At 43.8% G+C, this 56,821-nt stretch carries 59 protein-coding genes and 3 tRNA genes (2 of these 62 running past the window's edge); 37 read left to right on the plus strand and 25 right to left on the minus strand.

The genetic code is table 11. The features are described from left to right. The 4 genes from ASG89_RS28615 to ASG89_RS28630 all read right to left on the minus strand — a co-directional run. Positions 1–38, minus strand: the beginning of a protein-coding gene (locus tag ASG89_RS28615; protein ID WP_057314674.1) for an N-acetyldiaminopimelate deacetylase. The gene continues 1,084 nt to the left of window position 1, outside the view; only the first 38 of its 1,122 coding nucleotides appear in the window; the start codon lies at positions 36–38; its stop codon lies beyond the left edge, outside the window. Between the two features lie 27 nt (positions 39–65). Beyond that, on the minus strand, positions 66–776 hold the full coding sequence (dapD, locus tag ASG89_RS28620) for a 2,3,4,5-tetrahydropyridine-2,6-dicarboxylate N-acetyltransferase (RefSeq protein ID WP_057314676.1): 711 nt from the start codon (positions 774–776) through the stop codon (positions 66–68). A 71-nt stretch (positions 777–847) separates the two neighbouring features. Then, positions 848–2,731 (minus strand): ABC transporter ATP-binding protein, encoded by a 1,884-nt coding sequence (locus tag ASG89_RS28625; RefSeq protein WP_057314677.1) that lies wholly within the window; start codon positions 2,729–2,731, stop codon positions 848–850. Beyond that, positions 2,728–4,452 carry an ABC transporter ATP-binding protein gene (locus ASG89_RS28630; RefSeq protein WP_057314678.1) on the minus strand — a complete coding sequence of 575 codons (1,725 nt, stop codon included), beginning with the start codon at positions 4,450–4,452 and terminating at the stop codon, positions 2,728–2,730. The genes ASG89_RS28625 and ASG89_RS28630 overlap by 4 nt, the downstream gene beginning before the upstream one ends. Positions 4,453–4,850: 398 nt before the next feature. On the opposite strand from ASG89_RS28630, the gene pyrR reads away from it, so the two are divergent. The 7 genes from pyrR to pyrE all read left to right on the plus strand — a co-directional run bounded on the left by pyrR (position 4,851) and on the right by pyrE (position 13,595). Then, positions 4,851–5,399, plus strand: coding sequence for a bifunctional pyr operon transcriptional regulator/uracil phosphoribosyltransferase PyrR (gene pyrR, locus ASG89_RS28635; RefSeq protein WP_057314680.1), 549 nt, complete (start codon positions 4,851–4,853; stop codon positions 5,397–5,399). A gap of 5 nt (positions 5,400–5,404) precedes the next feature. Then, positions 5,405–6,304: an aspartate carbamoyltransferase catalytic subunit gene (locus ASG89_RS28640; RefSeq protein WP_414813299.1), complete on the plus strand. Its 900-nt coding sequence runs from the start codon at positions 5,405–5,407 to the stop codon at positions 6,302–6,304. A gap of 21 nt (positions 6,305–6,325) precedes the next feature. After that, entirely contained in the window at positions 6,326–7,609 is a 1,284-nt protein-coding gene (locus ASG89_RS28645; protein ID WP_057314683.1) for a dihydroorotase, read from the plus strand. 183 nt (positions 7,610–7,792) lie between these two features. Continuing rightward, a complete protein-coding gene (carA, locus tag ASG89_RS28650; protein WP_057314684.1) occupies positions 7,793–8,965 on the plus strand; it encodes a glutamine-hydrolyzing carbamoyl-phosphate synthase small subunit in 1,173 nt (390 codons plus the stop codon). Continuing rightward, on the plus strand, positions 8,952–12,158 hold the full coding sequence (gene carB / locus ASG89_RS28655; protein WP_057314686.1) for a carbamoyl-phosphate synthase large subunit: 3,207 nt from the start codon (positions 8,952–8,954) through the stop codon (positions 12,156–12,158). Before carA ends, carB begins: the two co-directional genes overlap by 14 nt. A 15-nt stretch (positions 12,159–12,173) precedes the next feature. Continuing rightward, complete coding sequence (gene pyrF / locus ASG89_RS28660) at positions 12,174–12,905, plus strand: orotidine-5'-phosphate decarboxylase (protein ID WP_057314688.1); 732 nt, start codon at positions 12,174–12,176, stop codon at positions 12,903–12,905. 48 nt (positions 12,906–12,953) lie between these two features. Next, positions 12,954–13,595, plus strand: a complete 642-nt coding sequence (gene pyrE, locus ASG89_RS28665; RefSeq protein WP_057314690.1) for an orotate phosphoribosyltransferase — start codon at positions 12,954–12,956, stop codon at positions 13,593–13,595. Positions 13,596–13,788: 193 nt separating this feature from the next. On the opposite strand, the gene ASG89_RS28670 is transcribed toward pyrE, so the two are convergent. Next, positions 13,789–14,670, minus strand: a complete 882-nt coding sequence (locus tag ASG89_RS28670; protein WP_057314691.1) for a LysR family transcriptional regulator — start codon at positions 14,668–14,670, stop codon at positions 13,789–13,791. A gap of 121 nt (positions 14,671–14,791) precedes the next feature. Between ASG89_RS28670 and dapA the strand changes: the two genes are divergently transcribed. Then, a complete protein-coding gene (dapA, locus tag ASG89_RS28675; RefSeq protein WP_057314857.1) occupies positions 14,792–15,667 on the plus strand; it encodes a 4-hydroxy-tetrahydrodipicolinate synthase in 876 nt (291 codons plus the stop codon). A 21-nt stretch (positions 15,668–15,688) separates the two neighbouring features. After that, entirely contained in the window at positions 15,689–16,081 is a 393-nt protein-coding gene (locus ASG89_RS28680; protein WP_057314859.1) for a RidA family protein, read from the plus strand. Positions 16,082–16,556: 475 nt separating this feature from the next. Here ASG89_RS28680 and ASG89_RS28685 read toward each other — a convergent pair whose 3' ends face one another. Then, positions 16,557–17,060, minus strand: coding sequence for a GNAT family N-acetyltransferase (locus ASG89_RS28685; protein WP_057314692.1), 504 nt, complete (start codon positions 17,058–17,060; stop codon positions 16,557–16,559). Positions 17,061–17,088: 28 nt separating this feature from the next. Then, positions 17,089–18,495 carry a dipeptidase gene (locus ASG89_RS28690; RefSeq protein WP_057314694.1) on the minus strand — a complete coding sequence of 469 codons (1,407 nt, stop codon included), beginning with the start codon at positions 18,493–18,495 and terminating at the stop codon, positions 17,089–17,091. Between the two features lie 225 nt (positions 18,496–18,720). On the opposite strand from ASG89_RS28690, the gene ASG89_RS37225 reads away from it, so the two are divergent. The 3 genes from ASG89_RS37225 to ASG89_RS28700 all read left to right on the plus strand — a co-directional run bounded on the left by ASG89_RS37225 (position 18,721) and on the right by ASG89_RS28700 (position 19,135). Next, positions 18,721–18,885 (plus strand): hypothetical protein, encoded by a 165-nt coding sequence (locus tag ASG89_RS37225; protein ID WP_164483565.1) that lies wholly within the window; start codon positions 18,721–18,723, stop codon positions 18,883–18,885. An 89-nt stretch (positions 18,886–18,974) separates the two neighbouring features. Then, positions 18,975–19,051 (plus strand) — tRNA-Met (locus ASG89_RS28695). A 10-nt stretch (positions 19,052–19,061) separates the two neighbouring features. Then, positions 19,062–19,135, plus strand: a tRNA-Ile gene (locus ASG89_RS28700). A 125-nt stretch (positions 19,136–19,260) separates the two neighbouring features. Here the strand turns inward: ASG89_RS28700 and ASG89_RS28705 are convergent. After that, complete coding sequence (locus tag ASG89_RS28705; protein ID WP_057314695.1) at positions 19,261–19,863, minus strand: DUF7010 family protein; 603 nt, start codon at positions 19,861–19,863, stop codon at positions 19,261–19,263. Between the two features lie 159 nt (positions 19,864–20,022). On the opposite strand from ASG89_RS28705, the gene ASG89_RS28710 reads away from it, so the two are divergent. From ASG89_RS28710 to ASG89_RS28740, 7 genes are all read left to right on the plus strand, one after another. Further along, complete coding sequence (locus ASG89_RS28710) at positions 20,023–21,276, plus strand: hypothetical protein (protein WP_057314696.1); 1,254 nt, start codon at positions 20,023–20,025, stop codon at positions 21,274–21,276. 60 nt (positions 21,277–21,336) lie between these two features. After that, a complete protein-coding gene (locus ASG89_RS28715) occupies positions 21,337–22,062 on the plus strand; it encodes an ABC transporter ATP-binding protein (RefSeq protein WP_057314697.1) in 726 nt (241 codons plus the stop codon). Beyond that, positions 22,049–22,801 carry an ABC transporter permease gene (locus ASG89_RS28720; RefSeq protein ID WP_057314699.1) on the plus strand — a complete coding sequence of 251 codons (753 nt, stop codon included), beginning with the start codon at positions 22,049–22,051 and terminating at the stop codon, positions 22,799–22,801. Before ASG89_RS28715 ends, ASG89_RS28720 begins: the two co-directional genes overlap by 14 nt. Positions 22,802–22,813: 12 nt before the next feature. Continuing rightward, positions 22,814–24,238, plus strand: a complete 1,425-nt coding sequence (locus ASG89_RS28725) for a sensor histidine kinase (RefSeq protein WP_057314701.1) — start codon at positions 22,814–22,816, stop codon at positions 24,236–24,238. A gap of 18 nt (positions 24,239–24,256) precedes the next feature. After that, on the plus strand, positions 24,257–24,952 hold the full coding sequence (locus tag ASG89_RS28730) for a response regulator transcription factor (protein ID WP_057314703.1): 696 nt from the start codon (positions 24,257–24,259) through the stop codon (positions 24,950–24,952). A gap of 110 nt (positions 24,953–25,062) precedes the next feature. Continuing rightward, positions 25,063–25,341 carry a DUF2277 domain-containing protein gene (locus ASG89_RS28735; RefSeq protein WP_057314704.1) on the plus strand — a complete coding sequence of 93 codons (279 nt, stop codon included), beginning with the start codon at positions 25,063–25,065 and terminating at the stop codon, positions 25,339–25,341. A 140-nt stretch (positions 25,342–25,481) separates the two neighbouring features. Further along, positions 25,482–26,225: a DUF1906 domain-containing protein gene (locus ASG89_RS28740; protein WP_057314705.1), complete on the plus strand. Its 744-nt coding sequence runs from the start codon at positions 25,482–25,484 to the stop codon at positions 26,223–26,225. A 67-nt stretch (positions 26,226–26,292) separates the two neighbouring features. Here ASG89_RS28740 and ASG89_RS28745 read toward each other — a convergent pair whose 3' ends face one another. After that, positions 26,293–27,432, minus strand: coding sequence for a hypothetical protein (locus ASG89_RS28745; protein WP_057314706.1), 1,140 nt, complete (start codon positions 27,430–27,432; stop codon positions 26,293–26,295). A gap of 173 nt (positions 27,433–27,605) precedes the next feature. Between ASG89_RS28745 and ASG89_RS28750 the strand changes: the two genes are divergently transcribed. The 3 genes from ASG89_RS28750 to ASG89_RS28760 all read left to right on the plus strand — a co-directional run bounded on the left by ASG89_RS28750 (position 27,606) and on the right by ASG89_RS28760 (position 31,555). Beyond that, positions 27,606–28,436, plus strand: coding sequence for an alpha/beta hydrolase family protein (locus tag ASG89_RS28750; protein ID WP_057314708.1), 831 nt, complete (start codon positions 27,606–27,608; stop codon positions 28,434–28,436). Positions 28,437–28,612: 176 nt separating this feature from the next. Next, positions 28,613–30,619: a methyl-accepting chemotaxis protein gene (locus ASG89_RS28755; RefSeq protein WP_057314709.1), complete on the plus strand. Its 2,007-nt coding sequence runs from the start codon at positions 28,613–28,615 to the stop codon at positions 30,617–30,619. Positions 30,620–30,820: 201 nt separating this feature from the next. Further along, positions 30,821–31,555, plus strand: coding sequence for a stalk domain-containing protein (locus ASG89_RS28760; RefSeq protein ID WP_057314710.1), 735 nt, complete (start codon positions 30,821–30,823; stop codon positions 31,553–31,555). 309 nt (positions 31,556–31,864) lie between these two features. Here the strand turns inward: ASG89_RS28760 and ASG89_RS28765 are convergent. Further along, a tRNA-Val gene (locus ASG89_RS28765) sits at positions 31,865–31,937 on the minus strand. A gap of 358 nt (positions 31,938–32,295) precedes the next feature. Between ASG89_RS28765 and ASG89_RS28770 the strand changes: the two genes are divergently transcribed. Then, the gene (locus ASG89_RS28770) at positions 32,296–32,490 is read left to right on the plus strand and encodes a hypothetical protein (RefSeq protein ID WP_028558119.1); all 195 of its coding nucleotides are present in this window, start codon (positions 32,296–32,298) and stop codon (positions 32,488–32,490) included. A 48-nt stretch (positions 32,491–32,538) separates the two neighbouring features. Here ASG89_RS28770 and ASG89_RS28775 read toward each other — a convergent pair whose 3' ends face one another. From ASG89_RS28775 to ASG89_RS36795, 3 genes are all read right to left on the minus strand, one after another. Then, a complete protein-coding gene (locus tag ASG89_RS28775) occupies positions 32,539–32,829 on the minus strand; it encodes a hypothetical protein (RefSeq protein WP_057314712.1) in 291 nt (96 codons plus the stop codon). A 203-nt stretch (positions 32,830–33,032) separates the two neighbouring features. Further along, on the minus strand, positions 33,033–33,242 hold the full coding sequence (locus tag ASG89_RS28780; RefSeq protein WP_057314713.1) for an alpha/beta-type small acid-soluble spore protein: 210 nt from the start codon (positions 33,240–33,242) through the stop codon (positions 33,033–33,035). A gap of 154 nt (positions 33,243–33,396) precedes the next feature. Further along, positions 33,397–33,552, minus strand: coding sequence for a hypothetical protein (locus ASG89_RS36795; RefSeq protein ID WP_157276851.1), 156 nt, complete (start codon positions 33,550–33,552; stop codon positions 33,397–33,399). 287 nt (positions 33,553–33,839) lie between these two features. Here ASG89_RS36795 and ASG89_RS28785 point away from each other — a divergent pair, with 287 nt between their 5' ends. The 3 genes from ASG89_RS28785 to ASG89_RS28795 all read left to right on the plus strand — a co-directional run bounded on the left by ASG89_RS28785 (position 33,840) and on the right by ASG89_RS28795 (position 35,502). Beyond that, a complete protein-coding gene (locus tag ASG89_RS28785) occupies positions 33,840–34,166 on the plus strand; it encodes a hypothetical protein (protein WP_057314714.1) in 327 nt (108 codons plus the stop codon). A 177-nt stretch (positions 34,167–34,343) separates the two neighbouring features. Continuing rightward, on the plus strand, positions 34,344–34,895 hold the full coding sequence (locus tag ASG89_RS28790; protein WP_063868198.1) for a superoxide dismutase family protein: 552 nt from the start codon (positions 34,344–34,346) through the stop codon (positions 34,893–34,895). 22 nt (positions 34,896–34,917) lie between these two features. Next, positions 34,918–35,502, plus strand: coding sequence for a hypothetical protein (locus ASG89_RS28795; protein WP_057314715.1), 585 nt, complete (start codon positions 34,918–34,920; stop codon positions 35,500–35,502). 78 nt (positions 35,503–35,580) lie between these two features. Here ASG89_RS28795 and ASG89_RS28800 read toward each other — a convergent pair whose 3' ends face one another. Then, the gene (locus ASG89_RS28800) at positions 35,581–36,006 is read right to left on the minus strand and encodes a CBS domain-containing protein (RefSeq protein WP_057314717.1); all 426 of its coding nucleotides are present in this window, start codon (positions 36,004–36,006) and stop codon (positions 35,581–35,583) included. 100 nt (positions 36,007–36,106) lie between these two features. On the opposite strand from ASG89_RS28800, the gene ASG89_RS28805 reads away from it, so the two are divergent. Together ASG89_RS28805 and ASG89_RS28810 are read left to right on the plus strand one after the other, a co-directional pair. Then, on the plus strand, positions 36,107–36,565 hold the full coding sequence (locus ASG89_RS28805; protein WP_057314718.1) for a divergent PAP2 family protein: 459 nt from the start codon (positions 36,107–36,109) through the stop codon (positions 36,563–36,565). 80 nt (positions 36,566–36,645) lie between these two features. Next, a complete protein-coding gene (locus ASG89_RS28810; RefSeq protein ID WP_057314719.1) occupies positions 36,646–37,083 on the plus strand; it encodes a GNAT family N-acetyltransferase in 438 nt (145 codons plus the stop codon). Here ASG89_RS28810 and ASG89_RS28815 read toward each other — a convergent pair. Both ASG89_RS28815 and ASG89_RS28820 read right to left on the minus strand, forming a co-directional pair. Continuing rightward, entirely contained in the window at positions 37,080–38,726 is a 1,647-nt protein-coding gene (locus ASG89_RS28815) for an ATP-binding protein (RefSeq protein WP_057314721.1), read from the minus strand. The two genes, ASG89_RS28810 and ASG89_RS28815, sit on opposite strands and share 4 nt — an antisense overlap. A 142-nt stretch (positions 38,727–38,868) precedes the next feature. Beyond that, the gene (locus tag ASG89_RS28820; RefSeq protein WP_057314722.1) at positions 38,869–39,621 is read right to left on the minus strand and encodes an MBL fold metallo-hydrolase; all 753 of its coding nucleotides are present in this window, start codon (positions 39,619–39,621) and stop codon (positions 38,869–38,871) included. Positions 39,622–39,755: 134 nt separating this feature from the next. Between ASG89_RS28820 and ASG89_RS28825 the strand changes: the two genes are divergently transcribed. From ASG89_RS28825 to ASG89_RS28835, 3 genes are all read left to right on the plus strand, one after another. After that, positions 39,756–40,655 carry an alpha/beta hydrolase gene (locus ASG89_RS28825; protein WP_057314724.1) on the plus strand — a complete coding sequence of 300 codons (900 nt, stop codon included), beginning with the start codon at positions 39,756–39,758 and terminating at the stop codon, positions 40,653–40,655. 81 nt (positions 40,656–40,736) lie between these two features. After that, on the plus strand, positions 40,737–41,354 hold the full coding sequence (locus ASG89_RS28830; protein ID WP_057314725.1) for a stalk domain-containing protein: 618 nt from the start codon (positions 40,737–40,739) through the stop codon (positions 41,352–41,354). 90 nt (positions 41,355–41,444) lie between these two features. Continuing rightward, a complete protein-coding gene (locus tag ASG89_RS28835; protein ID WP_056612546.1) occupies positions 41,445–41,759 on the plus strand; it encodes a DUF1292 domain-containing protein in 315 nt (104 codons plus the stop codon). Positions 41,760–41,820: 61 nt separating this feature from the next. Here the strand turns inward: ASG89_RS28835 and ASG89_RS28840 are convergent, their stop codons facing one another. Then, positions 41,821–42,240: a DUF1885 family protein gene (locus ASG89_RS28840; RefSeq protein WP_057314727.1), complete on the minus strand. Its 420-nt coding sequence runs from the start codon at positions 42,238–42,240 to the stop codon at positions 41,821–41,823. Between the two features lie 85 nt (positions 42,241–42,325). After that, positions 42,326–43,795, minus strand: coding sequence for an aminotransferase class I/II-fold pyridoxal phosphate-dependent enzyme (locus ASG89_RS28845; protein ID WP_057314729.1), 1,470 nt, complete (start codon positions 43,793–43,795; stop codon positions 42,326–42,328). 172 nt (positions 43,796–43,967) lie between these two features. Here ASG89_RS28845 and ASG89_RS28850 point away from each other — a divergent pair, with 172 nt between their 5' ends. Both ASG89_RS28850 and ASG89_RS28855 read left to right on the plus strand, forming a co-directional pair. Then, positions 43,968–45,233: an MFS transporter gene (locus tag ASG89_RS28850; RefSeq protein WP_057314730.1), complete on the plus strand. Its 1,266-nt coding sequence runs from the start codon at positions 43,968–43,970 to the stop codon at positions 45,231–45,233. 33 nt (positions 45,234–45,266) lie between these two features. Further along, complete coding sequence (locus ASG89_RS28855) at positions 45,267–46,436, plus strand: MFS transporter (RefSeq protein ID WP_057314732.1); 1,170 nt, start codon at positions 45,267–45,269, stop codon at positions 46,434–46,436. A 77-nt stretch (positions 46,437–46,513) separates the two neighbouring features. Here the strand turns inward: ASG89_RS28855 and ASG89_RS28860 are convergent, their stop codons facing one another. The 5 genes from ASG89_RS28860 to ASG89_RS28880 form a co-directional block, all read right to left on the minus strand. Then, positions 46,514–47,203 (minus strand): TetR/AcrR family transcriptional regulator, encoded by a 690-nt coding sequence (locus ASG89_RS28860; RefSeq protein WP_414813300.1) that lies wholly within the window; start codon positions 47,201–47,203, stop codon positions 46,514–46,516. Positions 47,204–47,206: 3 nt separating this feature from the next. Then, complete coding sequence (locus ASG89_RS28865; RefSeq protein ID WP_057314736.1) at positions 47,207–48,238, minus strand: ABC transporter permease; 1,032 nt, start codon at positions 48,236–48,238, stop codon at positions 47,207–47,209. Continuing rightward, positions 48,235–48,963 carry an ABC transporter ATP-binding protein gene (locus ASG89_RS28870; RefSeq protein WP_057314737.1) on the minus strand — a complete coding sequence of 243 codons (729 nt, stop codon included), beginning with the start codon at positions 48,961–48,963 and terminating at the stop codon, positions 48,235–48,237. The genes ASG89_RS28865 and ASG89_RS28870 overlap by 4 nt, the downstream gene beginning before the upstream one ends. A 172-nt stretch (positions 48,964–49,135) precedes the next feature. Continuing rightward, complete coding sequence (locus ASG89_RS28875; protein WP_057314738.1) at positions 49,136–49,816, minus strand: hypothetical protein; 681 nt, start codon at positions 49,814–49,816, stop codon at positions 49,136–49,138. Positions 49,817–49,927: 111 nt separating this feature from the next. Beyond that, positions 49,928–50,566: a DUF1054 domain-containing protein gene (locus ASG89_RS28880; RefSeq protein WP_057314739.1), complete on the minus strand. Its 639-nt coding sequence runs from the start codon at positions 50,564–50,566 to the stop codon at positions 49,928–49,930. 195 nt (positions 50,567–50,761) lie between these two features. Here ASG89_RS28880 and ASG89_RS28885 point away from each other — a divergent pair, with 195 nt between their 5' ends. Continuing rightward, a complete protein-coding gene (locus ASG89_RS28885; RefSeq protein WP_057314740.1) occupies positions 50,762–51,619 on the plus strand; it encodes a stalk domain-containing protein in 858 nt (285 codons plus the stop codon). Positions 51,620–51,623: 4 nt separating this feature from the next. Here ASG89_RS28885 and ASG89_RS28890 read toward each other — a convergent pair whose 3' ends face one another. Both ASG89_RS28890 and ASG89_RS28895 read right to left on the minus strand, forming a co-directional pair. Next, complete coding sequence (locus ASG89_RS28890) at positions 51,624–52,277, minus strand: response regulator transcription factor (protein WP_057314742.1); 654 nt, start codon at positions 52,275–52,277, stop codon at positions 51,624–51,626. A gap of 23 nt (positions 52,278–52,300) precedes the next feature. Further along, positions 52,301–53,434: a sensor histidine kinase gene (locus ASG89_RS28895; protein WP_057314744.1), complete on the minus strand. Its 1,134-nt coding sequence runs from the start codon at positions 53,432–53,434 to the stop codon at positions 52,301–52,303. A gap of 186 nt (positions 53,435–53,620) precedes the next feature. Here ASG89_RS28895 and ASG89_RS28900 point away from each other — a divergent pair, with 186 nt between their 5' ends. The 3 genes in view from ASG89_RS28900 to ASG89_RS28910 are tightly spaced (at most 10 nt apart) and all read left to right on the plus strand, a layout consistent with a single transcriptional unit that may run on beyond the window. Beyond that, positions 53,621–54,556 carry an ABC transporter ATP-binding protein gene (locus ASG89_RS28900; protein ID WP_057314746.1) on the plus strand — a complete coding sequence of 312 codons (936 nt, stop codon included), beginning with the start codon at positions 53,621–53,623 and terminating at the stop codon, positions 54,554–54,556. A gap of 10 nt (positions 54,557–54,566) precedes the next feature. Then, complete coding sequence (locus ASG89_RS28905) at positions 54,567–55,754, plus strand: ABC transporter permease (protein WP_057314747.1); 1,188 nt, start codon at positions 54,567–54,569, stop codon at positions 55,752–55,754. Further along, positions 55,747–56,821, plus strand: partial view of an ABC transporter permease gene (locus tag ASG89_RS28910; RefSeq protein WP_057314748.1) — the 5' portion only. The gene runs 80 nt beyond the window's last position; only the first 1,075 of its 1,155 coding nucleotides appear in the window; it begins with the start codon at positions 55,747–55,749; the stop codon falls past the right edge of the window. Before ASG89_RS28905 ends, ASG89_RS28910 begins: the two co-directional genes overlap by 8 nt.

Here is a 56,821-nt window from a genome sequence, read left to right on the forward strand (position 1 = left end):
TGAAGCTGACGTCGCAGTTCTACAAAAGGGCTCAACATCACGATTTCCTCCAGATCTAGTTCACCTTATAGGGTACGTAGGTCTGCTAGAATTTCGGTTTTGGATTTCGTTTTATCGTCTACTTTCTTGATAACGCGAGCAGGTGCGCCTGCAACAACTGTGTACTCTTCAACATCTTGCGTTACGATTGCACCGGCAGCTACAACGGAACCTTTACCGATTCGTACACCTTCTAGGATAACCGCGTTAGCGCCAACAAGTACGTCGTCTTCGATCACACAAGGTTGAGCAGAAGGTGGCTCAATAACGCCAGCAACTACAGCACCAGCTCCGATATGACACATTTTTCCTACTTGAGCACGTCCGCCTAGGACAGCGTTCATGTCGATCATCGTGCCATCACCAACGGAAGCGCCGATGTTGATAAGTGCGCCCATCATAATAATTGCGTTATCGCCGATATGTACTTTATCGCGAATGACTGCGCCTGGCTCGATGCGAGCGTTGATGTGTTTCAAATCTAGCATAGGAATAGCCGAGTTACGACGATCGTTTTCAACTACGAAATCAACAACTTTATCTTTGTTAGCTTCTAGAATCGGCCCAAGCACGCTCCACTCACCGAAAACGACTCCGCTCCCGCCAGTAATAAAGGATTGGCTGCCTTCGCCGAATTCAAGACCATCAAGGTTTCCTTTTACATATACTTTCACCGGAGTTTTCTTTTTGCTTTCTTTAATAAACTGGATAATTTCTAGCGTATTCATTTCAGACATGGTGACATCTCCTTCAAATTTATGATTGACTCTCCTATATTAGCAGAAAGGGAGCGTTTGAGCCAATCTGTTTACATAGCTTTTTGCGCAAATTGACTCTGATAGAGTTCGGCGTAGAAGCCATGCTGTTCGAGCAACTCTCCGTGAGTGCCTTGTTCAATGACAGTTCCTTGATTCATCACTAGGATAAGATCAGCTTCTCGGATTGTGGATAAGCGGTGAGCAATGACGAAACTCGTGCGATTGGCCATCAAATTGTTCATAGCACGTTGAATAGAAACTTCCGTCCGTGTATCAACACTGCTCGTTGCTTCATCAAGAATCAAAATCGCTGGATCTGCGAGGACAGCACGTGCGATGGTGAGCAATTGCTTTTGACCATGGGATAGATTGGAGGCTTCCTCATTTAAAATCGTATCATACCCATCGGGCAGCGTTCGTATGAAATGATCTGCGTACGCCGCACGCGCGGCTTCTACAATCTCGTCTTCCGTAGCGCCATGACGTCCATAAGCAATATTGTCGCGGATAGTGCCATTAAAGAGCCAAGTATCTTGCAGTACCATACCGAAAAGTCCACGAAGATGGCTGCGAGACATGTTCCGTGAATCGACACCATCGATGGAAATTCGACCGCTCTGTAATTCATAGAAGCGCATAAGCAGATTGACTATCGTTGTTTTGCCTGCACCAGTTGGCCCTACGATAGCTACGGTTTGCCCTGGCTTCACATCGATGTTCATATGGTCGATAAGTGGTGTATCTGTTTTGTAGGCAAAGGAAACATCCTCGAACTGGACACGCCCTTTCACTTGAGCAACGCAATCCGTCACTTTGTTCTCCATAACTTCTTCTGTTTCATCTAATAATTCAAAAATGCGCTCTGCCGCTGCGATTGTAGACTGAATCACATTCGCGATATTCGCTACTTGTGTGATCGGCATGCCAAATTGGCCAGAGTATTGAATGAAGGCGAGAACGTCACCTATTTTAATAGCATTTTGGGTAACCATGATACCACCGATGACACTAACGAGCACATAACCAATATTCCCGATAAAGGACATCAAAGGAAAGATGAGCCCTGAAATAAACTGTGCTTTCCAGCCAGAATGATACAGTCGATCATTAATTTCATTGAATTTATCAACCGATTGCTCTTCTCTTCCAAATGCTTTAACGATGGTATGTCCTGTATACATTTCCTCAACATGCCCATTAAGTTCGCCTAGCGTTCGTTGTTGTCCTTTGAAATATTTCTGAGAGCGGGTAGCGATCATTTTGGTTCCTAATATGCTAAGCGGTAGAGTAATAATTGTAGCTAATGTGAGCAGTGGACTTATTGTCAGCATCATGATAATGATACCGATTAAAGTGACAACAGATGTTATCAACTGAGTTAAGCTTTGCTGCATCGTGGAACTGATCGTGTCCACATCATTCGTAGCACGGCTCATGGTATCGCCATGGCTCCTTGCATCAAAAAAGGAGAGAGGAACACGTGTTAGCTTCTCACTGATATCTCGGCGTAAATTGAAGACGATGCGCTGCGTAACTTTAACCATAATAATTTGCTGGATATACATTAATATGGAGCTGAAAACGTATAGAGCAGCGAGGATAAGTATGATCTGAAGGATCGCATCGAAGTCAATTTTGGCACCTGTGATGCCTTTGAGCTTACCAATAGCACCTTCTGATAACTTCGTCACTGCGTTACCCATCAATTTCGGGCTAATGATACTAAATAATGTGCTTAGAATAGCTGCGAGAAGAACAAAGGATATGGACACACGAAATGGCTTCATATAAGTCATGAGTCTTTTTAAAGTACCTTTAAAATTCTTCGCTTTCTGAACAGGCATCCCCATGCCAGCCATTCCGCCACGGCCGAAATTTCCTGGCATGGGGACACCAGCTGACGGCCGCCCCGGTTCTTTGGGTTTCTCACTCATGCACTTTCCTCCTCTGATAGCTGAGAAGCAACAATTTCTTGATAAATCTCACAGGTCTTCAGAAGCTCATTATGTGTACCTATTCCTGCGATTCTTCCTACATCCAAAACGATTATTTGATTCGCCTCCATAATCGTGCTTACTCGCTGAGCGACAATAATCATGGTTGCACGTGCAGTTTCAGATTTAAGAGCAGCACGAAGCTTTGCGTCGGTTTTGAAATCAAGTGCAGAGAAGCTGTCGTCGAAAATATAAATGTTCGGTTTACGAGCAAGTGCTCGTCCAATGGCAAGGCGTTGCTTCTGCCCACCGGATAGATTCGTACCGCCTTGTGCGAGCGTAGCTTGGAAGTTATCTTTCATACCGTTGATAAAATCAGCGGCTTGTGCGGTAGAAGCTGCACTGGCGAGTTCTTCATCTGTAGCTTGATCATTGCCGAAGCGGAGGTTATCCGCAACTGTACCTGAGAATAGGACAGCTTTCTGAGGTACATAGCCGATTTGATTCCGCACACTCTCCAAGGAAAGTGAAGGTAGCGGACGGCTATTCAACGTAATTGTGCCGGATTCCACATCATAGAATCGCAGTAATAAATTGATCAGCGTCGTTTTGCCTGAACCTGTTCCTCCTATTATTGCTGTAACCTCTCCAGGATTTGCGCGGAAAGATATATCTTGAATAGCTGGCTGTTCAGCACCAGGATAACTGAAAGTTACATGATTGAATTCAACTAAGGTTTGATCTCCATGAAGCGTTTGTGCATGGTCTGCATTATGTATGTTGGACTGAATGTCAAGGACCTCATTAATTCGTACTGCGGAAGCAGAAGCTCGTGGAATCATCATGAATATCATGGTCATCATGAACATGCTGAACATAATTTGCATCGCATATTGGATGAAAGCCATCAGATCTCCAATTTGCATTTGATTGTTATCAATTCGAACACCGCCATACCATAGGATCACAACGATACCTAGATTAAATACAAGCATCATAATCGGCATCATCGTAGCCATGATCGTATTGACTTTGATAGCAATTTGTGTGAAATCTTGATTGGATCGTTCAAATTTCGTTTTCTCATGACCTGAACGGTTAAAAGCCCGGATGACACGAATACCCGTTAAATGTTCTCGTAAAACAAGATTGATGCCATCAATTTTAATTTGCAAGGTTTTGAATAGAGGAAGACTTTTTCGCATAATAACAGCGATAACTAGGACAAGGATGGGGATTACAGCGTAAAGTACAATTGCGAGATGAGTATCTTTGTACGAGGCCATAATGACACCGCCAATGAGCATGGTAGGTACACCAATGAACATTCGCATCATAACTACTAATTGTTGTACCTGTGCGATATCATTCGTTGTTCTAGTAATAAGAGAAGAGGTTCCAAGCTTATCGAATTCATGCAAAGAGAAGTTCTCAACATGAGAGAAGAGTGTACGGCGTAAATCTCTTCCGAAGCCGGTGGCTGTCTTAGCGAGTAAATAGCTGGCCACCATGACACAGGCCATGCCCCCCATGGCGACTAGAAGCATATAAGCGCCAAATCGGAGAATGTAGCTTACGTCCCCCTTTACTACGCCTACATCTACAATGTCTGCAAGTAAAGTTGGCAAATACAGTTGTGCAAGCGATTGCAAGAGCATTAAAGTAATGATTGCAACCACGGAAACCCGGTAAGGCTTCAAATACCTAAACAATTTGAACATAGTTTCCTCCTTCATTTTGTAACCTCATTGAATTGGAATATACTAGGTGATAAAGCGAGTTTATATGTAAATTATAACACATGGTCCCGATTTTGCTCAAAAAAAGAAACTCAAAAAACATTGACTTATCCTGTCGAAAGTGGCATAATTCTTTTAATTACATATGTGCCTTTAAAAACAGTCCAGAGAGGCTGGCAAGGTAAAACGATAAGAAAAGTCGGGTCATACTGAATCGAGAATTCAGTAAGCTTAAGGATGTGCGCATCTAGCAGCCCCGCTCTATCTCTTTATGCACTCGTAAACTCCTTGCCAAGAATTGGGCAAGGAGTTTTTTGGTTTTACCACCAGAAAACGTATGTGAATGCTGACGAAGATAGTTTAGCCAGGAGGCGAAAACGATGAATGAGACCGCCGAACACACCATTATTGATGAAATGGGAATTCGTAGAGCACTTACGCGGATTGCACACGAGATACTGGAAAAGAATAAAGGTGTAGAGAATTGTACCTTGATTGGTATTCGGACCCGAGGCATTTACTTAGCGACGCGAGTAGCAGAACGGATTCTAGAAATTGAAGGCGTACCGATTCCTGTAGGAGAGATTGATATCACATCTTATCGCGATGATCGCGTCAAAGTGAAATCGGTAGAAAATGTGCAAGAAGGCGGCAAACTGCAAATCCAGGATCGCAAAATCATCCTTTTCGATGATGTGCTCTACACGGGAAGAACCGTGAGGGCAGCTATGGATGCGCTGATTGATTTGGGAAGACCACAAATGATCCAGTTGGCCGTACTTGTCGACAGAGGTCATCGTGAACTGCCAATTCGACCTGATTATGTGGGCAAGAACGTACCGACCTCTAAGAGTGAAAGCATTCAAGTGATGTTAACGGAAATTGATGATAAAGACGAAGTTATGATCCAGAGGGGGAAACAGGAGTGAGTAGCGTGAGTACATATACAACTAGACATTTCTTGGGACTGAAAGGCGTAAGTGCAGAGGAGATCACAAGCATTCTTGATCGTGCGGCCTATTGGGAACAAAGCCCTAACAAAGTCAATAACCAATTCCATGGCAAATTCGTATCTAACTTATTTTTCGAAAATAGTACAAGAACCCGTTTCTCTTTCGAGCTTGCACAAAAGCGTCTAGGTGCAGATGTGCTGAACTTCTCGTCAGCGGAATCCAGTGTGCAAAAAGGTGAGTCCATCTATGACACAGTTCGCACGCTTGAATCTATGGGGATTGATGCTGGTGTGATTCGACTGAAGCCTAATGGTGTGTTGCAAGAGCTAGCTGAGAAAATCAAAATCCCACTCATCAACGCAGGTGACGGCAATAACGAGCATCCAACGCAAGCATTGCTTGATTTCTATACAATGCGCAAGCAATTCGGCGCTATCAAAGGTTTGACGGTCTCGATCATCGGAGACATTCTACACAGTCGAGTTGCTCGCTCGAACCTCTGGGGTTTAATCGCCTTGGGAGCGAAAGTTCAGTTCTGTGCACCTGCGAGTATGCAAGCACCAGAATTAGCGAAGTTCGCACCATATGTTTCTTTCGAGGAAGCATTGAAAGCTGATGTGGTCATGATGTTACGCGTTCAATTGGAACGCCACGACACAGGGTTGATCAAATCCGCTGAAGAATACCGCGAGCAATATGGTTTAACCGTAGAGCGCGCAAGCCGCATGGCTCCCCATGCGATCATCATGCATCCGGCTCCAGTTAATCGCAACGTTGAGCTAGATGATGAACTGGTCGAGCATGAGAAGTCCAAAATTTTTACACAAATTGCTCACGGCGTGCCGATTCGTATGGCTGTCATCGAACGAGCCCTATCATAAATTAGAGGAGGATTTCACAAGATGGGAATTTGGATTCTAAACGGACTTACCGTTGATGCGAATAATGTACAAACGAAGAAACATGTTTTAGTCGAAAATGATAAAATTGCACAGGTCGTTGATGCTTCTAACGGTGAAGTACCACAAACAGCGGGTCATGAAGTCATTGATGCTGCCGGCAAGCTTGTATCACCTGGCTTTATTGATATGCACGTGCATTTGAGAGAGCCTGGCTTTGAACACAAAGAGAACATCGCAACGGGAACACGTTCTGCCGCAAGAGGTGGTTTTACAACGATTGCTTGTATGCCAAACACAAGACCGGTTATTGATACCGTAGATACGGTAAATTACATATTAGATAAAGCAGCAACAGAAGGTGTAGTGCGCGTCATTCCTTACGGAACGATCACGAAGAACGAGCTTGGCCGTGAACTAACCGACTTCGCAGCGTTAAAAGAAGCGGGCGTAATCGGATACACGGACGATGGTGTTGGCGTTCAAAGCGCGCAAATGATGAAAGATGCGATGGCACTAGCTGCATCACTTGGCATGCCAATCATCGCACATTGCGAAGATGACACGCTGGTTGTAGGAGCGCCGGTAAATGAAGGGACTTTCGCGACAAAGCATGGCTTGAAAGGGATCCCGAACGAATCCGAAGCGATTCATGTAGGCCGCGATGTGCTGCTAGCTGAAGCGACAGGTGTTCACTATCATGTATGCCACGTCAGCACAGAGCAGTCAGTTCGCTTGATCCGTCACGCGAAACAGTTCGGCATCAAGGTTACTGCGGAAGTATGTCCGCATCATCTTCTTCTATCTGAAGAAGACATTCCAGGCATGGATGCGAACTGGAAGATGAACCCGCCACTTCGCACGCCGCGTGATGTACAGGCTGTTATCGAAGGCTTGGAAGATGGTACGATCGACATCATCGTAACGGATCATGCGCCACATACAGAAGAAGAGAAGGCTAAAGGCATGATGATGGCACCATTCGGCATCCTTGGTTTCGAAACAGCATTCTCCTTGCTGTATACGAAATTCGTACTTACAGGCAAATGGACACTTGGCTTCCTAGTGGATCGCATGACCAAAAAGCCTGCTGATGTATTCGGACTTCCATACGGAACTTTGGAAGTGGGCAGCGCGGCAGATATCACGATTGTAGATTTGGATACAACACGCGCGGTTCTGAAAGAAGAGATCGTTTCACGAAGCAAGAACACGCCGTTCATCGGTTGGGAACTGCAAGGGTGGCCGGTTGTGACGATTGCTTCAGGTAAAGTTGTTTGGTCTTAAGTTCAGGAAATAGCCTTAATTTTAAAGCCTAAATCACCAGATGCATCTATACGATGAATAAAAAATCGTGTATATTTATACAGAATGATTAATCTTTATGCAAGTCCGTGAATCGTAATATCGTAAGCATGACATCTGCGGTTTGTGAGAACCGCCTGACAATAGCGAAGGAGTTGAAAGAACATGCAGGCAAGATTGTTGCTGGAAGACGGCACTCTTTTTACAGGAAAATCGTTCGGTAGTGAAGGTGAATCCGTCGGTGAAGTTGTATTCAATACAGGGATGACAGGATATCAGGAGGTTCTTTCGGATCCTTCTTACTGCGGCCAAATCGTGACAATGACATACCCGCTACAAGGGAATTACGGTGTGATTCGTGATGATTTCGAATCCGTACGTCCATTTATCCACGGTTTCGTCGTTCGTGAGCATGAAGATATTCCAAGTAACTGGAGAGCGCAATACACGCTCGGCAGCCTGTTGAAAGAATATGGCATCGTTGGCATCAGCGGCATCGACACACGCATGTTGACTCGCAAAATTCGTCACTATGGCGTTATGAAAAGTATCATCACGACGTCCAATAAATCCGTAGAAGAATTGATGGCAACTTTGAAAAGCACGCCGCTCATGACGGATCAAGTTTCCCGTGTGTCTACGAAAAGCGTATTCGGTGCTCCTGGGCATAAAGAACGCATCGTGCTTGTTGACTTCGGCGCAAAAAGCGGAATTATTCGTGATCTAAGCAAACGTGATTGCGACGTTGTCGTAGTTCCACAAGATGCAACAGCTGAGCAAATTCGTCGTTTGGCACCAGACGGTGTCCTGCTTTCAAACGGCCCTGGGGATCCCAAAGATGTTCCACATGCTGTAGAAATGATTAAAGGCTTGCTTGGCGACATTCCGTTGTTCGGCATTTGCTTAGGGCACCAACTGTTCGCACTTGCTTGCGGCGCTGACACTGAGAAATTGAAATTCGGTCACCGCGGCGGTAACCACCCGGTTAAAGATTTGATTTCCGGACGTTGCTACATTACATCGCAAAACCATGGCTACACAGTGAAGGAAGATTCCGTACAAGGAACGAACCTTGAAGTGACGCACATTAACAATAACGATCGCACGATCGAAGGCTTACGCCATAAGCAATACCCAGCATTCTCCGTGCAGTATCACCCAGAAGCAGCACCTGGACCATTCGACTCCAGCTACCTGTTTGATGATTTCATCTCGCTAATTCGTCAACATAAATTAGACAACCCACAGCAGCCGCGCCAAGCGCAAATGCTTGCTCAGTGGAATGCTTCCACGGCATCGACATCTGTGAAGGAGGAACTGCAATATGCCAAAAAATAATACACTCAAAAAGATTCTCGTTATCGGTTCCGGACCGATCGTTATTGGTCAAGCGGCGGAGTTTGACTACGCAGGAACACAAGCTTGCCAAGCTTTGAAAGAAGAAGGCATGGAAGTTATCCTGATCAACAGCAACCCTGCTACGATCATGACAGATACAAACATGGCTGACAAAGTATACATCGAGCCAATTACACTTGAGTTCGTGACACAAATCATTCGTCAAGAACGTCCTGATGGTTTGCTGCCAACACTAGGTGGACAAACGGGTCTTAACATGGCGGTTGAACTTGCTCGTGCAGGCGTTCTAGAGAGCGAGAACGTTAAGCTTCTAGGAACACAGCTTACTGCGATTGAGAAAGCAGAAGATCGTGACCTTTTCAGAGACTTGATGAGAGAGCTAGAGCAACCAGTACCGGATAGCGTTATCGTAACAACTGTAGCTCAAGCTGTTGATTTTGCCAATGAAATCGGCTTCCCAATCATCATTCGTCCTGCCTACACACTTGGTGGAACAGGCGGCGGTATTTGTAACACAATGGAAGAACTAACAGAAATCGTTGCTTCCGGGATTCGTTACAGCCCAATCGGTCAGTGTCTCGTTGAGCGCAGTATCGCGGGTATGAAAGAAGTCGAGTATGAAGTTATGCGTGATGCAAATGATAACTGTATCGTTGTGTGTAACATGGAGAACTTTGATCCAGTTGGCGTACATACAGGCGATAGTATCGTAGTAGCACCAAGCCAAACGTTGTCGGACCGTGAGTACCAAATGCTGCGTTCCGCATCCCTGAAAATCATTCGTGCCTTGAACATCGAAGGCGGTTGTAACGTACAATACGCGCTTGATCCGCACAGCTTCCAATACTACGTAATCGAAGTTAACCCGCGTGTAAGCCGTTCATCCGCGCTTGCTTCCAAAGCAACGGGTTATCCGATTGCGAAAATGGCAGCAAAAATTGCGATTGGTTACACGCTAGACGAGCTTGTGAACCCAGTTACTGGTCAAACTTATGCATGCTTCGAGCCTGCACTAGATTACATCGTATCCAAAATCCCACGCTGGCCGTTCGATAAATTCACTGCGGCTAACCGTAAACTAGGTACACAAATGAAAGCGACTGGCGAAGTTATGGCGATTGGCCGTACATTCGAAGAGTCCATTCAAAAAGCTGTTCGCTCCCTTGAAATCGGTGTTCACCGCCTATTCTTGAAAGAGACGGATTTGCTTGATACAGAGACATTGGAATTACGTCTACAAAAACCTGATGACGAGCGTCTATTCTTGCTAGCAGAAGCGTTCCGCAGAGGCTATACCGTTGAACAATTGCAAAATTTGACGAAAATTGACTGGTGGTTCTTGAATAAAGTAAGCGGACTTATCGCGTATGAAACTGAAATTGCAAAAGATCTAACAGCTGAGCTTATTTTCGATATCAAGCGTAAAGGCTTCACAGACCGCGCTGTTGCAGAGATTCGTACATTGGCAGGCTGCTCGACTTTCACGAAGGAAGCAGATGTAAGAGCATTCCGTTTGCAAAACAACATCAAACCTGTATACAAAATGGTAGATACTTGTGCAGCTGAATTCGAAGCTTCCACACCATACTACTACTCCACATATGAGCAAGAAGATGAAGTAACAGAAACGACGAAACAAAAAGTTGTAGTTCTAGGGTCGGGTCCAATTCGTATCGGTCAAGGGATCGAGTTCGATTACTCCACAGTTCACGCTGTGTGGGCGATTCAAGCGGCTGGTTATGAAGCGGTTATCATCAACAATAACCCAGAAACAGTATCTACAGATTTCAACACATCGGATCGTTTGTACTTCGAGCCATTGTTCTTCGAAGACGTGATGAACGTCATTGAGCGTGAGCAGCCAATCGGTGTTATCGTTCAATTCGGTGGACAAACAGCGATTAACTTGGCAGCACCTTTACACAAAGCAGGCGTTCGCATCCTAGGATCTGACCTAGAAAGTATTGATACAGCCGAAGATCGCAAGAAATTCGAAGCTTTGCTTAGCAAACTTTCGATTGCGCAGCCTCCAGGCGGTACAGTAACGTCCGTTGACCAAGCAGTGGGTACAGCAGCGAAATTCGGGTATCCGGTTATCGTTCGTCCTTCCTATGTTCTAGGTGGACGTGCGATGGAAATCGTCTACTCGGATGATGAATTGCTCAGCTACATGGAGTATGCAGTTAAGATCAACCCTGAGCATCCAGTTCTAATCGACCGTTACATGCTAGGTAAAGAAGTAGAAGTTGACGCGATTTGTGATAAAGAAACGGTTCTGATCCCTGGGATCATGGAACACGTTGAACGCGCAGGGGTTCACTCTGGTGACTCCATCGCGGTTTACCCACCACAATCGATCTCCGATGAGATCAAGCAACAAATTATCGATATTACGACGAAAATCGGTCTTGAGCTGAATGTCGTTGGTCTTGTGAACATCCAGTTCGTTATTCATAACGATCAAGTCTATGTGATCGAGGTTAACCCGCGTTCTTCCAGAACCGTACCTTTCTTAAGTAAAGTGACGAACATCCCAATGGCGAACGTGGCAACACGCGTGATCATGGGTCAAACACTTGCGGATATGGGATATCAAAGTGGTCTATGGCCAGAAGATAAATACGTATCAGTCAAAGTTCCAGTGTTCTCATTCGCGAAGCTTCGCCGCGTAGATACAACACTCGGGCCTGAAATGAAGTCCACAGGAGAAGTAATGGGCCGCGATGTTAACTTTGCCAAAGCCCTATACAAAGGTCTTATCGGTGCTGGTATGAAGATTCCTGCCGCTGGTTCCGTCGTGGTAACCGTAGCGGATAAAGATAAAGAAGAAGCGATCGAAATCTTGAAAGGTTTCTACCGTCTTGGCTACAAAATCATTGCAACAGGTGGCACTGCCGAAGCGATTGCGCAAGCAGGACTCCCAGTTACAACCGTGAACAAGCTTAGCGAAGGCTCACCGAACATTCTTGACCTCATCCGCAGCGGTGATGCTCAGTTCGTTGTGAACACTTTAACTAAGGGCAAAACGCCTGAGCGTGACGGCTTCCGTATTCGACGTGAAGCAGTAGAGAACGGTGTTGTGTGTATGACATCGCTTGATACTGTAAGAGCGCTAGTGAATATGCTTGAAGCCATCAACTTCTCCTCACGTGCAATGCCAATACATGTCTAAAGGATGGTGCCAACCATGAGTACGTTAACTCGTAATGATGTTACCGGACGCATTATGGTCGCCTTGGACTACGCGAATGCGGAAAGTGCTGAAGGGCTGCTTAAGCAGCTTGAAGGCATCCCGTGTTATGTAAAGGTAGGAATGCAGCTGTTTTATGCTGCAGGTCCTACCTTTGTCGCGAGTCTGAAGGATCGCGGCTATAAGGTGTTCCTCGACGTGAAGATGCATGACATTCCGAACACGGTCAAGGGTGGCGCGGAGAGTGTGACGCGCCTTGGGGTTGATGTGTTCAATGTGCATGCAGCCGGAGGCAAGTACATGATGGAGGCAGCCTTGGAGGGTGTCGACAAGGGGCTAGCCCTAGGGTCATCAGTACGCCCGATCGTGATCGGCGTGACGCAATTGACTAGCACCTCGCAGCAGGTGCTGAATGAGGAGATCGGCCTTGCCGGTACAACCGAGCAGGCCGTCATTCGCTACGCCCGCTTGGCGCATGCCGCGGGGTTGCAAGGCGTTGTCGCGTCACCGCTTGAGGTGACGGCGATTAAGGCGGCGTGCGGTGACGGCTTCGTCACCGTGACGCCAGGCATCCGCCCGGCGGGTGCTGACGTAGGCGACCAGTCGCGCATCATGACGCCGGCTGAGGCGTTCGCGCAGGGGACGGACTACGTCGTGATCGGGCGACCGATCACAGGCGCAGCGGACCCAAGAGCAGCGATTGAAGCGATTATCGCGTCAATCGTCTAGGTGTAGGTTCACTTAAATCGATCTAACATTGAAAGGAACGGTGAGCGTATGAGTAAGCTCGAAACAATCGCACAGCATATTGCAGCGTCGTTATTAGATATTGAAGCAGTGGCTCTTCGTCCACAGCAACCTTTTACATGGACATCGGGACTGAAATCTCCGATTTATTGTGATAATCGTTTGACCATGTCTCACCCTGCAATTCGTGAAGCAATTGCGGATGGGTTCGTTGCCTTGATTAAGGAGAAATTCCCTGAAGCAGAGGTTGTGGCAGGAACAGCAACAGCTGGAATTCCTCATGCGGCTTGGGTAGCTCAGAAGCTAGGTCTTCCGATGATCTACATTCGCGACAAAGCGAAAGGTCATGGCAAAGAGAACTTGATTGAAGGCACAGTAAAACCAGGTCAAAAAGTCATCGTCATCGAAGACTTGATTTCCACAGGAGGCAGCTCGCTGAAAGCAGCAGTTGCGGTAAAAGACGCAGGCGCTGTAGCACTCGGTGTCCTCGCGATATTCTCTTATCAGCTTGATAAAGCGACGGATGCGTTCGCGGCGGCTGACATGCCTCTTCACACGCTTTCTAACTACTCGACATTACTTGAGGTAGCTTTGGAAAAAGGGAAGATCCAGCAAGCGGATATGGAACTCTTGCGTTCTTGGAGAGTTAATCCATCTGCTTACGGCGTATAATTGGTTGCTTCTGTGACGAGATTTGACGAATGGTGTAGGATTCCTCTATACTAAAGTGGTCTTGTAACAGACGACAAGATTTTGCGAAACCGTGTTGGTTACCGTTCGATCGGCACCGCACTGGAATGCAAATCTTGAAATTGGTTTATAATTTGAAGAAGCTCTACCTTTTCGCAAAGGTGAGCTTCTTTTTTCATTCCTCGGATTGTTTAGTCAACAATTGAATAAATGCTTGTAAGGGTTGTGACATCCATTTTTTCGGATGCAGCACGAGCTGTAAGTCCATTGAAAGTTGGTTATGCGTAAAAGGAAGCTGCCCAAGCTTTCCGAGGGCTAGCTCATTCGCTACTGTGATTCGAGGTAACAAGGCGATGCCTAAGCCGCTCATCACACATTGTTTGATGGCTTCAACATTGCCTAATTCGAAACCGATTTGTAAGGCGATGGCATTGTCTTTCAATAATCTTTCAAACTTGCCTCGATAGATACATCCTTCTTCGGTGACAATAAATTCCGTATTACCCAGGTCAGCAAGTTGAATATCCGATTGTTGCGTTAAAGGGTGATCTAAGGGTGCAACGAGGACGAGTTGTTCTTCACGGACACTTGTACAAGCAAGAGAGGGATCAGCCGGATATTGATCTAATAGAAGGCCAATATCATAATCTCCTTCTTTAACCTTTGTGAGAATGGAGGCTTCACTGTCAGGAAAGAGCTGAATATTTAACCCCGGATACAGTTGTTTAAGCTTATGTAAAAAAGGTGGCAGATAATAGGCTGCTAACGAGTTTATGGTCCCGATAGTCAACGTTCCGCTAATTTGATTGGCGATCATTTCCTTGGATTGATCATAGAGTTCTAACAATTGTTGCGTTATTACAAGTAAGCTTTCTCCAGGTGGAGTCAATCGTAACTGTCGTCCGTACCTTTCGAATAAAGGGACACCATATTCACGTTCTAACTTTTGAATTTGCATTGTAATGCTCGATTGCGCATATCCCAATTCCTCTGCAGCACGTGTGAAGCTTTTCTTACGGGCAACCTCTCGAAAGGTGCGGAAATACGTCAGATCCATGGATAGCCTCCTTTTGTTATCAATATTTTTGATGAGTTCTATCATTTATTATAGCTAACTGTGATGAATAGTTCCATGCTAAAGTAAATGTACAAACAAACGAGGCAGGGAGATGGTTGTTATGCTAAAAGAACAAGATTTACAGGGGTTATATGTACCCATCGTCACACCATTTGATGAAGAGTTTGAAGTGGATGCAGCATCCTTTTATAATCAGGCTTATAATTTGTTTCAAGATGAAATAGATGGATTAGTTGTCAATGGAACTACGGGGGAATCACCAACCATTACGAAAGACGAGTTGGGGGTCTTATTCGCTACAGCTCAAGCCGCTCGCGACGCAGCTCATGTTAATGTGCCTTTAATCGTAGGAACAGGAACGAACGATACACGTTCAACAGTGAGAAAAACAGAAGAAGCAGGGAAACTTGGTGCAGAAGCAGCATTAGTTGTGGTTCCCTATTACAACAGACCTAGTCAACAGGGGATTATTGAACATTTTCGTCAGGTAGCGGGAGTCGGTGTACCGGTTATCTTATATGATGTACCTCATCGCACAGGCGTGACGCTTGAGCTTGATACGGTTCGAACCATCCTAGATATCGATGGGGTCATTGGGATGAAGGATAGCACACCTAACACGGGGCTTGTTACGGAACTATCAAGACTGGGCTCAAAACCTATTCTGTGTGGCGAGGACACTTTGCTGTATGCAGCCCTGCAGGCTGGTGCCAAAGGGGTTATGAGTGCTTCAGCTAATGTGGAGACGGAGAGGTTTGTTTCTTTTATCCGGAACTTTGTTAGTGGGGCTCATGAGGACAGTCGACGTGAATTCGAGGAGTTACTTCCGCTGATTCGTCTCTTATTCCAAGAGCCGAATCCAGCTCCGATCAAATGGCTGCTTCATCAACAAGGAGTAATCGACTCTGGGGCATTACGATTGCCGCTTTTACCAGTAACAGAGGGATTACAAGCTAGATTAGCCGCTTATCTGTAAAAGCGAGGAGCGATTTGAGTGATAAATCGAAAAAGAGTGTTTACGGGATCACCATGGGAGCCAGTGGTTGGTTATTGTCGAGCCATTCGCGTAGGTGATCGCATCGAGGTTGCTGGAACGACAGCTATGAAAGACGGCGAGGTTGTTGGTGTGGGCAATGCATATGAGCAAACGCGGTTCATCCTTCAAACGATTGATCAGGCGCTTCAAGAGCTCGGCGCACAGCTATCTGATGTGGTGCGAACAAGGATGTTCGTGACGGATATCTCGCTATGGGAAGAGTTCGGCAGGGCGCATGGGGAGTTTTTCCGTGACGTTCAGCCGGTTGCGACGATGGTCGAAGTGAAAGCACTGATTGACCCGCGATTGTTGATTGAGATTGAGGTAGAAGCGATTGTGGCGATGGATGAATAGAGAGTAGAGAGTAGAGAGAAGTGTGTAATGTGTGGAGGGCGGAGTAGAGTAGAGTAGTCATTAAGTGTCCGAGTGACGAATGTGAGTTGAGTGGAGCATAGTATGATGTAGGAAGTTTAAGTATGGAGTAATTGAAAAGTGAAGACTTTAGCGGATTGATGGATTTTCTCCATCTAATTTCTCAAATTTCAAGTGTTAATATGGAATAGATGGAAAATGTGCAGCTAATTTCAGCTGGTTTGATCATAATCTTCGTATTCGTCAAGATTAGCTGTATGAAAACCATTTATTTCTATTATTTTAAAATAAAATCGTCCGTTTTAGCTGTATTTTTTCCGTTTAAATGGGAGAAAAACCACGATTGTACGCGGTGTTACCCAAACGACTAACAAAAAAAGCGCTACACCTCACTAACATCCGATTATTTTTTCGGCGAGTAGGGAGGAGTAGCGCTTATTCATTTGACGAGTGGTGGCTAACCCACACGTTTACCTAAAATGATCAAATCCCGCTCAACGCCATCTAACTCAGCGACGCCAGGCAAATGCGCCCAATTCGTGAATCCGAATTTGCGAAAAAGCTGCAGGCTCGGCTCATTATGCCCGAAAATAAAGCCTAATAATGATTTAAGTCCCATCTTGGGACTAGCCTCAAGCGCTTGTTCCATCAAATATCGCCCGATCCCTTGGCCTCGATAGGCTTCATCTACATAAATACTAACTTCCGCCGTAGCGTTATAGGCGGGACGCCCATAGAAGGATTGAAAACTCAGCCAGCCACAGATGCCGTTCTCATTTTCAAGCACCCATAAAGGACGGAAATCAGCAGAGTGTTCGTGAAACCAGTGCTCACGTGAAGCAGTTGTGACGGGCTCCGTATCGGCAGTAACCATGCGTCCTGCAATTGTGGAATTGTAAATACGTACGATTTCTGCTAAATCTTCCAATTGTGCATCACGCATGTGTAATTGATTCCCCATAGAAGATACTCCTTTTACTCTAGTTAAGTTAGGTTTGGTTAGATTCTGTTGTAGTTGTCGTTGCAGCCAACTCAGCTAGCTTCAACCAGTAACGACTAATCGTCTCTGTCCCATTGTCCCAATTCATCAAATGGAAATGCTCATTAGGAGCATGAAGATTTTCTCCTGGCAGCCCAAAGCCCATCAATACCACAGGTGCATGTAAAACACGACCAAGAACCTCAACAATCGGAATGGAACCTCCGCTGCGCGTATAGACAGGCCATTCGCTAAAAGTTTCTTCATAAGCTTCTGCTGCTGCTACCATAACAGGTTCATCAATAGGTGTAATAAATGGATTCCCTCGCAATTGGCGATCTAACGAAAGCGACACGCCAGGGAGTGATTGTGCATGAATATGAGCTTCCACCAGATCCATAATTTCCTCAGGAACCTGAGCAGCGACTAGGCGACATGCAATTTTGGCAGTAGCCCGATTCGGAATGATTGGTTTAATTCCCTCCCCCTGGAAGCCGCCGCTAACTGACGTGATTTCAAGTGTAGGCCGGGACGTCGTTTGTTCGTAAAAGGAGAAGCCTTGCTCCCCATAAAGCTCTGAGACGTTCAAGTTTGTGCGAACCTTGCTTTCATCAGGCTCCACTTGCTTGAACGATTCGCGCTCTTTGTCCGAGAGCTCGATAACACGGTCATAGAACCCTTGTACGGCTACACGTCCTTGCTCGTCATGGAAGGAGCTAAGGAGCTTGCTCATTGCGTGAATAGGGTTTTGTACCGCACCGCCGAAAAGACCAGAATGCAGATCACTATTAGCACCATCGATGGTGATTTCGAATCCGGCTAAGCCCCGAAGTCCATACATAAGTGCTGGTTTACCAGGACCGTGCATTTGCGTGTCGGATAGTACGATGGAGTCAGCTTGCAATTTAGCAGCATGCTCTTCAACAAAGGCAGGAAGATGCTTACTAGCAATTTCCTCTTCACCCTCGATGCAGAATTTCACGTTGACCGGAAGCGAGCCCTGGGTTTGTAGAAAAGCTTCAACAACCTTGACATATAAAAGCAATTGGCCTTTGTCATCCGTACTTCCGCGTCCGAACAGCTTATTATCACGGATTATGGGTTCAAAAGGAGGCGTTTCCCACAACTCTAATGGCTCAGCAGGTTGTACATCATAATGGCCATAAATCAGTACCGTCGGTTTGCCGGGGGCATGCAACCAATCTGCATATACAACTGGATGGCCTTTCGTAGGCATTATTTCTATGTTTTCGAGTCCGGCCTTTTGTAATGATTGCGCGGTCCATTCCGCGCATTTCAACATATCCGGTTGGTGCTGGGCAACTGCACTTATGCTTGGAATTCGCAAAAATGCCATCAGTTCCTCTATGTGTTTTTCTCTATGTGTTTGCAAGTAACTTTTGATTGATTCGATCATGGGTGTATTCTCCTTTTTTCTGTTGCCAAATAGTCTACATCACTTAACTTCCCCAAAAACAGGGAAAATCCTGCTATACTTGTAAACCGTCACATTTTATTTGTCACATGGTCAAATGAAATGGCATTTGTCATATTCGAGCGTAAGTGAAGTCAGTCTGCTAATAAGAGAACCTTATTATGGATAAGCTACAAGTAATGAACTGAATATAATGGAGTGATGAACATGAACTGGATCTATTGGGCGAAATTATACGATTCGAAGTTTCAAGCAGGCGTTTTAGCAAAACGTATGGAAGAAGATTGGTGGATCTATGGGTATGAGTGCCCGCAGGAAGTTGAGGTTTATAAGTCGAAGAAGGGACGCTTTGGCGTCAGATACAATACATAAACGAATTGATTATGCATAAAATTAACGCTTGACTAAGCCATCGCCGTTAGTGTATATTTATTTTTGTCGCTGTTGAGCGGCACACATGACGCGGGGTGGAGCAGCTCGGTAGCTCGTCGGGCTCATAACCCGAAGGCCGCAGGTTCAAATCCTGCCCCCGCAACCAAATTTCATTAGGGCCTATAGCTCAGTTGGTTAGAGCGGTCGGCTCATAACCGATTGGTCGGGGGTTCGAGTCCCTCTGGGCCCATAGCACGAAAACCCTTGATAGATAAGGGTTTTTATTTATTTTAACGACAAAACAAGCCTCTCGTTCACATCAGATTGATGGGAATGAGGGGCTTATATACGTTTGTGCCCACATTACTTTGATAATTATTGCTTCAGCTTTTTCTGTAGGGTCATCCAGATTCTCAAACCCGTCACCCATAGCGTCAACGCTGAGCCAAATCCGATAAAAGTAGACATCGCTATGAAAGTTACATTGCCGATCGTAGCGTTAAGAGGTAAGAAAAATGAAATGATGCCTAGCATACTCATGACAATTCCCGTACTATAATAAAATTTTTCTCGAAACAATTGAGCTAAAGGAAAAAAATGAATGCCAACAATGATTGCCATGATAGGGAAAAAGACTTGAAAATGATCGATTGTATGACAAATGACACTTGCAAGAAAGATCGCAATACCTTCCAACCCAAATATGAATCCAAATTTTTGATTTATTCGCTTCGAAACTTCCCTTTCCTTTGGCGTAACGGTATGATTCATGCTGCGAGATGTAATAAATAGTGAAATGGCTCCGAACAGTAAGATGACTGTCATAATAATTGAAAGAACAAGTGGCCATGGAGCAACAAGTTGATGTGAACCAACAATACCAATGGACGCCCAAAGCGCACCAAAGAAAGTCATGAACATGACGCCATTTGCTGCCCCTATGACAGCTGATTTAGACATTTTTACAAATTCACTCAATATTCATCAGACTCCTATCATTCAAATTTAGTTTCTGCACAGTCGTGGAAAGAGTTAATACTTTGTTAATAATCCATTTAGATGGATTCAATAAGCGTATACTAAAATAACTAGTAAGGAAACGTTTCCCGCAAATTGTTTGAAAAAAGGAGAAGAGAAATGAAACTTAGTAAAAAATCAATTACAGTACTTTCTTTTTCGGTTGGAGCATGTTTATTTGTATCTACGGCATTCGCCGATGCGCTGCTAGGATCTGGGTATGACCGGTTGAAGGATTCAGTGAAAAATACGGCGTCAGTGATGGAAAAAGGTCTTAACAATTATACGGTCGAGACGATGTATACATTGAAAGATAATGATCAAATGTTACTTCAATCGTCAATGTTACAGAAAATGGATACAGCGAACCAAGTGAAAGAGAACAACGAGGTAACGAAAAACGCCAAAGGTGAAACGACCTCCAGATATACCTATGCTGATAAGAAGCAAACGATTGACAAGAACGAATCGGACAATACATATTATGTATTTGAAAATTCGACAGACATGAACCAAAACCGTAAAGGTCCAGCTGATTTCAGCAATCCTTTTAAAGAAAAGGGAGCAACAGAGGTCGAGAAAATTGTTGACGCAGTAGTGGGCTCGTTGAAAGATAATGTACAAGTTGAGGAAGGAACGGATGGCGGTAAAGTATTTTCGGGAAGCTTGTCTGAGGCACAAGTGCCAGCCCTCGTCAACGCAGTCTCCTCCTTCGGGATCAAGCAGATGTTGGATAGTGAAAGAGATTTACCACAGATAGAGAGCGATATTTTTGTGAAAAAGGTTGTAGGTACGGCGAATGAGAATAAAGCAGGCTATCTAGAAAATTTGACGGGTGAAGTCACGCTGTCAGGTAAAGATAAAAATGGGGTTCAACATGACTTAAACCTCAATGTGATGTTAAAGTTGTCTGAGATTGGCAGTACGAAAATTACAAAGCCTGATCTAACTACAGCCAAGGTTGAAAAGGTTAGTCGTAATGGTGGATTCAGCACTAAATATGTGGGAACCTATCAAAATGATATTATTATGGACAAAGACGGTAAGTTTGTGAAGATCGGTGAAAGAACTGTTAAAATTACAAGTGTAGATGGCGACAATGTATCAGGGACGTATTCAGAAACCGTGAATCCTGGTTTTGAGAGCGAGTATCCAAACAAGGATGCCTTTAATTTCGAATACAACATGGCGACATCTCCAATGTTTACTTACACGGATTCGAAGGGTGAACAGAAGCGAGGCATGATTCATCCAAACATGACAGGTAAAATTTATGTGGATATGAATCTAGAAGTTAGTGATAAAAATGCTTACAAACAAAGCAACAGCATGAAGCCTTTCTACGATGGAGAATTTAGCCGCGTATTTGAATAGAAATGATTCTCAGGAGGCGGCGAATAGCGGCTTCCTGAGATTTTTTAGGGAGATGATGAATTGACAGTCAAGGCGATTGAAATAACGGGATTAACGAAGTCATTTACCAATGGCCGAGGAATCACCGATTTGAACCTAGAGGTGGATCAAGGCGATATATTCGGTTTTCTTGGACCTAATGGTGCGGGGAAAACGACAGCTATGAAGATGATTACAGGACTCATGAAGCCAGATCGAGGCGATGTGAAGATTTTCGGAGCGAGTGTGGCTGAAGACTATGTAGGCGCCATGAAATATGTAGGTTGTATTATTGAAACGGCGGAATCGTATCCGTATTTGACGGCAAATGAAAACTTGAAATTGTTTGCAAGATTTTATCCTGAAATCGATCAGCGAAGAATTGATGAGTGTCTTGAAATCACTGGGATGCTGAAATATAAAAATGAGAAATCACAAAAATTTTCGCTAGGGATGAAACAAAGACTGGGGATAGCAGCGGCGATTCTATCGAGACCCAAACTGTTAATCTTGGACGAGCCTTTAAACGGACTGGATGTGGAGGGGATGCTGGAGATGAGGAAGTTGATTAAACAGCTTTCGCAGGAAGGCACGACTTTCTTTATATCCAGCCACTTGATTCACGACGTGGAATTAACGTGTTCGAGAATTGGGATTATTTACGGAGGCAAGCTGGTTAACGTCGAATATACCCAAAATATTCTGTCTTTTTATTCATCGCTTGAGAATTATTTTGTTAGTGAGGTGGACCGGAATGGTAGGGTTTAAAGCTGCATTTATGAATGAATCGGTAAAGCTGCTCAAAAAGAAAAAAATAATGGCAGCCGCGATATTATCCATTCTTGCCGTCATGATCGGTCAAATTGCAGTAACGACTATTAAGCATGGCCTTGGATTAAGAATTGTAGGGAGCGTTGAATTTCCTATAGCCGTACTGACGTTTGTTACGTATACACTATTACCGTTGTTTGCCGTATTTGTAGCGATTGATATGTTTAATGGTGAGTCCTCATCGAATACGATGAAAATAACACTTTTAAGACCGGTTTCCAGATTTGGCGTGTTCACCGCAAAGGTTTTGAATTTAGCCCTATTTATTGCAGGTAATCTGTTGTTTATTCTGGTTCTATCGCTGCTAGCAGGGTTTATATTCAACCCTTCATCCGCCAGTTTAATTGGGATCGTCAAAGTTATTGTATCCTATGGCCTAACTTTTTTTCCTGTATTCGTGTTTGCGCTTATCGTTGTGCTGTTATCCAATCTTATTCAGGGAGGACTAGCTGTATTTTTCCTCTCCATTCTTGTGTTTATTGGTTTTAACTTCTTAGGCATTGTATTCTCATCCTATTCGAGTTTTTTTATTACGTCGATGTTTGACTGGTATACCCTTTGGATATCGGAATCCATCAATGTCTTCAAAATAAGCCGCCAGATTCTAATTATGTCTGGTTGTGGTATCATGTTATTTACTACGGGGTATTATTTGTTTGATAGAAAGGATATATAGAAAGGAAACTACATGCACTTAACGAAACGTTTTTTCACGATGAATACGCTGGCTGTGCTGCTTTCCATTGGTTTGACGATCTTGGCTGTCATTATTTTTGTTGCTACGTATACGAAAGTTTGGGGCCGCGAAGCCGGTATAGAGCAGTTTCAACGAGCATATGAGGTTCGAGCAGCCATCAGTGAGATCCAAGATGAAGCGCAGGCCCTAGGGTTCGAGGCACTCCTGGATAAGAAATATCAACAAGAGCTCGCTAATCGCGTGAACGTTTTGGATGCTAGTGCGATCCTTATTGTGGATAGAGAAGTTATGTTTGCCACGCAACATTTTAATAAGATAGATATCGAGAAAAGCATCATGCTGTCCAGTGTGTCTAATCGCAATGAGATCGAGCTTGATGGCAGAACGTATCTGTTTAACCGAGCGGATTACAAACTCGCTTCCGGCGATTCGGGTATTCTGCTGCTGCTTGCACCTGTCAAGGTAAATACAAAGGTATATTGGATGCTAAGCATCTTTACGATTAGTTTTTTTACGGTTGTATTTTTGTTGATGAATGGTTGGATTTCGTATAAGTTCTCACGTAGAATTATTATACCGATCTCCCGATTAACGGATGCTGCAATCAAAATTCGGGAAGGCGATCTAAGCAGCGAAATTTCAGAAGATGGCGAAGGGGAGATTCGGGAATTAGGGATAACCTTGGAGTTAATGCGAATCAAGCTGAAGGAATCTGTTTATTTACAGCAAAAATATGATGATAATCGAAAGTTTCTAGTTTCAAGTATTTCTCATGATTTAAAGACGCCAGTGACTTCCATTAAAGGCTACATTGAAGGCATTATTGATGGGGTTGCTAAAACACCTGAGAAGATGGAAGAGTATCTGGAAACAGCTCGCTCCAAGGCTATTTTGGTCAATGCGATGATTGATGATCTGCTTTTATATTCTAAACTCGATTTGAATCAGCTTCCTTACCATTTTGAGAAGAGTGATCTGGCCAGTTATTTCGAGGATTGTGTTGCCGATCATAAATATGAATGTGAAAAAGCGAATGTAGCCATCGCATTAATCAATGAGTTAAAAGAGCCTGTCAAAGTATTGATTGATGGCGAAAGATTAAAGAGGGTCGTGCAAAACATCATTGACAATGCCATGACGTATGCTGGAAAAGCTAATGGCAAGATAGACATTATACTCAGGGAAACTCGAACCTCTGCGATTATTGAAATTAAGGACAATGGAAATGGCATACCTGAGGACAAGCTTCCCTTCATTTTTGAACGATTTTATCAGGTAGATCCATCAAGAAAGAACGGTAGTGGACTTGGTTTAGCCATAGCTAAGCAAATTATTGAAGGGCATGACGGGAAAATATGGGCTAAAAGCACAGTAGGTGAGGGAACCGGGATCATGATATCTCTCAAAAAGTTCTAAACATGTTTGGAGGTTATGATGAAAAGAATTTTGATTGTCGAAGATGACCAGAGTATTGCCAATTTGCAAAGGGATTATCTGGAGTTAAGCGGTTATTCCGTTAAGATGGTAAACAACGGCACGGATGGTCTGAGAGTGCTCAAAGAGGAAGCGTTTGAACTTGTTATCTTAGATATCATGCTGCCCGACATAGATGGGTTTGAAGTATTGAAAACCATTCGTGAGAATGATGATATTCCCGTGCTTTTGGTATCGGCGAGAGCAGAAGAGATTTATAAAGTGAATGGTTTAGGTCTCGGTGCGGATGATTATATTACAAAGCCGTTCAGCTCGGGGGAACTGGTGGCTCGGGTAGGTGCCCATCTGAAAAAATTCGAGCGGATGAAAGAGCGGTTTGGTAAAGGCATGGAAGGAAGTACCATCCAGATCAGGGGTCTTGAGCTTCAGAAGGAAGCCAGACGCGTGTTTGTGAACGGTAATGAAGTTGTTCTTGCTCAGAAGGAGTTTGACCTGCTTCTGTTTCTTGTTCAATATCCTAATCGGGTATTTGGCAAAGAAGAGTTATTTGAGCGAATCTGGGGAATGGATGCGATGAGTGACGCCTCGACGGTAACCGTTCATATTGCCAGGATAAGAGAGAAAATCGAGGAAACCCCCTCTAAACCTCAGTACATAGGAACAGTTTGGGGATCTGGTTATAGGTTTATGGTTTGAATACGATTAAGGACTGCGGTTAACAGTCTTCGATCTTGAAAAAACAAATGGCATCTATTATATTGAGAACAGTGTATGTAAATGGGAGATATTGCCCGAAGGAGTGCGACATGTGCCGAAATATTAAACCACTGTTCAACTATGAACCGGTCGTGACAGAAGATGAAGTTCGAGCGGCGTCCCTGCAATTTGTGCGCAAAATATCAGGGTTTACGGAGCCTTCAAAAGTGAATGAGGCAGCGTTCCAGTTGGCTGTGCAAGAGGTAGCTCTGGCAGCACAGAAGCTGATGGACTCTTTGGTTACACATGCGGAGCCTCGGAATCGAGAAGTAGAAGCACAGCGAGCCAAAGAACGAAATGCCATCCGCTTTGGCACGAAAGAAGTTTAATTCATTGAAGGAATGGGCTTTTCTCCTTGGAGAAAAGCCTTTTTTCATGCCTGAGAACGGGACTTTAGATGCTTGGTAGTGTCGGGTCTCGTTCTTTTGGCATATGCTGAGAATACCAAGTGGAAAGTAGGTGATGGCAAGTGACGAAAGGGTTTGATTGTTCAACACCGCTTACGGCACAAAAAGCGGCTGCTTTCGTCGGACAAGGATTTACATTTGTTGCCAGATATTTGGTGCCAAGTGGTGCAAAGGCATTAACGAAATCAGAGTCTGACGCAATTAGTGCAGCTGGTTTACAGTTAGTTTCTGTATATGAGACAACAGCGAGTCGCGCTCTTGGTGGTAGAAGTGCTGGTTTGGCTGACGGTGCAACAGCTTTACAGGTTGCCGCACAAGTGGGGCAGCCTGAAGGAAGCTGCATCTATTTTGCTGTTGATTTTGACGTATCGTCTGCGCAAATGCCTACGGTAATTGCCTACATTAAAGCGGCAAGTGAAGCTACTCCTGCTTACACGACAGGGGTGTATGGTTCATACGCCGTCATGGAGGCTGTATATGCCGCAGGGGCTTGTTCTCGGTTCTGGCAAACCTATGCGTGGAGTGCAGGGAAGAAATCGACGTTTATTCATATTTATCAATACCTCAACGATGTTATGCTGAATGGTATAGGGATTGATTATGATGAATCGTATGGGAATGAAGGCTGGTGGAATAAACGAGTAACGCCAGAACCACCTAGCTATCCGCTAAGTGAGCGTGATGCAAATGCGATTATTCCGTTCCTTTCAGCCGGATATGGCGCTACGTCATCCGTACCTGCACAGGCTGAATTTCATCGACTCGCCAATGAATTACGTAAAGCTTCGGGTCAATCCTTGCAATAGAACTTTGCAATAGAATAAAAGAAAAAGCCCGGCTGTTATGGATATCCATCGTGCCGGGCTTTACTCATTATTGGATCACCGCACTGCGTATGTACCACCGATCTTGGACAGAGGCACGTTCAAGATGGAAAAGCACGCGACGACTCGTCACCGCGGAGGCCCTAGCAGCTGTCATCGTCACGTCGACAGCTGTGTCGAACTGAAGGAGCTGGGAGGTATCCAGCTCCTTGAACTTGGACAGGCGGCGCATGCTTCGCACATGCATCGCCTGTTCTTGCCCTGTGGTGACCTGCAGCAGCTGCAGGTCACCTTGGTGTGCGGCGCTGATCCAGACGTCGATCAGCGCCCAGGGCGAGAGCTTGCTGACGTAGTCGTTCAGCAAGCCTGCAGCTCGGTGCACCATGACTTGGTGCGCCGGGTCAACGGAGCGGGAGCCGTGCGTCACGCTCCCGAGGAAGTGAATACAGAAATGACCGTTGAAGTCATTTCCCGGTATACCATCACCGCCATGCGGCATGCCATGCATGGAGGCGGCAAGCGTGCGGCCATCCAGCTTCACTAGGACCGCTCGACGGTCCCAGCTCCACTTGCCGCCATAAATGCTTTTGAGCGTCGCGGAGTCGGTTTTCGTTAGCGGCTGTACATCCGCATGGTGAGAGCCCGCGCGACGCTGCCCTTCAAAGGTAAGTCCGCTCATCAGATCAACGACGGTAAATGAACTATATTTGGGAAGCACGAGATTTGCTTCTTCCCAAGGCAGCATCTCGCCATAATGCTTGGCGCGAAGGGATTGTACTTGTGCTTGCAGCGTTTCCTGAGCTGATTGTGGGAGAGGAATATGCTGCTTCGTTGTCCAATCAACGACTTCCCCGCTTGGGGTGACCCCAAGAAGGATGGATTGCCCCTTTTTATCATACATAAGCGTAGTGTCTGGAGGAACCACTTCTAATTTAACTTCGCCTGCCGTACTCTCTTCCAATGCGCGTTGCAATGTTTTATTGACGAAAGTAAGTTCTGTTCGATACTGAGCTCTTGGCGACGCCTTGACTTGAAGCTGAATAGTTCCCGTCTCGGCAGTAGCATCTTGGTATAACGGATCCATGACATGTGCTTGTGAACGACTGCTAATTCCTTGACTCAAAAGCTGAGTTAGAAGGAAGGTGAGAAATAGTAGCTGCAGCTTACTGCGATTTCGGCTTGATAACACGAGAGCTTCCTCCTTAATCGGATGTCATTTGTTGTCAAAGATATGCGCCTGCTTTTTGGCGTGAGAGTTACAGGTTCAGATGGCTAAAGTTGTCTAGTCAGAGTTAGATTGTGATAAAATGACAAAAGTATACGATTGGTCAATGATTTGGTAACGAAAGGAAGGAGAAATAAATGGAGGACTATAAAGGAGTACCTTTTGAATTACTTATATCAGAGCAGCGTGTTGTGCGAGGCGATATGTATAAAGCGAAGCAAGAACCGAGTAAGGGCACATTATTACTACTGCATGGTTATAAAGGCTTCAAAAACTGGGGTATGTTCCCCTATGTAGCAAGCGAATTAGCGGAAGCTGTTGATGTTGTTGCCGTGAATTTTTCCCACAATGGCGTGGGTGAGGATTTGATGGACTTTACAGAGCTAGAGAAATTCGCAGGTGATACGTATTCGAAAGATCTTGAGGATTTACAAGCTATAATCGCGGATATTCATAAACATGTAGGCAAGGAAAAGCCGATCCTACTCCTGGGTCATAGCAGAGGAGCGGGCGTAAGTTTGATTTATGCGCTGGATCATCCTACAGAAATTACTGGCGTCATCAGTTGGAATGGGATTGCTCATGTAGATTTGCTCACGCCTGAGAATAAAGCAGAGATGAGGTCCACGGGCCGTTCCTATACCTTGAATGGTCGAACGAAGCAGATGATGCCGCTCGATCTCGAAATCCTAGAAGATATGGAACGCAACGAAGCGAGATTTGATATTGTGGGTAGAATTCGTGATGCATCCTTCCCAATTACACTTGTTCAAGGCACGGAAGATGGGGAACGGTTGCTCAGGGGCTCCGAGAAACTTGTCGCGAACAACCCGGACATTCAATGGGTGAGGATTCCAGGGGGGAACCATACTTTTGGGAGTGTACACCCTTATCAAGGCGAGACGGAGCCACTGAGAATGGCGATTGAGGAAACAAGAGGTGTAATTCGTAGCATGCTGAATTTGTAGGTGTAAATGGGCTTTCTAGGCGTAGACTATTCTACTTCTGGGGAGCTTTTCTTAGTTCTATCGACCTACAAATTCATAAGCTTCCGTCGAATGATAGGTAATTTTGCAGGAATATGTTGGTAAACGGCGAAGTAGACTATTTAGAATTATTGAAACTACAAAAAAGGGAGAACAAGATGGCAATCAAATCAATTAAGTACAAAATTATTTGGCCTTTAATGGTTGTGTTGTTTGCAGTGTCCGTAGGGACAGCGACAATTACGTATCAACAGACGGCTGATAGCCTTCATGAAAAAGGCTTCACGACCCTAGAAACAGCTAGAATTGGAATTGAAAACGCTATAATTGCGAGAAAGACGACAGAAAGTGTGATGGAGAAGGAAATGGTCGGACAGGCAGCCCTACTGTCATACATGTATGATAAAATTCCGATGAACTTTAAGCAAGCTGTCGAAATAGCTGAGCGCACAGGTATAGATGAGTTTTGGATCACGAATGCGCAGGGACAGTTGGTACTGACGAATGCGGGTGAAAAGATTGATTTTAATTTCGGTGCTGACCCGAAGAATCAGGCCTACGAGTTTATGGATCTAATTTCTGGCAAGCAAAAAGTTGTCACACAGCCGGCTCAACAGCGAAGTGTTGATCCCAAGGTATATAAATACGTCGGAGTGTCCGGTTGGACATCGCCACGCATTGTCCAAACGGGAAGAGATGGAGCCACATTAACTGAACTCGATAGTAAAATAGGCGCGAAGCCGGTGCTGACGCAATTAAAGACGGAGCTAGGTGGAGATGTACTATTCGCGGGAGTGGTTGATTCCACGGGCAAACTCGTTGCCTCGTCCGATGATGCGATTACGCTGTTAGATGCGAAGCTGCTAGATTCCCTTAGTGTAAGTTTAACTGGGGACCATAAAGCGTACAAAACAATGTCCTACAATGGAACGAAAGCTAAGTATTACTTTAGAGCGTTGTCGACAGGACAAGTGCTTGTACTGACGTTGTCGGAACAAGTCTTGACAAACTTCTTCTACACGACATGCATTGCCACATTGGCTGGCTTGTTGATCGCGGGGGCTGTCTTATTTTATATTGTTAGTCGCCAGTTCAAAAGGCTGGAGAGACTGCAGTCAGCCATGGTTGCGATCGCTCAGGGAGATGGAGATTTAACAAGAAGGCTTCCCGATACCTCTATGGACGAAATCGGCAAATTGTCCACAGCGACTAATCAATTTATTGAGAAAATTCATGTGATCGTCAAGGATGTTAAACAATCTGCTCATCTGAGCAAAGGAAACGCCGATCATATTAAAGATTCGATGAAGCACACCAATGCGATTTCATATGAAATTAATACGACCATTCACGAATTGGCAACAGCCGCTGGAAGTCAGGCAGAGGTCGTGGAGGATGGGTTGAAGGGCGTACACGAATTGGCGGATTTGATTGACGACACGAAAGGGCATGTTCAAATTCTACAGAATAATAGTGCGATTATTCGTGAGAAGGAAGAGCGAGGCGCTGAAGCGATGCGATCGATGATCGAATTGATCCGTAGTAACGTTACCGTGACCAAAGAAGTAGCATCCAGTGTAAGCAAGCTTATGCAGGATATCGACGCCATTAAAGAGATGGTCACCACGATCCACGCCATCTCAAGACAAACGAATTTACTTGCACTTAACGCTTCGATTGAGGCAGCACGAGCTGGTGAAAACGGCCGAGGATTCGCTGTAGTCGCTGCAGAGGTGAGAACACTTTCCGTTCAAGCGGGCGAGGCTTCTGAGCATATTCAGACGTTGATTGAGAATGTCTTGCACTCTGCACAGCAAACATCCGCAGCGATGGAGCAGTCACTTCACATCGTTGGTTCTCAAGAAGAGAACGCAGGACAGACATCGGATACATTCGATTTCATTAATTCTTCTTTGAAGCAAATCCATGAATCCATTGAAAGTATCACGGCAGATATGGCGCATGTCGATAGCCGTAAAAACATAATTGTCGGCTTTATCGAGCTTTCCTCTGCGAGTTCCGAAGAAACGGCAGCAAGCTCCGAGGAAGTGTTGGCTAACGTTGAGACACTGGGACAAATGTTCGAGCGCGTACATAAAGAGTCGATCGAGCTTCATGATCAGATGTCAGGCTTGCAAGATGTGGTTGATCGATTTAAGGTTTAGAGGTTTAGGTGCGAGAAAGAACCCTGGGAAGGGTTCTTTCTGCGTAAGGGAAGATGATGCAGCGGTTAATTGGTATCGCAATACATGGTGGCAAAGATTCAGAGTGAAATATTAACGTGCAGGTAAATGCTAAATATTGTCGAATTTATTTCTAGATAAACAAAAATTATGGATTTAATCTGAAACGATTGGAGAGGTATCATGAAAAGGATATTTTTTGTGACTATCACATTACTTTTACTAGTTTCGAGTTGGGCTAGTGCATCAAGCTTGAATGGTGATTTTGAAGGGAATCCAATCATCTCTGTGAAAACTAATGGACAAGACTTAAAGGTAGAAGATGTTCCAGCCATCATTTACAAAGATAGAACAATGGTTCCGATCTATTTACTCAAACAATTGGGGTTGGGTGTAGCTTGGAATAGTAGTAACTACAGCGTGAATGTAACCATTCCTCAACAATCGGCTAATCCAACAAAAGAGGAATTGGTAGTAAATGATCATTTGCTGATTGAGAATACCTATCATATTTTGAGGGACTTGGATGAAGCAATGTGGAAATTCGTCAACACATTTGAATACTATGAGAAAGTAGATAATCCTTCAAACTACACGCAACTGCTTGATGAGGAATATAAGAATTTAATGAACCAACATATCGAATCCGTTCAACTATCATTGAAAATAATTCAAAGTGTAAAATCCGACAATCAAATAGACAATATTATGAAAAGTCAGGCCAAAGCTCTGGGAAGTGTCACACAATTAAAGAATCTGCTTTCCATCCAAATCTCCCCTCAAGGAAACTCTCAGATTGCTGCCAATTTAAAAATTAGTATGCTGGACTGCTTACAGGTTCTTAGAAAAAACATTGACAATACTAAGAAAATTGAACATGACTTACTTCTGAAAGAGATGGAAATATTCTTGCAATGATACATATACTATAGTTGACTCTTCACCAGTCCTATTTTTTAGTAGTCCTATATGTTGTTATTAAAACTGTCAATACTCCAATGAGTAATGCAGAAAGAATTGAGAGAAAAACGTCAGTTGTTGACGATGATTATCACTTGAATGAAAGCCTGTGCGAAATATTGCATGGGCATTTTTTTTGAAGCAAAATTGTTCCAATACATATTTATGCCCCTCAAATTGCCTCTTGAAATATTTTGAGTAACGTAAGGTGAAAATATGCAACAAAAAAACCCTTATATATCAAGGGTTTCATCGTTGTTTTTGGTATGACCTGTAGTGGGCTCGAACCACTGACCCCTACCCTGTCAAGATAGTGCTCTCCCAGCTGAGCTAACAAGTCGTTTATGGATACAGGGAGTAATATACCAAAAAATCGAGAGATTGTCAATTGTTGGACTGTGTTACTTCTGCCAGAAAAGGATTAGCTTATGCAGGGGAGAATAAGGCTTTCGTCTCTTTTTGGATCGTGGAATAAAGAAAATTTGATCAGGTTGTTCGATTGCAGAATCTGTTTCTTTAGCGAGTAGAAGGGATAGCTCATCTGGTGTAATTCCTCGTGATGTCATTGCTAGTTATCAGCCTCTCTGGTCAAGATAGTGAAGTTAATGTACCATATTTGAACGATGTTTCCTAGTACAGCTTTCATCTTGCGTGAATTTATGGTAACTTGAGAACATTAGAGTTTGGGAGGATTAGCTATGACGAAACAACAACATCGTTGGAATTTACGATTGAAGAGCAGCAATGTGTATTTAGGGACTGTATACCTAGGAGATCCGCTTCCTGAGGTGGAAGATGTGATTATGATCGGTGAGAAGAAATACACGATTCTTGAGCTCGGCAGCACACGTGACGCAAGTGACGTATTTGTTGAAGAAGTTAAGAAAAAGTAGTGGGAATAGTCGAAGGAGCAGATCTAAGTGATCTGCTCCTTCTTTGCATTAAGCAATTTGATATAAGGAAGCAAGGCAATCAACGAACATTCTATTATACTCTTCACGTGAGAGGTCTTTACTGCAGGCGATGTCCCTTCCTAAAAATTGAAACCAAGTGATTTCTGTCAGGTTTTTTTTATACACAAACTTGTCATGTTGAATAAGAAAGGTATCGTTTTCGAAAAAAGGGACTTTGTCAAATTGCAGGGCAGGTTCGTTTTGCTTTTCGCTTACTAATGTGGCCAGTAGGATTAACATGCGGAAAGGGTCACGGAAAATTTCATATTGCGTGGTCATAGCTTTCAACACTCCTTTATCGGATATCCGAGCAAGGTAATCATACTAAAACTAGTGGATTAATTATAGATGTTCGCGGAAACTGGTGAGGAAATTCAAGGGAAATCGGAGGAATTTGAAGGAAATAGAAAAAAAGACTGAAGGTCACTCTAAGGAGGATCGAGTGATTCAGTCTTTTTTGAGCTTGCTCCTACATCAAAGGATTAGCGTTTGTAGCCGCCTAGAGATTGTTCAGCGATTTGCACTAATCTTTTTGTGATGTTGCCACCGATTGAGCCAGCATCACGTGTTGCTAAATTACCGTTGTAACCAGAAGGGGAGAGAGGTACACCAAGTTCCTGAGCGACTTCATACTTCATTTGATCAAGTGCTGCTTTTGCTTGTTGGACGACTAACGTGTTAGATCTAGCCATTCAAAATCATCTCCTTTTTTATGGTACACCAGTATTATTTGAATGTTCAGAAAATTTATTCACTGAAATCAAAAAAACTTTTAGTATGTAAAATCAATAAACCCCCAACTGTTAAGTTGAGGGGGATATTTAATCATGTATGATAACGGTTACATTATTCTTCGGATTGTTCTGCTTCTTCCTCTGCAGCAGCTGCTTCTTCAATCGCTTCAGCGATTACTTCTTCAGCCTCTTGACTTACCACTTCTTCAGTGGATTCAGCAGAGATTTCTTCTTCATTTTGTTGAACTACTTCTTCTTCTTGGCTCATGTTTGTCACCTCCTCTGATACGTATAGTAACATTGTAGCACTTCTAATAGCATATACAAGTAGGTTGGGAGTGAGTCTAATAGATTTAATGTAGTCTTAATTGTTTTGTCAATCTATAGGGAAATAGTCATGCAAAACAAGTCGGATACAGTGGGAAAACCCAATATTTTCGCGGATTTCAGCTTGTATGCATGTTTTATTTTACTATGAATATAAATGAGGCTATGCAACAATATTTGATGGTTTACTATGCTGAGTTTCTACGGAAACTCATAGGAGGAATCCGAATGAATCGGTCGGATGTTATTTTAGAGCTACAACTTGTACCAGAATTATTGAAACAAGCGGAAGCTATTTATGTCGATGCGGTATCAGAGTTGAATTGGGCAAAGCATATGCTTCTAACGAAGGAGTATGAAGTGATTGGTGAAGGGCTCGTAACAGGGAAGAATGAACTTCAGCGGCAGGCGGAACTATGGCCACATACGAAAGAGTTGCAAAAACAGGTTTTACAGATGGAAGATTCCGTAGAGCATACCAAGGTGGAGTTCCATTTTTACAAACGGAAATTAGAAAACCTGCAAATCATCGCTAAGCTCATGACTATTTTATAATCTCAGTAAAACGGAACATGGAAGTGGATGCCTGTGATCGAAAGATTGCAGGTTTTTTACTTTTTCATAAGCTGATTTAGAAAATTTGTTAGTTGTGATGTGGTTATCGTGGAGGGCAGTTGTACATCCTAAGGGTAGAATATACCAATGTGTGGTTTTACAGGAGGATTGTACAAAATGAAATCAGTTCAATTTATGATGGCAGCCAGCTTGGGTCTCATGATGCTGACAGGTTGCCAAACAGTTAGAAGTACATCAACATCAGAGGCCACCACATCACCGGAAACGATACGTGTTGCGCTTATAGGAGCTAATAGCCAGTCAGTAGGTTCCGCACAATTAACCGCTGTCAGGGACGGTGTACAGATGAATGTGGAAGTCAGTGGGCTTTCTCCCGGTGTTCATGGTCTGCACATTCATGAGAAGTCTATATGTGAAGCTCCAACGTTTGATTCGGCAGGTGGGCATTTCAATCCACATATGAAGGAGCATGGCTTCCTTAATCCGAAGGGTGCTCATGCCGGCGATCTACCAAATCTTATTGTGGATGCTCAAGGTAATGGACGATTTAGCAGTGTTACGAAAGCAGTTGTTTTAGATAGGGATAAGCCTAACTCGCTATTTAAACCGGGCGGATCTAGTTTAGTTATCCATGAGAAAGCAGATGATTTGAAAACAGATCCATCTGGCAATTCGGGTAAGCGGATTGCTTGCGGTGCTGTGAAATAAGGGAAGGAAGGGTTTCGACAACATGATCAAAACACAGGATCTCAAGCTGCAAATGGATGAATTAACCAAACAAAACGATATGGTACTCATTGAATTAGAGCAGGTCAAAAAAATGTTGATCTCAAGTGCCCAAGGCTCTCAAGACAATCAAGGGCAGCAGCAAGCTTCCTCTAATAATGGTGCAGCCGCAACAAATGGGTCGGTGAATGACACATCCCAAAGTCAAGGTCAAGCACAAGATCAATCACAGAATCAAGCACAAAGTCAAGCGCAAGGTCAGAATCAGAATCAGAATCAGAATCAGAATCAGAATCAAAATCAGAATCAAAATCAGAATCAAAATCAAAATCAAGGTCAAAATATGAAATCAGACCAAGGGAACTCGAGTAATCAGCAAGTAACTGATTTGGCGAATGAACTTTTGAAAATTAAAGATTTAGTTGTGAAATTGGAGCAAAAGACATCACAGTACGTCAGCAGTCAGTCAAATGGCTCGCTCACGGAAAAGGATGCGGTGAATCTCATTTTGACTTTAATGAACGGAATGGTTGATTGGGCAAGTGAATTTGTCTCGTCAAAGGCTTCTTCCAATGGTCAAGTACAGTAACTGAATCATACGAAAAAAGCAAAAAGGCTGAGTTCTCTCAGCCTTTTTACCATGCCTATAATGTAATTATTATTATAATTAGGACTGTACAGCTTTAGCTTGCAAATTCATTTGTTTAGAGCAATACTCAATAATTTCACTACGTCTGACAATTCCAATGAATTTGTCGGAATCATCGACGACAGGTACGAAGTTTTGTGCTTTCGCCAAATCAATCAGGTCAACCATATCCGCATGAATATGAACGGGTTTATTTTTCACACGTAGAGGTACCTCTTCTAGCACATGGCGATGAGCGTTCTCAAAGCCGATTTGCGCTGAATTTTTGAGAAACCAAAGTAAATCACCTTCCGTAACGGTTCCTACATAATGTCCATCGTCGGAAAGGATCGGGACAGCGGTATATCGATGATACTCCATGCGCTCCAACGTTTGACGAAGGGTTGCTTGTGGAGTCGCGGTAATGACTTCGGATTTAGGTAACAGGAAAAAAGCGATATTCATCAGTCACACTCCTTACATAAGAATCAATGTGTCTAGTATAACAAATTTTGCGCATAGAATCTAAACCTGTGATGGATGCTAGTAGTGAGGTGAACGGAAAATGAATCGAGCATTGACTACAGCCGTGATCGGTATTGGCGCCGCTCAAGCCATCAAATTACCTTTAACGTATATGTTTAGCAAGAAATGGGATTGGTCACAATTGGTTCAAACAGGTGGCATGCCTAGTTCGCATTCTTCAGGTGTGACGGCACTTGCTACGTACATTGGGATGAAAAGAGGCTTCTCAGCCATTGATTTCGCAGTCAGCTCCGTATTCGGGGCTGTCGTCATGTATGATGCGATGGGCATTCGTAGATCCGCAGGTGAGATTGCAGTAGAAGTAAATGATTTAGACGAACAAGTTGAACGTATTGCTCTGCAGCACCCGGGGATCTATCACGCCAGAAGACGGAAAGCTTTAAAGGAACGATTGGGTCATTTACCACGCGAGGTTGCAGCTGGTGCCCTGCTAGGGTTTGCAATAGGTGCTTGCAGCTACTTAATCGAAAGAAAGTAAAGTGTAAACACTGTACGTGTGGACAACAATTCCGGAATGGGATAAGATCAAGAAACGATCTTAGAGAGGAAGAAGCCCACATGGAAACAATTCGTGTTACAACAATGGATCAACTGAAAGCTTGTTTTGCTGTGCGATTTAACGTATTTGTTGATGAACAGCAAGTGCCCGCACATCTTGAGATGGATGAAAAGGATGAGTCTCCAGAATCCTGCCACCATTTTCTCATTATGGATGGTGAAATTCCAATTGCAACATCCAGATGGTATGAATATCAAGAAGCAAAAGCCAAGTTACAACGTGTTGCTGTCTTGAAAGATTATAGAGGAAGATCGCTTGGGAAACAACTCATCCTTGCTATGGAAAGACAGGCGATCGAGCTTGGTTGCGAATATGCGATACTTGATGCGCAATGTCAAGCAGAAGGCTTCTACAGTCAGTTGGGTTATACAGTAATCTCAGATGAACCTTTCTATGATGCCGGAATCCTGCATGTTAGAATGAAGAAAACACTTTAACTTACAGCTGAATTGTCATTCCCAGCAGTCTTATTAACGGCAAGCGGGAAAGTAAGAATAAATCGTGTCCCTATACCGAGCTCACTCTCTACTTCTAATGTACCTTGATGATCCTGTACGATTTTATAGCAAATCGATAAGCCTAAACCTGTACCTGTTTCTTTGGTAGTGAAGAAGGGATGGAAAATTTTCTCGAGTTGATCACTCGGTATACCGGGACCATTATCCGCAATGACTAAAGTCGCGTTCTTCTGATCGCGGCTTAATTTTATGTGGATGGAACCGTTTGCTCCCATGGCTTCGCAAGCATTTTTCATCATATTTAACAGAAGTTGTATCATTTTATCTTGATCCATAAGTATATGAACGGCATAGGTTGATTCATGAAAATGTATCTCATGTCCTGAGCTAGTGGCTTCCGATTCAATGAGTGAAATAACTTTGAGTACGCATTCATTCAGCGAATAGGTTTGAAAGACAGTTTGATGCGGTTTGGAGAATTGAAGGAACTCGCCAGTCAAGTCACTCATCCGATCAATCTCATCCATAATAAGTCCATACCAATTTTCAATATTGTAATCGCTTGCTTTTGATAATTGCAAAAAACCTTTGACCGTTGTTAAAGGATTTCGAATCTCGTGAGCCATGCCAGAAGCTAGTTCTCCGACAACTCGCAGTTTCTCCGAGCGGTGCATTTGTTCTTCGCGTTTTAACCAAGATTCACGTTTCTTCATAAATAGATTATGCTCCGCGTGCAAAATAAGATCATCTTTCGTTAGTGCGTCTTGAGGAAATATGGCAATGCCATATGTATTTTGAATGCCTGTAAGCTTAGGTAGTTCAGAATCAAGCTTCTGCTGATAAGAGGCAGTTGTCAGAAAATCCTTGTAAAGGGGCATGACAACAGCGAATTCATCACCGCCATATCGCGATATGAAAAGCGCTTCATTGAACAGAATCTGAAGGAGATCAGCCATTTGTTTTAGCACGAAATTACCTGCTTGAAAGCCGCCGGAGGTATTCATTGCTTTCAGATCCGTACAGTCGATAAGAAACAGCACAAGGGGCTGATGAAGTTTGATTTGCTGTTCGAGTCTTCGATGACATTCTTCATAATTATAGAGGCCAGTTAGGGAGTCTTTTTGTGTTGATAAATGACGTTCATTGCGGATGCGTTCCATTGTGCCACTTCGGAGATGGATTGTTCGTGTTAGCCAAGTGACGGCAGCAAAGTCGAGGATACTCATGAATCCAAACATGGATGCTTTAGATGCAGTTTGTAATATTAAATTAACCGTAGTCAAATAAATGATCAAGGCGCTTATGGAAAGTATCCATGCTCTCCATTTATTTTCTTCCTTGTAGGAATAGTGTGAAAGCGTTAATAAATATAAAGGATAACATAGGGCAGATTGTCCTAGTACATGAAGAGTTCCAATGAGGAGTAGTTGGAGCCATGGCATACTAGGATGTGAAGAGTGGAACCTAATGGATAAGACAAATAGACAAATAGTTAGAAGGAATAAAGGGATATTCATGACCGAGTTCAAATAAATCGTATATAGGCCATACAAGATCACATACACATAATAAACCCCATTGATAATCACCGTAATCAGCTCCCGATTGGAAATTCCCGCCATTCACATACTCTTGTGACATGTTCTATACTTGTCATAAAATCCCTGCTGTGTACTCGAAAAAAAATTGAATACCAAGGTGGATTTAGCGTAGCGAAAGAAGCCTTGAGAAATTAAATTCTCAAGGCTTCGACAAACAGTATGATCAATCGGTAATTTCGATGATTTGATGTGTGTGGATAAAGGTCATGTGACCCGTTCGACCAATGAAATCAGGCATACGATCGTCATAATGCATGAGATACATAAGTTTCTGAATATCATCTGGCAGGGTAAGCAGTTCATCTAATGTTGTGTGTACATAACCGGGTCCAGTTAATTGACAATCGTGAAAAATGGTGTGACAATTTCTTGAAAGGACAACTTCGTTTACGAGGAAGTCATAATTAAATTTCAAATCAGCACTATAGAATGTTCGGTGATTAATAAAGATCGAATAGTTAAGCTTTTGTGCAATATGCAAAGTTGGAATAATTTCGATTGTAAGTTCTGGTGAGATGGGATAGGGTACTCTTTCTTGTAGGTAAACAAGTTCGAAATAGTCCTGAAGCTGAGTGAAACCTTCCTCTGGATTGTAGAGGCCGCCTTTCAAACTATTCTCCCAAAGAACTTCAGCTAATGCCTCGGTAATATAAAGCTGCACACGTTTGCGATTATACTGATAGAATAAACGAAAAGCTACTTCTTCAAGGCCGCCTATATGGTCAGCATGAATATGTGAAATGAGAATACCATTAATTTGATCAAGCTCAACCTCAATCTCGCTAAGTGATTTAGGCACAGTTGGCCCACAATCAATAAGTAGTGTAGCATCGCCAGATCGAATTAATGCACTTGTATTGTAATACAATTTGGAAAAGGCACTGCCGGTTCCCAACATTTGAATTTGCAAACTCATTCAGTGTCCTCCAATTTTCGACAAAATCCATCTTTTTCTAATGTAACATGGGAGGTTGCTGACTTTCAACCACTATATATAGAAATAATAATACAGTAAGCTAAAGTAAACAAATAGAAGGTGTTGATTTCATAATGATTGGATTTCTTGTAAGTATTATTCTTTTGTTTATCCTGCTAGGTCTAGTAGGACTTTCAACATATGTAGGTTGGCAGTTAACGCATCCTAAACGAAAGATCGTGGATGATACCCCAGAGAATTATAACTTGCATCGAAAGGATGTTACATTCCCAAGCCGAACAGATGGGGTTATGTTAGATGGCTGGTATCTGGAATCGCCTAATCCGATAACGGTGCCCAAAACAACGACAATCATTATGTCACATGGCTACGCGGGAACACGACTTGAAAAAGGTCTGCCTGCCTTGTCTTTAGCCCAAGCACTTGTGAATGCAGGCTATCATGTACTTATGTTTGATTTTCGAAATTCAGGGCGATCAGAAGGGAACACCACGACAATAGGTTTCTTGGAGAAGGAAGATATCCTTGGCGCTATCGATTGGGTACAGACCAATACTTACAATCAAACGGAAATTGTATTACTTGGATTTTCTATGGGAGGCACGTCGTCCATCTTAGCTGCTGCGGAGACGAAAACTGTGTCTGGAGTTATTACGGACAGCGCATTTAGCCAATTAATTCCCTATCTCAAGGAAAACTTGCCTGTGTGGTCTAAGCTACCACGCTACCCTTTTACTCCGCTGATTCTATTTATTTTACCAAAACTGATTGGTGTGAACCCGCATGCTGTTGATGCTTTAGCTGCCGTTGACAAGATTGTACCAAGGCCGATTTTATTTATCCACAGTAAAGATGATCAAGCTATTCCTTATATCAATAGTGCCGAGATGTACAAGCGCCATCCAGGAGTTTTTGAGCTATGGATCACAGAAAAAGCAGGGCATGTTGGTTCATTTCATCTTGAATCAGATGCGTATATTAAGCGTGTTCTTAATTTTATTGCAAAATGTTAAATTCATCGCAACTCTTCCTAACCATCGGCGTATAAAGATGCAGACAGACAGATGACTAACGAGGTTGGAGGTTAAAAAGAGATGAAAGTTCAGCGCATTTTTACGTTGATGGTTGTGTTCTTTGTTTTAAGTACGGCTGCGGTGGTAGCCTCATCGATATGGGGGGATTATAAAGGGTATAGCATTGCTAGATTAGTCGTAAACAATCAAACGAAGGAATTCGCAGATTCCGATGTGCCGCCGCTTATTGTGGACGGCAAGACGGTTCTTCCGTTACGTGCTATGAGTGACGCTTTACAGTCCTTGCTCAGATGGGATGATGCGAGTAAAACAGCTTATTTGTTCAAGCCCAATGTACATATGTTCTTTACAACAGAAGTACGCAAAGATTCAGCTATCGTTCCTTTTGGCGTTGTTGAACGAGGCAAACAAGCAGATTTTATCGTGTTCGCACAAGTTGACAATTTAAAAACGGGCATCAATTCGGTACGTGTTTCTATTGTTTCCCCAAGTGGGAAAAATGTGATTACACCTGTCGAGAAATCAATCTCAGATTCCAAAGAATCGTTCTGGTTGAAAGTTCCAGTATATGGCGTATCATTCGATGAAGCAGGCACGTATGTTGTCAAATTCGCTATGCAGCAAAGTGGTAGCAGCGAGTATTCAGTCGTTTCGGAAAAGCAAATTCAATCGGAGTAAGACAAGCAGGTATTATCTGGTTTGACCTCTTAATATGAAAATGTTAGGATATTTAAGTAACTTATTACTTAATGAAATGAGGTTCTGCCTGTGAGCGATGAGAAGCATGATCATGTGCACGGCCCGGACTGTGACCACGATCACGACGAGCAAGGGGAAGATGTTTTTATCGTAACGGACGAGAACGGTGTAGAGCATGAAATGGTCATGGTATATACCTTCCAATCTCAGGAGCAAGCATATGCTGTGTTACTCGATCGTAATGATCCTGAAGCAGATGGCGTCATTTTCCGTGTTGAAGAAGAGGACGAAGATGCTTTCCTCGTTAACATTGAAGATGAAGAAGAGTGGGAACGTGTAGTAACGATTTACAATGAAATCGTGGCTCAAGAAGGCGAAGAATAAGAGCTATACATAAGAACCCCCTAGCAGAGTGATCTGTTAGGGGGTTTCTGTTTGTGTTCATTCATTTTCTAGGATTGAAATACATGATTCTACCGTTAAATAGATGAAGTTCAGCTTTCAGAAGTTTGCCCAGATATTTGCAGAATTCATTGCCCTTGCTCTTGTCACCATGTGTGGCATTGTCAGGCAATACGAATTGAACGAACTGGCGCTCATTCTCCTGGTTTTGTTCAGAACCGACTCCAATCACGATAGTATGATATAAAGCGTTGGTGCCTTTCAGATAAAACCATTTGCCTTCGCCTTCCGGCTTCGTTTCAATCGTATAAGGAAATCCGGCTTCGTCATACTCCCAACCAAGTTGTTTGGCTGTTTGGCTAAGTTGATCCCGATAATGCAGCAGCTTGTCCTTGATTTCATCCAAGGTAAGTGCAGCAACAACGGATCCTGTTACGAATTTAATATAAGCGCTTTGAGCCATTCCTTGATCACCTCATTCGCAAAACATCACCCATATCATAGCATCATGTAAACGGTTTTACAATATATCCCTTGGGGTAGAGTGCTTAGAAAATGGCTTGTGTTTCTACGATAACTTTCACCTGTTGGACACTGCGATCCTCAGGCCCTTTGACAGGCAATCCGACTTCTACATGCTCAACAATATAATCGATTAGCTCTTGTGTTATAACTTCACCAGGGAGCAAGATAGGAATGCCTGGCGGGTAAACATAAATGAATTCAGCAATGATGCGATCCGCAGAGTCTTTAAAAGGCAGAATCTCAGTTTCACCGTAGAAAGCATCTCGTGGTGTCAATGTTAGTTGTGGAATCGCTGGGACCTTAATGACAACTTCTTTGACTTCAGCAACATCATCATTGATGTGAGATAACTCACGTAAAGCTGTTAGCAAAATGTCTACATTCTCTGGTGTATCACCTGGTGTGAAGAGACAGAGGATGTTGTACATGTCACTCATTTCGACTTCAATATTGTAATGATCGCGAAGCCAGTTCTCTACTTCAAAGCCCGTGATACCAAGCTTACGGACGTGTACGCAGATTTTGGTAGGGTCATAGGCATAAGTGGCCTCGTCTCCAAGGATTTCTTCCCCGAAGCAATAAAGGTTCGGAATCTCGTTGATTTGTTTACGCGCATAATGAGCAAGCTCAATGGTGCGTTCTGCCATTTCACGTCCATTCAGAGCAAGGTGACGTCGCGATGTATCTAAAGAGCCTAGTAAAATATATGAAGTCGAAGTCGTCGTCAGCATCGAAATGATGGTCTGAATACGTTTCGGATTCACGCGATTTCCTTTGACATTAAGGACGGAGCTTTGCGTCATGGAACCACCAAGCTTATGTACACTCGTGGCCGCCATATCAGCGCCCGCTTCCATAGCAGACATCGGCAGCTTCTCATGGAAATGAATAAGCACGCCATGCGCTTCATCAACAAGAACGGGCATATTGTAGCTGTGAACGAGATCTACGATCTCTTTGAGGTTCGTACATACGCCATAATAGGTAGGATTAATGACAAGAACAGCTTTTGCATCCGGATGCTTTTCGAGTGCACGGCGAACGGATCGAGTCGGAATACCGTGATCAATCCCTAAATTTTTATCGCGAGCAGGTTGAATGAACACAGGCTTAGCGCCAACGAAAATAATCGCGGCTAGTACGGATTTATGGACATTCCGCGGTACGATAATTTTATCGCCTTCGGAACAAACCGTCATAATCATCGTCATGATCGCTCCGCTCGTGCCTTGCACGGAGAAGAACGTGTGATCTGCGCCAAACGCATGCGCAGCCAGCTTCTGAGCTTCTTCAATGACGCCCATCGGCTGGTGGAGATCATCTAGCGGTGCTATATTGATGAGGTCGATGGAAAGGGCATTATCGCCGATGAAAGCACGAAACTCCGGGTCCATGCCGACTCCTTTTTTATGGCCAGGAATGTGAAACTGAATTGGATTTCTTTCCGCATGCGCAAGCAATGCAGAGAACAGGGGTGTACGGGTATGATCCACCTGATTATCGCTTCCCTTCTAACGTGGATTGCTTGTCCGCAAGAATGCAACAAACAAAATGAGTATATCAAACTAGAGATTTCATGCAAGTTAATTTTTTCAAATAGTTTGTGCAAAATGGGGTCAAACTAACACGAAGAAGTATATATGGGCAAATAAAAGGAGAATTCGGATGATTTGGATGCGAAAATGGCAGGGAAATCGGCTGTTCTCACCATTTGTGATAGAACTGTTAATTATTATGTTTGTCGTCGAATTTGTTAAGGGAGCTTTGCTTCTAACTGTTTTGCCAGTTTACATGACAACTTCGCTCGGTGCCTCTGCATTTATTATCGGATGGACGTTGGCGGCACAATATATTGGCGATAATGTGTTACGTACACCTGTTGGATGGATCATTGATCGTCTCGGATATCGAGTGACCATGTTGACTGGGGTTTTGTTGACATTCCTTTCGGTTATTATTATGGCAATTACTACACAGTACATGTGGGTGATCGTCGGTTGTGCGCTTCTCGGATTTGGTACGGCCCCCTTATGGCCTTGTGTGATTACGGGTACGACAGAGGTAGCAGGTGATGAGGGCAAAGCAACGATTATGAGTGTGGTTTATATGGCGTGGCTTTCTGGGGTAGGGCTTGGTCCTGTGGTGATTAACTTTTTCGTCGGTGAAAATAACTATGCTTTTGCATTCAAGCTGCTTATTGGCTGTATGTCGGTAGTCGTGGTAATCGCACTTATGCTGCCTCGCAAACAGAAGGTGAACATATCTAATCGCGGTGAAGAAGAACAAGAAGTTGCTCTCAAATCATATCAAGTACACAAGTCTACTTGGTCGCATCGTGTTTCTACTTATTTAAGCGAGGTTCGGAAATCGATGTCGATCAGCCCGCTGATGTTTCCGGCTATGTTTGCTCAGACATTTGCTCTGGGGATATTAACACCAATTCTAACGCTCTATGCCAAAGAAGTATTGATGCTATCTTCCTTTCAATACAGCCTATTTTTGGTAGCAGGAGGTGCGGTTACCGTCCTATTTCTGATTCCAATGGGCAAAATAGTAGACCGAATAGGGATTCGTCCGTTCCTACTTATCGGGTTTGCGCTTAGTGCAGCAGCCTTACTACTTTTCACTTATGTCAAATCAATGAGCATGCTGTACATCTTGGTGGCGCTGCTCGGGGTGGGTTACGCGTTCATTATTCCTTCTTGGAATGCGCTGATTGCTTCTGCCATTCCGCCTGAGAAGAGAGGGGCAGTCTGGGGATTTTTCCTCACGATTGAAGGGTGTGGGATGATTGTAGGCCCTATTGTTTCTGGGAAGCTATGGGACGTTTATGGGTATCACGCGCCATTCTTAACGAGTGGATTCGTCCTTATAGGGCTACTTGTTCTTCAAATGTTCATTTCCATCCCCAAAAAAGGTATGGTACGATAAGGAAAAAGAAATGGTTTGGAGGCTTAACGCATCATGAATAAACAGATTGGAATCATCATGTTGTTGCTGATGACGATCTTTATTGGTTTCGGAATTATCATTCCAGTGTTGCCAGAAGTTGTGACTGGTGCGGGAGCAAAGTTTCATAACGCCGTACTTCTGTCTGTGTATTCAGCGGCTTCCTTTTTGATGTCTCCCATCTGGGGGGGCTTATCGGATCGTATCGGACGCAGACCCATTATCCTCATCGGACTGCTAGGCTTTAGCTTGAGCTTCTTGATTTTCGGCTTTGCCAATGATCAGCTCTGGATTATGTATGTATCCCGAATTTTAGGCGGCTTATTCTCTGGTGCAGCCACGGCTTGTGCAGTAGCTTATGTCGCGGATATTACAACAGCAGAGAATAGAACAAAGGGCATGGGCATGGTAGGAATGTCCATTGGTCTAGGCTTTATCTTCGGACCAGCCCTTGGTGGGATTGTTAGCAAATGGGGAACATATACGCCTTTCTTTGTAGCTGCTGCACTTTCCTTTGCTTCGTTCCTCTTTGCGGCTGCGATTCTTAAAGAATCCTTGACGTCGGACAAGCGTAGATCTTCGAAGGAAAAAGCGCCTTCGCGCTGGACTGCTTTCGATGGAGCTTCTAAGTACTTGTACGTGCTGTCATTCTTTGTGTCATTCACATTGGCGGGACTTGAAGCAACACTTCAGTATTATCAAATGGACAAAATCGGCGCTACGCCGTTTGACATCGGCATGATGTTCCTCGCTAGCGGCATCGTCGGTGCCTTGATCCAAGGCGGCGTCGTACGCCGCTTAGTGAAACAAGGTGCCGAACAGTTCGTCATCGGCATTGGGCTATTGCTCTCAGCAGCTGGCTTCTTCCTGCTGCTGTACTCCAGCAGCGTGGTAACCGCTGCGATTTACTTATCGGTCTTCGGCGCAGGGAACGCGCTGATCAGACCGTGTGTGACGTCGCTGATTACGCAGCGTACGAAGGTTGGACAAGGCGTCGCGACAGGCCTCAGCTCCTCCATGGACAGCCTGGGCCGCATCGCAGGCCCGCTCCTTGGCGGAGCGGTGTTCGCGATCTCACATTCGCTGCCGTTCATCATCGGCGGGGTGCTTTGCCTAGCTGCGATCTTGCTGCTGCAGCGGTTCATTTTGGTTGATCGCCAAACTACCGCGCAACGAGCGGTTTAGTCGAACGTACAAAAGCTGCACATCCGGCTCTCCGCAAGGAGAGGGATGTGCAGCTTTTTGGTATGCCAGGGAATATATTACGTTCGTGGAGATAATCCATACATAATGAATTTAATTGTATAGTCGATTTCTTTCTTTTCATCCCACTCCGATTCAGGAACTAGAAGAAACCGAGTAATGAGAAACCCCATTATCGTTGAAACGATCAGCCGCATCGTAGTGGGTTCAGGGAGCTCAATAAGCTGCCCCTGCTTCTGGAAATGCCGAATCGCCTTATAAGCTTTCTCAAGCACCAGCACCGCCACCGACTCTTTAAATTGTTCGCGAAGTTCATTATGGAATGGAATTTCATGCATGAAAATTTTAATGACAGGAAAGTGCTTGCGAGCAAACTCTAAGCGATTCATGGTAATCGCACGTAGGAATTGCTCAACATCGGGATAATCAGCTTCCAGTACCTTGGTGAAATCTTTAACCGCGAATGGTGCAATGAGCTTAGACATCATCGGGGCTACAATTGAAAGCAGCAGCTCTTTTTTCGTTTTGTAATGACGAAAGATTGTACCTTCCGCTACGCCAGCCTTCTGCGCAATCTCACTCGTAGAGGAGCCTGCAAAACCTTTCTCAGAGAAAATCTCCACAGCCGCTTGAACAATCTTAATCTGTTTATCGGTCATTTTATCTTCTTCGTCGTTCAGACGCAGCAGTTCAGTTAACCATGGCTCGATATCGGACATTGCATTCACCTCTTCTCTATTCATTGACATCCATTATATCTTACGATGCTTCCGCAATGCCACAATATTCAAGATCATAAAGGCGAGAGTAAATAACGCAAGTACGAGCACATCAAGCCAGATGCGGTCCCAGCCTGCGCCGCGAATCATAATATTTCGCAGAGCGTCAGCACCGTAATATAGCGGCATCAGATGACCGATCCAGCGAAGATAGACAGACATCGTATCCAAGCTAAACAAGCCGGAGAAGAAAACTTGAGGCACAATGATAAGCGGAATGAACTGAATCATCTGGAACTCATTGTTCGCGAAGGCAGAAATCAGCGTTCCCAAGGAGAGGGCAGACAATGCAAGCAAGAGGGTAATCAGCAGCACATACCAGAAGGAACCTACCATCATCAGGCCGAGGACGCTCGTTGCAAACCATGCAATAAGCGTAGCTTGCAAGGTAGTGAATATCCCGAAGCCGAGAATGTACCCAACAACGATCTCCCAGCGGCGCAAAGGTGTAGCGAGCAATCGTTCCAAGGTTCCACCAGTGCGCTCTCTAAGGAAGGAAACGCCTGATAAAAGAAAGACGAAGAAGAAGACAAAAAATCCAATGAGGACTGGTCCGAAATTGTCAAAAGCGGCCATATCAGACCCGCCGTGTAAATAAGTAATCGTCGGTGCAAGAGCTGTTGCGCTGCCGGTCGGTGTTGAATTCTGCAACGCCTTTTGCAACAGGAAGAGTACAGCTTTGTTCTTGCTTGGATCGCTGCCTTCCAGTGTCACCTGCGGTGTTGATCCATTCATGAGGAGTACAGCGTCTAGTTGAACATGATTCAGTTCCCTTTGGGCTTCTTCTGCTGAGTAAACGGTAACCTCCGCATTCAATTCCTGCAGCTTCTGAATAAGCGGGGTAGGCACATTAACAGCGCCAAGCTTGGGCACATAGGTGTTGCCATTGAAGACTAAAGACATCATGAACAGAATGAGCATGGGGGCCACTAACATCATCATGAGTGTTCGTTTATCATGGAAAAATTGGCGGAGTATGCGTACAACTATAGCCCGAATTCTCATGCCCCAGCACCTCCATAGACTAGGAATGCTTCTTCAATAGTGGAAGAGGAGGTTGCGTGCTTCAATTCAGCAGGTGTACCAATGGCGGTGAGTCTACCGTCTCGAATCATGCCGAGTTGATGACACTTGTCTGCTTCATCCATCACATGTGTAGTCAGAAGAATGGTGGTTCCATTCAAACTAAGATTCGTCAGTTCCTGCCAGATTGATTTGCGTAAGACAGGGTCAATCCCTACTGTAGGTTCATCGAGAATAAGGATACTCGGCTCATGAAGCAAGGCAATAGCAAGTGATAACCTTCGCTTCATGCCTCCTGAGTAATTGCTGACTTGCTTCTTCAAATGATTGCTCAAATCAACGAGCTCCATGACAGCTTGAATGCGCTGCTTGCATTTGGCACCTTTGAGGCCATACAAGGCTGCGAAAAAAGCGAGGTTCTCCTGCGCTGTCAATTCCGTATATAAGGCATCTGATTGCGCCATATAGCCGATTTGGGAGAGCATAGCGAGCTGTGGCATCTTCTGGCCAAGTACGGTCACCTGACCGGACGTGGGGGCATCAATGCCTGCGATCATGCGTACAAGAGTTGTTTTTCCTGAGCCGGAAGGACCGAGGAGACCGAAGATCTGTGAACTTGGAACAGCAAGTGTAATATCCTTCAGAACTGTTTTTTCACCGAATTGCTTACTGACCCCATGCACGTGAATCGATGTGGCGGACGTCATGGCCTGCACCTCTTTCCATAATTATTAAAGTGAGTAATCACTCATTTTACTAATCCAATCATACGATAAACGTTTGCACTTGAAAAGTGAGTAATCACTCATTTTTTAAAAAAAAGAGGAGCGAAGAAAAAGAGGCATTCCACAGAATGCCCCTCTTAGTACCGACCAATAGTTACTTTTTCGCCTTTGGTTCCATTTTGTGATCGACCCACTTCTCGATAGAAGGGGTTAATTGATCCTTAATGGATACCACTAGCTTGTCTTTGGAAATACCTTTTGCTTGCGCAATTTCGGCAAGTGATTTACCCGCATGCAGCTGTGCGCGGAGCTCGTCTTTGCTCATGCCAAGCGACTTTGCGAGCTTTTCAGTGTCGGGTTTTAAACCGAACTTATGCTTGCCGTGACCAGGATGGTGAGCGAGTAGGTTCTTCTCATTGAGAATGAACTTTAAATGCTCGGCGAGCTTTTGTTTCATATGGTCACCTTGATCGGCAGTCAGCTTTCCATCTTTCACAGCGGTTTCAATCTTCGTTGTCCGCAGTTGTTGCAGCTTCGCAGTTAGGTCTGCTTCCGAGATGCCTTTTTCTGCGGCAAATTCCACAATGCTTTTCCCGCTCTTCAATGATTTGAAGAGAACTTCTTTGTCAACGCCGATAATGGCAGCGGATTCTTCAATGATCGGCCATTTTCTTTTATGAAGTCCACCTTGCTCACTCTCATCGGCTTGTTGCTGTGTAACGGTTGACTGATCTTCGTAATCAGGATTTTGTGCAATAGCGGTGAGGCTTCCACCCAAAATACAGGTGAGTGCGATCGTGCTGATGAACAGCCTTCTCATTTTAGTGGGTTCCATTGGATTCGAGGACTCCTTTCCTGTTTAATGGGAATTACAGGATTTAGTGTGCGCAGGAAAGCCTCGGTTTAGTTGAAAATAACCTTAATTTCACATAAATTTTTTATGAAATTATTGCGATGGAGTATCGACTGCAAGCTTGTACAAAGGAATCAGTTTCTCAAAGGTTTGTTCAATTAAGCGCTGGAGTTCAGCGGGATTCGTTAACACGGGATCATCGAAGCGGAGGTTTCTTCCCATGAGAAGCTCAGCTTTTTTGACATCGCGGAAACGAGTAAGTGCTTCGTTCCACCCCTTAGTGTCGAGCAGAGACACTGGAGTTGCATCTTTTTTCATATGATCAAAGGAGAGAAGGAAGTCTTTAGGAATTTCTGCTTGGATTAGATTCAAATTATTCATGTACGTTTTCGCGATATTGCTTTTGTTCGGCAGTTCATAAATAAGTGCAAGCCAGATGAAAACTCGATCATCGAATAGTCCGACTTGAAAGTGAGGCACTTGCTTGTAGCCGCGTTTATTAGGACAAATGGCCATCCAGGTATCAACGGGCGGGTTAATTTTACGGCGCAAATGTTTCGCAATATGTAGGAACATCTCGGTTCCAGATTGTACGGATAATTCAGCTGCTAACACATCGCCAAGTGCCTTGAATTTAGGCTGAATTCGCTCTTGAATGGCGGCCATTCGACCGTCTAAACCTTCAATGGCGAAAGTATCGAAATCGTGTTGTGTAAATCCTGTAAAACTCATTATGGAAGGTCCTCATTTCACAATCATGTTTTTCAACTATTCTAAAGCAATTTTGTACATCTCGCAATGAATCGCTAGTTTCGTTGACATCGTCGTATAGGTCATTTGATCCATATTGTCGAAATTAGCAGGGAAATTTAGGTATTTGTCGAATGACTAGGGTAACAAGCTAGGATAGGTACAGGAGGTATAAAGATGAAGAAGCTACCGAAATGGTCAAAAATGGCAATCATAGGAACACTAATGGGAACTTGCTTTGGAGCAGGTGTATATGCAGAGGATGTACTTCAACGTGTCGACGCGTACATTCGTAATGATTTTAAGGTTGTCGTCAATGGGCAAGCCGTTAAGCTTGCGAATCCGCCATTAATTTATAATAATACGAGTTATTTGCCAGTCAAAGAATTAGGCGGTTATTTGGGAGCTGTAGTGAATTGGCAGGATAGCACGAAAACCATATTCGTCAATCCACGTGTGAATCCAAATCAACCGACGGAGGGAACGGCATCCAATTACTTGGAAATTACGCTGCAATTTCCATATGCGCAGTATATGGATTACCGCGGGGCTACCTATCCAATGTTAATTAATAATACGGATCAAGTGTATTATCGCTTAATCGATGTGGAGCGAATGGGTATTCGCACAGATGGCTTGCGTAAGGCTAAAGAGAAGTTTACAGAACAACTCTACGTAAGTGAGACTGAACTGAAAAATGTATGGGGGAATGAGCCGCCAAAGATATCCTATACGAATTTCGAACCAATCGTCGTAACCGAAGAGAACGATCCGCTTAAGCTGAAAAAATTGAAAGAGTACGCAGAAGATTTCCGATATCTGCAAATCGGCCAAGTCAGCGTAGCTTCAAACCCCATAATCTTTGATAAATTAAAAGAAGAAAATACATACAGCTATCTAACATCTGATGAAACAGGCCATTTTTATCGAACAACAATCACCCTAACTCAAACAACAGCGTGGAATAATACGATCGATTATTTCGTTGGAAGTTCTGCGAAAGAAGATATCCAGGCTGGTAAAGTCACGAAATAGTTTCTCATTCTTGTTTCCGCCTCAAATAAAATATGGCAATTTGTGTGCGATCTCGTAGGTTTAATTTACTTAAAATTTCAGTTATATAGTTCTTCACCGTACCTTCGCTCAGGAATAACTCCTGGGCGATTTCTTTATTTGAAAGGCCATCTGAGATTTTAGCTATTATAATCTGTTCATTTGCTGTCAAACCATATCCATCAATTGAAGTGGCCGACACATCCGTTTTGGAAGGGATTTCTTGAATGAAACTGGTTAGCTTTTTTGCAATTTCGGGATGAACAAGTAAATTCCCTTGCTTTACGGTCTTAACGCCTTGGATGATACGATCTGGGGAAATATTTTTTAATAAATAACCGCTAGCGCCGTTTCTTAGAGCCTGTATGATGTACGCATCGTCATCAAAGGTTGTCAGAATCAAGATGGCGATGTCCGGATTGCATTGCTTGATGAGTTTGGTTCCTTGCACACCGTCACAACCGGGCATTCGAATATCCATAAGGACTACATCAACGTGAACACCTGCTTGAATAAATGCAAGAGCTTCATCTCCATTTGTGCAGGTGCCAACGACAGTAATTTCGGGATCCAGACCAATAATTAATTGTAAGCTTTCACGAATAAATGGATCATCATCTGTAATTAGAACATGAATCATGATTCTTCAACCCTCCACTTTAATTACTCATGTACATGACGAAAAGTTGGCAAAACCGTTGTTACGGTGTATAGATCCTCATCGGCTATGAGGAGATTCCCCCCAATAAGCTTACTCCGTTCCTCCATCCCAGTTAGTCCTAAGCCCTTAACTAGTGGTTCTGAAGCACGTTTACCATTGTTGGAAATCGCCATGGATACTTGATGCGGCGTAAACTTTAAAACCAAGTGAACCTGTGTGGCTGATCCGTGCCGTATCGCATTCGTAATCGCCTCTTGTGCATTGCGGTAAAGAATGAATTCCATGCTGGGATACAAATCATAGGGCATGCCTTCGATACTCATTTCGATGTGGATGCCATTCTCTTGTTTCAGTCCTTCAATCAGCTTATGCAGAGAGTAGCCATGCAGGGACTGCTCATCAGGCTTCAATCTACGCACGGTAGAGCGAAGGAGTTCCATGCTTTCACCAAGCTGGTCACGGACGGAGCCAAGCATCTCGGTTCCTTTTTTCGGCTGTATGGGAAGAATGCTAAGAGAGGCCTCCATCATCATTTTTAGACGAATGAGCTTATGACCCAAATCATCATGGAGGTCATGTGAGATTCGGTTTCGTTCCTCGGTTTGGGCGATATGCTCAACCTTTCTTGCATAATCCAATAACCGAAGTCGTGCTTCATCCAAGTCATAATGCTGCTTGCGAAGTTGATCAAAAAGCAGGTGTACATCTTCTTTATTTTGTTTCGTTTGCTGCAGTTGAAAAAGAATGAGTGTGAGTGCTAGGTACATGAGATTGGCAATGATGTAATAACTAGTCGGCTGGTTTAGCAAGGTAAGATTCAGAACAAGTAGTTGTATGAGCCATACCGGAAACTGTGTTCGTGCCGTCGTATGATCTCCAAACGTTAGTAATGTTGAGAAAAAAGCGATGAACCATATTCCGTTGCAGTAGTAGTTCATCCAGCCAACACTGCCTATTTCAATTAGCAGCATCGGGAAGGCGTGTGGGAACCGTGTTCGGCGTATTTCTGTCATTGCAAAGTAGAGAAGAACAAGAAGGGTGTAAGTATCATTAGAAGCATAATTCTCCAAATACATGGAGGCGATGGCTGGAATCAGAATGAGTAAATAACGTGTAAGATGGAGTTGACGTTGCAAGCCGTTTTCCTTCCTTTATTGGGCGTTTTTAGTGAAGTATAGCATATACCACATAGGTCTTTACACGTTGCGTTGTGAGAAAATGACTTTTGTCACCTCGATTAATGACTTCTTCTACCTGATACCATGGCTGGGAACGTGTACAATAACCATAATCTGTATTGTAGAAGAAAGGAAGAGGGATCTATGAGCTTTGTTCAATTGAAAAATGTTGTAAAGAAATATAATGATCGCATTTCAGTCGACCATTTGAATCTTACTATTCGTGAAGGCGAAGTTTTCGGTCTGTTAGGCCCTAATGGAGCGGGCAAAAGCTCGACGATTAAAATGCTAAGCGGACTGTTGAAAATTGATCAAGGCGAGGTGCTTGTTGGCGGATGTTCCGTAGCTAAAAACCCGATAGAGGTTAAGCGTCAAATTGGTCTTGTTCCTCAAGAATTAGCGATTTATGAAAACTTAAGTGCTCGAGAGAATGTCACTTTTTTTGCGAAGTTATACGGATTACGAGGAAAGTTGTTAAAAGACAGAGTAGAAGAATCATTGTCCTTCGTTGGCTTGTTAGATCGAGCGAGCGATCTAGCAAGCTCATTCTCGGGTGGAATGAAGCGGAGATTAAACATTGCGTGCGCGATTATGCATCATCCTAAACTGATCATTATGGATGAACCTACGGTGGGGATCGATCCCCAATCACGTAATCATATTTTGGAATCGGTACGTGAGTTGAACCGGATTGGTTCAACGATTATCTATACCTCACACTATATGGAGGAAGTGTCTACGATCTCTACGAGGGTCGGCATCATGGATCATGGTCATCTCATCGCATGTGGCACGCAGGAGGAACTGAGAAGTAAGGTTGCACAGGACAACAAAATTATTCTGCAAGTAACGAATCTGGTTGATCTAGCTATACAAGAGCTAAGGGAGCATCCATTGATTAAAAATGTGATCCACACTGATCAAACGATTGAACTTATTGTAGGAACGACGCAAAGTTATTTGCAAGATATCTTATTTATTCTTTCCAAGCATGGTGTCAAGATTCAGACGCTCTCCCAAGTAGAGCCTGATCTAGAGGCTTTGTTCCTGTCATTGACGGGAAGAACCTTGAGAGACTAGGAGGGATACCATGCAAATGTGGACAATTGCGATATATGAAATCCATCGAAAACTAAGGATGCGGTACGTGTTCTTGATTCAATTGCTAATGCCTCTAATGTTGATCTTTATCTTAGGCTCGGCGCTCTCAGGTGCTTTTAAAACGGAAGATAAGACGCCTAGCCCTGTGAAAGTGGACCTTGTGCAAGATGATACTGGGGCATTACGTGAGAGTTTTCTAGGCTTCTTAGCAACGCCGGAAATTAACAAACTTATACAAACCAATGTCATTTCAACTCGGGAGGAAGCAGTCAAAAGGTTGAGAGATGGCGAATCGGAGTTTGCTCTTCTGATTCCAAGTGATTTCAGTAGTCAAGTTACCTCAGGCAATGCCTCACAGTGGGAAATGATCCTAGGTAAAGATTATTTGTCAAATCTAACAGCACAAATGGTATTTCGTTCCTTCCTGGATGACGTAAATCACAAACAAGCAATAGCCATGATGGCAAATGCGTATGCTTCTAGCCAGATTCAGAACCCGACGAGTGCTGCATCTACGGAGAAATTGACTACCAGCGATTCGTTTGTCCAAGTAGGCAAGCTTGCAGCCTCAAATGCGAACTACACAGCTATGCAGTATTACGCGGCTTCGATGTTAATTATGTTTTTATTATACTCAGGCATGATAGCAGCATTTAGCCTGCAGGATGAGAAGGAGAAGCACACTTTATCTCGTTTAAATGCGATGCCTATTCAACAATATCACATATTAGTAGGCAAAATCCTCGGCAATATCGTTATTTCCATCGGGCAGGTTGTGGTTATCGTTGGAGCTACCAAATTGTTCTATGGTGTTGATTGGGGCTCGAACTTCTTGTTACTCTTCCTCATAAGTTTATGCATCATCACAACGTCAATGAGTTTAGCCATTGTGGTTATGCTTCTTTCAAAATCAAATAAAAGCATCTCAACCACCTTTCAATCGGTCATTATGATTATGACATTCTTAAGCGGAGGCTTTACACCGCTTCCAGACGGCTTCGTTAAGCAGTTAGGCTCATTTACGCTGAATTATTGGGGAATGCAAAGTATGTTTCACCTCATGCTTGGAAGTGAAGCCGGTATAGTCTCCCATCACATTTTGATCTTAGCTTGTATCAGTTTAGGCATGTTGGGACTCGGATTGCTTCTTTATCGAAAAGGGGGATATCATGAATAGTTTTACGATCGCTCTAAATATGCTGCGACGTTCACTGTTTCAAAGGAAGGGGCTTTTACTGTACCTAGTTATGCCAGTTACCGCGGTTTCACTGATTATTGGCATTCTTGGCAAGCAAACAGAGAATCAAATCAACATTGCCTACCTCAATTTGGATTCGGGCTCAATAGGCATGCATATTTCTCAAGAACTAGCTGCATTGCCAGATTATCGATTGAAACAAGCGGAATCAGAAGAGGATCTTAAGAGCGAAGTGATCAAACAAAAGGTAAATGCTGCTTTCATCATTCCAGCAGGATTTAGTGAAACGATTCTTTCCGGTGCTGCTCCCCAGCTTGATATGTACCAATTGAGCATGAATGAAGCGACGATTAGTTTCAAAATGAAGTTGGATAGTATCTTATCTGGTTACCAAGCCACGATTGCGAGTTCTAGCATGCAAGGACTTCAGGGAGCCGCGCTGACAGAGGCTGTGGAGAAGACGATCCAGCAGATTCAAAAGCACCAGGTAAAGTCCCAAATAACGGATCTGGACTTGTATACGAATCCCAATGTGCGTCTTGTGATTGGTTTTATGTTGATGTTTATGATGGCACTTATTAATAATACAGTGTCTCTCGTTATGGAAGATCGGCGGCTTCGAACGATGGCAAGAACCTTTACGGCACCAGTCCGTTCCCATGAAATCGTACTAGGAAATTTCTTAGGCAGTTTTGTGGTAGGCACACTTCAAGTGTTGGTTATTCTCGTGATAACAAGATATGTTGCCCAGTATGAGTATGGACTACCATTCGTATCACAATTTGTGATCTTGGAATTTTTCTTATTAGCGACAATGGGCATTGCCAGCGCAGCAGCAAGTATGGTTAAAAATACGACGAATATGAGTGTCATTAATTCACTCATCATTACCCCAACCTGCATGTTGGGGGGGTGCTTCTGGCCGATTAGTCTGATGCCAGATTGGATGCAAAAGCTGGCTAACTTTGTTCCGCAAAAGTGGGCACTTGATGCCATTACTCATATGGGTTCAGGTCAACCGTTATCGCAAATGTGGATGCACATGG

This window comes from Paenibacillus sp. Soil766 (assembly GCF_001428105.1).
Classification (GTDB): Bacteria; Bacillota; Bacilli; order Paenibacillales; family NBRC-103111; genus Paenibacillus_E.

Coding starts and splice junctions, on each gene's coding strand:
- ASG89_RS28865 (WP_057314736.1), bottom strand. CDS start 48,238: ATGAGAATTCGGGCTATAGTTGTACGCATACTCCGCCAATTTTTCCAT.
- carA (WP_057314684.1), top strand. CDS start 7,793: ATGCAGGCAAGATTGTTGCTGGAAGACGGCACTCTTTTTACAGGAAAA.
- ASG89_RS28830 (WP_057314725.1), top strand. CDS start 40,737: ATGAAAGTTCAGCGCATTTTTACGTTGATGGTTGTGTTCTTTGTTTTA.
- ASG89_RS36795 (WP_157276851.1), bottom strand. CDS start 33,552: ATGAGCCAAGAAGAAGAAGTAGTTCAACAAAATGAAGAAGAAATCTCT.
- ASG89_RS28735 (WP_057314704.1), top strand. CDS start 25,063: ATGTGCCGAAATATTAAACCACTGTTCAACTATGAACCGGTCGTGACA.
- ASG89_RS28670 (WP_057314691.1), bottom strand. CDS start 14,670: ATGGATCTGACGTATTTCCGCACCTTTCGAGAGGTTGCCCGTAAGAAA.
- ASG89_RS28775 (WP_057314712.1), bottom strand. CDS start 32,829: ATGACCACGCAATATGAAATTTTCCGTGACCCTTTCCGCATGTTAATC.
- ASG89_RS28880 (WP_057314739.1), bottom strand. CDS start 50,566: ATGAGTTTTACAGGATTTACACAACACGATTTCGATACTTTCGCCATT.
- ASG89_RS28685 (WP_057314692.1), bottom strand. CDS start 17,060: ATGGGGAATCAATTACACATGCGTGATGCACAATTGGAAGATTTAGCA.
- ASG89_RS28820 (WP_057314722.1), bottom strand. CDS start 39,621: ATGAGTTTGCAAATTCAAATGTTGGGAACCGGCAGTGCCTTTTCCAAA.
- ASG89_RS28860 (WP_414813300.1), bottom strand. CDS start 47,203: ATGTCAATGAATAGAGAAGAGGTGAATGCAATGTCCGATATCGAGCCA.
- ASG89_RS28690 (WP_057314694.1), bottom strand. CDS start 18,495: ATGATCGAATCAATCAAAAGTTACTTGCAAACACATAGAGAAAAACAC.
- ASG89_RS28750 (WP_057314708.1), top strand. CDS start 27,606: ATGGAGGACTATAAAGGAGTACCTTTTGAATTACTTATATCAGAGCAG.
- ASG89_RS28760 (WP_057314710.1), top strand. CDS start 30,821: ATGAAAAGGATATTTTTTGTGACTATCACATTACTTTTACTAGTTTCG.
- carB (WP_057314686.1), top strand. CDS start 8,952: ATGCCAAAAAATAATACACTCAAAAAGATTCTCGTTATCGGTTCCGGA.
- ASG89_RS28905 (WP_057314747.1), top strand. CDS start 54,567: ATGCAAATGTGGACAATTGCGATATATGAAATCCATCGAAAACTAAGG.
- ASG89_RS28800 (WP_057314717.1), bottom strand. CDS start 36,006: ATGAATATCGCTTTTTTCCTGTTACCTAAATCCGAAGTCATTACCGCG.
- ASG89_RS28790 (WP_063868198.1), top strand. CDS start 34,344: ATGAAATCAGTTCAATTTATGATGGCAGCCAGCTTGGGTCTCATGATG.
- pyrE (WP_057314690.1), top strand. CDS start 12,954: ATGAGTAAGCTCGAAACAATCGCACAGCATATTGCAGCGTCGTTATTA.
- ASG89_RS28900 (WP_057314746.1), top strand. CDS start 53,621: ATGAGCTTTGTTCAATTGAAAAATGTTGTAAAGAAATATAATGATCGC.
- ASG89_RS28810 (WP_057314719.1), top strand. CDS start 36,646: ATGGAAACAATTCGTGTTACAACAATGGATCAACTGAAAGCTTGTTTT.
- ASG89_RS28720 (WP_057314699.1), top strand. CDS start 22,049: ATGGTAGGGTTTAAAGCTGCATTTATGAATGAATCGGTAAAGCTGCTC.
- ASG89_RS28870 (WP_057314737.1), bottom strand. CDS start 48,963: ATGACGTCCGCCACATCGATTCACGTGCATGGGGTCAGTAAGCAATTC.
- ASG89_RS28725 (WP_057314701.1), top strand. CDS start 22,814: ATGCACTTAACGAAACGTTTTTTCACGATGAATACGCTGGCTGTGCTG.
- ASG89_RS37225 (WP_164483565.1), top strand. CDS start 18,721: ATGAACTGGATCTATTGGGCGAAATTATACGATTCGAAGTTTCAAGCA.
- dapA (WP_057314857.1), top strand. CDS start 14,792: ATGCTAAAAGAACAAGATTTACAGGGGTTATATGTACCCATCGTCACA.
- dapD (WP_057314676.1), bottom strand. CDS start 776: ATGTCTGAAATGAATACGCTAGAAATTATCCAGTTTATTAAAGAAAGC.
- ASG89_RS28785 (WP_057314714.1), top strand. CDS start 33,840: ATGAATCGGTCGGATGTTATTTTAGAGCTACAACTTGTACCAGAATTA.
- ASG89_RS28815 (WP_057314721.1), bottom strand. CDS start 38,726: ATGGCGGGAATTTCCAATCGGGAGCTGATTACGGTGATTATCAATGGG.
- ASG89_RS28780 (WP_057314713.1), bottom strand. CDS start 33,242: ATGGCTAGATCTAACACGTTAGTCGTCCAACAAGCAAAAGCAGCACTT.
- ASG89_RS28730 (WP_057314703.1), top strand. CDS start 24,257: ATGAAAAGAATTTTGATTGTCGAAGATGACCAGAGTATTGCCAATTTG.
- ASG89_RS28795 (WP_057314715.1), top strand. CDS start 34,918: ATGATCAAAACACAGGATCTCAAGCTGCAAATGGATGAATTAACCAAA.
- ASG89_RS28890 (WP_057314742.1), bottom strand. CDS start 52,277: ATGATTCATGTTCTAATTACAGATGATGATCCATTTATTCGTGAAAGC.
- pyrR (WP_057314680.1), top strand. CDS start 4,851: ATGAATGAGACCGCCGAACACACCATTATTGATGAAATGGGAATTCGT.
- ASG89_RS28630 (WP_057314678.1), bottom strand. CDS start 4,452: ATGTTCAAATTGTTTAGGTATTTGAAGCCTTACCGGGTTTCCGTGGTT.
- ASG89_RS28885 (WP_057314740.1), top strand. CDS start 50,762: ATGAAGAAGCTACCGAAATGGTCAAAAATGGCAATCATAGGAACACTA.
- ASG89_RS28645 (WP_057314683.1), top strand. CDS start 6,326: ATGGGAATTTGGATTCTAAACGGACTTACCGTTGATGCGAATAATGTA.
- ASG89_RS28825 (WP_057314724.1), top strand. CDS start 39,756: ATGATTGGATTTCTTGTAAGTATTATTCTTTTGTTTATCCTGCTAGGT.
- ASG89_RS28805 (WP_057314718.1), top strand. CDS start 36,107: ATGAATCGAGCATTGACTACAGCCGTGATCGGTATTGGCGCCGCTCAA.
- ASG89_RS28875 (WP_057314738.1), bottom strand. CDS start 49,816: ATGGAACCCACTAAAATGAGAAGGCTGTTCATCAGCACGATCGCACTC.
- ASG89_RS28625 (WP_057314677.1), bottom strand. CDS start 2,731: ATGAGTGAGAAACCCAAAGAACCGGGGCGGCCGTCAGCTGGTGTCCCC.
- pyrF (WP_057314688.1), top strand. CDS start 12,174: ATGAGTACGTTAACTCGTAATGATGTTACCGGACGCATTATGGTCGCC.
- ASG89_RS28770 (WP_028558119.1), top strand. CDS start 32,296: ATGACGAAACAACAACATCGTTGGAATTTACGATTGAAGAGCAGCAAT.
- ASG89_RS28710 (WP_057314696.1), top strand. CDS start 20,023: ATGAAACTTAGTAAAAAATCAATTACAGTACTTTCTTTTTCGGTTGGA.
- ASG89_RS28840 (WP_057314727.1), bottom strand. CDS start 42,240: ATGGCTCAAAGCGCTTATATTAAATTCGTAACAGGATCCGTTGTTGCT.
- ASG89_RS28855 (WP_057314732.1), top strand. CDS start 45,267: ATGAATAAACAGATTGGAATCATCATGTTGTTGCTGATGACGATCTTT.
- ASG89_RS28755 (WP_057314709.1), top strand. CDS start 28,613: ATGGCAATCAAATCAATTAAGTACAAAATTATTTGGCCTTTAATGGTT.
- ASG89_RS28850 (WP_057314730.1), top strand. CDS start 43,968: ATGATTTGGATGCGAAAATGGCAGGGAAATCGGCTGTTCTCACCATTT.